This is a genomic window from Gammaproteobacteria bacterium (genome assembly GCA_033720895.1).
Taxonomy (GTDB): domain Bacteria; phylum Pseudomonadota; class Gammaproteobacteria; order Natronospirales; family JAJUFS01; genus JAWWBS01.
Window position 1 is genome coordinate 1 of record JAWWBS010000005.1, and the last position, 56,933, is coordinate 56,933.

Annotated in this window: 56 protein-coding genes (1 of these 56 running past the window's edge); 12 read left to right on the forward strand and 44 right to left on the reverse strand. The window is 61.8% G+C overall.

Going from position 1 to position 56,933, the window contains the following annotated elements; genetic code table 11:
* On the forward strand, window positions 1-553 hold a 553-nt coding region (locus R3217_01620), incomplete at its 5' end, for a type II secretion system F family protein (GenBank protein MDX1454131.1).
* 73 nt (window positions 554-626) lie between these two features.
* Here the strand turns inward: R3217_01620 and R3217_01625 are convergent.
* The 4 genes from R3217_01625 to R3217_01640 all read right to left on the reverse strand — a co-directional run bounded on the left by R3217_01625 (window position 627) and on the right by R3217_01640 (window position 3,511).
* A complete protein-coding gene (locus tag R3217_01625) occupies window positions 627-1,595 on the reverse strand; it encodes a beta-ketoacyl-ACP synthase III (protein ID MDX1454132.1) in 969 nt (322 codons plus the stop codon).
* Window positions 1,592-2,668 (reverse strand): phosphate acyltransferase PlsX, encoded by a 1,077-nt coding sequence (gene plsX / locus R3217_01630; protein ID MDX1454133.1) that lies wholly within the window; start codon window positions 2,666-2,668, stop codon window positions 1,592-1,594. Before plsX ends, R3217_01625 begins: the two co-directional genes overlap by 4 nt.
* Before the next feature lie 67 nt (window positions 2,669-2,735).
* Window positions 2,736-2,930 carry a 50S ribosomal protein L32 gene (gene rpmF / locus R3217_01635; GenBank protein ID MDX1454134.1) on the reverse strand — a complete coding sequence of 65 codons (195 nt, stop codon included), beginning with the start codon at window positions 2,928-2,930 and terminating at the stop codon, window positions 2,736-2,738.
* Between the two features lie 11 nt (window positions 2,931-2,941).
* The gene (locus R3217_01640) at window positions 2,942-3,511 is read right to left on the reverse strand and encodes a YceD family protein (protein ID MDX1454135.1); all 570 of its coding nucleotides are present in this window, start codon (window positions 3,509-3,511) and stop codon (window positions 2,942-2,944) included.
* Between the two features lie 276 nt (window positions 3,512-3,787).
* On the opposite strand from R3217_01640, the gene R3217_01645 reads away from it, so the two are divergent.
* Window positions 3,788-4,366 carry a nucleoside triphosphate pyrophosphatase gene (locus R3217_01645; protein ID MDX1454136.1) on the forward strand — a complete coding sequence of 193 codons (579 nt, stop codon included), beginning with the start codon at window positions 3,788-3,790 and terminating at the stop codon, window positions 4,364-4,366.
* Window positions 4,367-4,369: 3 nt separating this feature from the next.
* Here the strand turns inward: R3217_01645 and R3217_01650 are convergent, their stop codons facing one another.
* Window positions 4,370-5,026 carry an HAD-IA family hydrolase gene (locus R3217_01650; protein ID MDX1454137.1) on the reverse strand — a complete coding sequence of 219 codons (657 nt, stop codon included), beginning with the start codon at window positions 5,024-5,026 and terminating at the stop codon, window positions 4,370-4,372.
* A 13-nt stretch (window positions 5,027-5,039) separates the two neighbouring features.
* Window positions 5,040-6,074, reverse strand: a complete 1,035-nt coding sequence (locus R3217_01655; GenBank protein ID MDX1454138.1) for an RluA family pseudouridine synthase — start codon at window positions 6,072-6,074, stop codon at window positions 5,040-5,042.
* Window positions 6,075-6,561: 487 nt separating this feature from the next.
* Here R3217_01655 and rne point away from each other — a divergent pair, with 487 nt between their 5' ends.
* Window positions 6,562-9,363: a ribonuclease E gene (gene rne, locus R3217_01660; GenBank protein MDX1454139.1), complete on the forward strand. Its 2,802-nt coding sequence runs from the start codon at window positions 6,562-6,564 to the stop codon at window positions 9,361-9,363.
* A 58-nt stretch (window positions 9,364-9,421) separates the two neighbouring features.
* On the opposite strand, the gene R3217_01665 is transcribed toward rne, so the two are convergent.
* From R3217_01665 to R3217_01695, 7 genes are read right to left on the reverse strand one after another with little or no spacing between them, the layout of a single operon-like run.
* Window positions 9,422-9,895, reverse strand: a complete 474-nt coding sequence (locus R3217_01665; protein MDX1454140.1) for a low molecular weight protein-tyrosine-phosphatase — start codon at window positions 9,893-9,895, stop codon at window positions 9,422-9,424.
* A 27-nt stretch (window positions 9,896-9,922) separates the two neighbouring features.
* Entirely contained in the window at window positions 9,923-10,672 is a 750-nt protein-coding gene (gene kdsB / locus R3217_01670) for a 3-deoxy-manno-octulosonate cytidylyltransferase (protein MDX1454141.1), read from the reverse strand.
* On the reverse strand, window positions 10,669-11,676 hold the full coding sequence (lpxK, locus tag R3217_01675) for a tetraacyldisaccharide 4'-kinase (protein MDX1454142.1): 1,008 nt from the start codon (window positions 11,674-11,676) through the stop codon (window positions 10,669-10,671). The genes kdsB and lpxK overlap by 4 nt, the downstream gene beginning before the upstream one ends.
* A complete protein-coding gene (gene msbA / locus R3217_01680; protein MDX1454143.1) occupies window positions 11,677-13,428 on the reverse strand; it encodes a lipid A export permease/ATP-binding protein MsbA in 1,752 nt (583 codons plus the stop codon). It abuts the gene before it with no gap.
* Window positions 13,425-13,862, reverse strand: coding sequence for a biopolymer transporter ExbD (locus tag R3217_01685; protein MDX1454144.1), 438 nt, complete (start codon window positions 13,860-13,862; stop codon window positions 13,425-13,427). Before R3217_01685 ends, msbA begins: the two co-directional genes overlap by 4 nt.
* The gene (locus R3217_01690) at window positions 13,859-14,491 is read right to left on the reverse strand and encodes a MotA/TolQ/ExbB proton channel family protein (GenBank protein ID MDX1454145.1); all 633 of its coding nucleotides are present in this window, start codon (window positions 14,489-14,491) and stop codon (window positions 13,859-13,861) included. The genes R3217_01685 and R3217_01690 overlap by 4 nt, the downstream gene beginning before the upstream one ends.
* A 56-nt stretch (window positions 14,492-14,547) precedes the next feature.
* Window positions 14,548-16,854 (reverse strand): DNA internalization-related competence protein ComEC/Rec2, encoded by a 2,307-nt coding sequence (locus R3217_01695; GenBank protein MDX1454146.1) that lies wholly within the window; start codon window positions 16,852-16,854, stop codon window positions 14,548-14,550.
* A gap of 145 nt (window positions 16,855-16,999) precedes the next feature.
* On the opposite strand from R3217_01695, the gene R3217_01700 reads away from it, so the two are divergent.
* Entirely contained in the window at window positions 17,000-17,539 is a 540-nt protein-coding gene (locus R3217_01700) for a DUF2062 domain-containing protein (protein MDX1454147.1), read from the forward strand.
* 54 nt (window positions 17,540-17,593) lie between these two features.
* Here the strand turns inward: R3217_01700 and R3217_01705 are convergent, their stop codons facing one another.
* From R3217_01705 to R3217_01715, 3 genes are all read right to left on the reverse strand, one after another.
* Window positions 17,594-18,385 (reverse strand): sulfotransferase, encoded by a 792-nt coding sequence (locus tag R3217_01705; protein ID MDX1454148.1) that lies wholly within the window; start codon window positions 18,383-18,385, stop codon window positions 17,594-17,596.
* Window positions 18,386-18,483: 98 nt separating this feature from the next.
* Complete coding sequence (gene lolD / locus R3217_01710) at window positions 18,484-19,203, reverse strand: lipoprotein-releasing ABC transporter ATP-binding protein LolD (protein ID MDX1454149.1); 720 nt, start codon at window positions 19,201-19,203, stop codon at window positions 18,484-18,486.
* The gene (locus tag R3217_01715) at window positions 19,196-20,443 is read right to left on the reverse strand and encodes a lipoprotein-releasing ABC transporter permease subunit (GenBank protein ID MDX1454150.1); all 1,248 of its coding nucleotides are present in this window, start codon (window positions 20,441-20,443) and stop codon (window positions 19,196-19,198) included. The genes lolD and R3217_01715 overlap by 8 nt, the downstream gene beginning before the upstream one ends.
* A gap of 256 nt (window positions 20,444-20,699) precedes the next feature.
* On the opposite strand from R3217_01715, the gene R3217_01720 reads away from it, so the two are divergent.
* From R3217_01720 to R3217_01730, 3 genes are all read left to right on the forward strand, one after another.
* Window positions 20,700-21,098 carry a hypothetical protein gene (locus R3217_01720; GenBank protein MDX1454151.1) on the forward strand — a complete coding sequence of 133 codons (399 nt, stop codon included), beginning with the start codon at window positions 20,700-20,702 and terminating at the stop codon, window positions 21,096-21,098.
* A 146-nt stretch (window positions 21,099-21,244) separates the two neighbouring features.
* On the forward strand, window positions 21,245-22,270 hold the full coding sequence (locus tag R3217_01725; protein MDX1454152.1) for an agmatine deiminase family protein: 1,026 nt from the start codon (window positions 21,245-21,247) through the stop codon (window positions 22,268-22,270).
* A gap of 31 nt (window positions 22,271-22,301) precedes the next feature.
* Entirely contained in the window at window positions 22,302-23,195 is an 894-nt protein-coding gene (locus R3217_01730; GenBank protein MDX1454153.1) for a carbon-nitrogen hydrolase, read from the forward strand.
* Between the two features lie 12 nt (window positions 23,196-23,207).
* On the opposite strand, the gene R3217_01735 is transcribed toward R3217_01730, so the two are convergent.
* Window positions 23,208-24,068 (reverse strand): cytochrome c, encoded by an 861-nt coding sequence (locus R3217_01735; GenBank protein MDX1454154.1) that lies wholly within the window; start codon window positions 24,066-24,068, stop codon window positions 23,208-23,210.
* Window positions 24,069-24,149: 81 nt separating this feature from the next.
* Entirely contained in the window at window positions 24,150-25,526 is a 1,377-nt protein-coding gene (locus R3217_01740; protein ID MDX1454155.1) for a GGDEF domain-containing protein, read from the reverse strand.
* A 231-nt stretch (window positions 25,527-25,757) separates the two neighbouring features.
* Between R3217_01740 and mfd the strand changes: the two genes are divergently transcribed.
* Entirely contained in the window at window positions 25,758-29,246 is a 3,489-nt protein-coding gene (mfd, locus tag R3217_01745) for a transcription-repair coupling factor (protein ID MDX1454156.1), read from the forward strand.
* A gap of 90 nt (window positions 29,247-29,336) precedes the next feature.
* Entirely contained in the window at window positions 29,337-30,344 is a 1,008-nt protein-coding gene (locus tag R3217_01750; GenBank protein MDX1454157.1) for a CsiV family protein, read from the forward strand.
* Window positions 30,345-30,412: 68 nt separating this feature from the next.
* Here the strand turns inward: R3217_01750 and R3217_01755 are convergent, their stop codons facing one another.
* From R3217_01755 to R3217_01790, 8 genes are read right to left on the reverse strand one after another with little or no spacing between them, the layout of a single operon-like run.
* Window positions 30,413-31,150 carry an S-methyl-5'-thioinosine phosphorylase gene (locus R3217_01755; GenBank protein MDX1454158.1) on the reverse strand — a complete coding sequence of 246 codons (738 nt, stop codon included), beginning with the start codon at window positions 31,148-31,150 and terminating at the stop codon, window positions 30,413-30,415.
* A gap of 34 nt (window positions 31,151-31,184) precedes the next feature.
* Window positions 31,185-31,751, reverse strand: a complete 567-nt coding sequence (locus R3217_01760) for a hypoxanthine-guanine phosphoribosyltransferase (protein ID MDX1454159.1) — start codon at window positions 31,749-31,751, stop codon at window positions 31,185-31,187.
* Entirely contained in the window at window positions 31,748-32,857 is a 1,110-nt protein-coding gene (locus R3217_01765; protein MDX1454160.1) for a mechanosensitive ion channel family protein, read from the reverse strand. Before R3217_01765 ends, R3217_01760 begins: the two co-directional genes overlap by 4 nt.
* A gap of 17 nt (window positions 32,858-32,874) precedes the next feature.
* The gene (nagZ, locus tag R3217_01770; GenBank protein ID MDX1454161.1) at window positions 32,875-33,933 is read right to left on the reverse strand and encodes a beta-N-acetylhexosaminidase; all 1,059 of its coding nucleotides are present in this window, start codon (window positions 33,931-33,933) and stop codon (window positions 32,875-32,877) included.
* A complete protein-coding gene (locus R3217_01775) occupies window positions 33,930-34,445 on the reverse strand; it encodes a L,D-transpeptidase (protein MDX1454162.1) in 516 nt (171 codons plus the stop codon). Before R3217_01775 ends, nagZ begins: the two co-directional genes overlap by 4 nt.
* Window positions 34,442-34,939, reverse strand: coding sequence for a CYTH domain-containing protein (locus tag R3217_01780; protein ID MDX1454163.1), 498 nt, complete (start codon window positions 34,937-34,939; stop codon window positions 34,442-34,444). Before R3217_01780 ends, R3217_01775 begins: the two co-directional genes overlap by 4 nt.
* Window positions 34,940-34,941: 2 nt before the next feature.
* On the reverse strand, window positions 34,942-36,303 hold the full coding sequence (gene rlmD, locus R3217_01785) for a 23S rRNA (uracil(1939)-C(5))-methyltransferase RlmD (protein ID MDX1454164.1): 1,362 nt from the start codon (window positions 36,301-36,303) through the stop codon (window positions 34,942-34,944).
* Window positions 36,303-37,082: a 3'-5' exonuclease gene (locus R3217_01790; protein MDX1454165.1), complete on the reverse strand. Its 780-nt coding sequence runs from the start codon at window positions 37,080-37,082 to the stop codon at window positions 36,303-36,305. The genes rlmD and R3217_01790 overlap by 1 nt, the downstream gene beginning before the upstream one ends.
* A 119-nt stretch (window positions 37,083-37,201) precedes the next feature.
* Here R3217_01790 and R3217_01795 point away from each other — a divergent pair, with 119 nt between their 5' ends.
* Both R3217_01795 and R3217_01800 read left to right on the forward strand, forming a co-directional pair.
* Window positions 37,202-37,546, forward strand: a complete 345-nt coding sequence (locus tag R3217_01795) for an Hpt domain-containing protein (GenBank protein ID MDX1454166.1) — start codon at window positions 37,202-37,204, stop codon at window positions 37,544-37,546.
* The gene (locus R3217_01800; protein ID MDX1454167.1) at window positions 37,539-41,606 is read left to right on the forward strand and encodes a response regulator; all 4,068 of its coding nucleotides are present in this window, start codon (window positions 37,539-37,541) and stop codon (window positions 41,604-41,606) included. Before R3217_01795 ends, R3217_01800 begins: the two co-directional genes overlap by 8 nt.
* A 21-nt stretch (window positions 41,607-41,627) precedes the next feature.
* Here the strand turns inward: R3217_01800 and acpS are convergent, their stop codons facing one another.
* From acpS to rpoE, 14 genes are all read right to left on the reverse strand, one after another.
* On the reverse strand, window positions 41,628-42,011 hold the full coding sequence (gene acpS, locus R3217_01805) for a holo-ACP synthase (protein MDX1454168.1): 384 nt from the start codon (window positions 42,009-42,011) through the stop codon (window positions 41,628-41,630).
* Complete coding sequence (gene pdxJ / locus R3217_01810; protein MDX1454169.1) at window positions 42,008-42,739, reverse strand: pyridoxine 5'-phosphate synthase; 732 nt, start codon at window positions 42,737-42,739, stop codon at window positions 42,008-42,010. Before pdxJ ends, acpS begins: the two co-directional genes overlap by 4 nt.
* 37 nt (window positions 42,740-42,776) lie before the next feature.
* The gene (recO, locus tag R3217_01815; GenBank protein MDX1454170.1) at window positions 42,777-43,514 is read right to left on the reverse strand and encodes a DNA repair protein RecO; all 738 of its coding nucleotides are present in this window, start codon (window positions 43,512-43,514) and stop codon (window positions 42,777-42,779) included.
* Between the two features lie 23 nt (window positions 43,515-43,537).
* Window positions 43,538-44,437 carry a GTPase Era gene (gene era, locus R3217_01820; protein MDX1454171.1) on the reverse strand — a complete coding sequence of 300 codons (900 nt, stop codon included), beginning with the start codon at window positions 44,435-44,437 and terminating at the stop codon, window positions 43,538-43,540.
* Window positions 44,430-45,107: a ribonuclease III gene (rnc, locus tag R3217_01825; GenBank protein MDX1454172.1), complete on the reverse strand. Its 678-nt coding sequence runs from the start codon at window positions 45,105-45,107 to the stop codon at window positions 44,430-44,432. The genes era and rnc overlap by 8 nt, the downstream gene beginning before the upstream one ends.
* The gene (locus R3217_01830; protein MDX1454173.1) at window positions 45,104-45,472 is read right to left on the reverse strand and encodes a DUF4845 domain-containing protein; all 369 of its coding nucleotides are present in this window, start codon (window positions 45,470-45,472) and stop codon (window positions 45,104-45,106) included. The genes rnc and R3217_01830 overlap by 4 nt, the downstream gene beginning before the upstream one ends.
* 60 nt (window positions 45,473-45,532) lie before the next feature.
* Window positions 45,533-46,303, reverse strand: coding sequence for a signal peptidase I (gene lepB, locus R3217_01835; protein MDX1454174.1), 771 nt, complete (start codon window positions 46,301-46,303; stop codon window positions 45,533-45,535).
* A 2-nt stretch (window positions 46,304-46,305) separates the two neighbouring features.
* Window positions 46,306-48,105 carry a translation elongation factor 4 gene (lepA, locus tag R3217_01840; GenBank protein MDX1454175.1) on the reverse strand — a complete coding sequence of 600 codons (1,800 nt, stop codon included), beginning with the start codon at window positions 48,103-48,105 and terminating at the stop codon, window positions 46,306-46,308.
* Between the two features lie 85 nt (window positions 48,106-48,190).
* On the reverse strand, window positions 48,191-48,436 hold the full coding sequence (locus tag R3217_01845) for a glutaredoxin family protein (GenBank protein ID MDX1454176.1): 246 nt from the start codon (window positions 48,434-48,436) through the stop codon (window positions 48,191-48,193).
* A 23-nt stretch (window positions 48,437-48,459) separates the two neighbouring features.
* The gene (locus tag R3217_01850) at window positions 48,460-49,776 is read right to left on the reverse strand and encodes a Do family serine endopeptidase (protein ID MDX1454177.1); all 1,317 of its coding nucleotides are present in this window, start codon (window positions 49,774-49,776) and stop codon (window positions 48,460-48,462) included.
* A gap of 145 nt (window positions 49,777-49,921) precedes the next feature.
* Window positions 49,922-50,398 carry a SoxR reducing system RseC family protein gene (locus R3217_01855; GenBank protein MDX1454178.1) on the reverse strand — a complete coding sequence of 159 codons (477 nt, stop codon included), beginning with the start codon at window positions 50,396-50,398 and terminating at the stop codon, window positions 49,922-49,924.
* 8 nt (window positions 50,399-50,406) lie between these two features.
* The gene (locus tag R3217_01860) at window positions 50,407-51,390 is read right to left on the reverse strand and encodes a MucB/RseB C-terminal domain-containing protein (GenBank protein ID MDX1454179.1); all 984 of its coding nucleotides are present in this window, start codon (window positions 51,388-51,390) and stop codon (window positions 50,407-50,409) included.
* A complete protein-coding gene (locus tag R3217_01865; protein ID MDX1454180.1) occupies window positions 51,387-52,007 on the reverse strand; it encodes a sigma-E factor negative regulatory protein in 621 nt (206 codons plus the stop codon). The genes R3217_01860 and R3217_01865 overlap by 4 nt, the downstream gene beginning before the upstream one ends.
* Window positions 52,008-52,038: 31 nt before the next feature.
* Window positions 52,039-52,617, reverse strand: coding sequence for an RNA polymerase sigma factor RpoE (gene rpoE / locus R3217_01870; GenBank protein ID MDX1454181.1), 579 nt, complete (start codon window positions 52,615-52,617; stop codon window positions 52,039-52,041).
* 151 nt (window positions 52,618-52,768) lie between these two features.
* On the opposite strand from rpoE, the gene nadB reads away from it, so the two are divergent.
* Window positions 52,769-54,400 carry an L-aspartate oxidase gene (nadB, locus tag R3217_01875; protein ID MDX1454182.1) on the forward strand — a complete coding sequence of 544 codons (1,632 nt, stop codon included), beginning with the start codon at window positions 52,769-52,771 and terminating at the stop codon, window positions 54,398-54,400.
* A gap of 3 nt (window positions 54,401-54,403) precedes the next feature.
* Here nadB and R3217_01880 read toward each other — a convergent pair whose 3' ends face one another.
* The 4 genes from R3217_01880 to sdhA all read right to left on the reverse strand — a co-directional run.
* Complete coding sequence (locus R3217_01880) at window positions 54,404-54,862, reverse strand: hypothetical protein (protein ID MDX1454183.1); 459 nt, start codon at window positions 54,860-54,862, stop codon at window positions 54,404-54,406.
* Window positions 54,819-55,067, reverse strand: coding sequence for a succinate dehydrogenase assembly factor 2 (locus R3217_01885; GenBank protein ID MDX1454184.1), 249 nt, complete (start codon window positions 55,065-55,067; stop codon window positions 54,819-54,821). The genes R3217_01880 and R3217_01885 overlap by 44 nt, the downstream gene beginning before the upstream one ends.
* A gap of 172 nt (window positions 55,068-55,239) precedes the next feature.
* Entirely contained in the window at window positions 55,240-56,022 is a 783-nt protein-coding gene (locus tag R3217_01890; protein ID MDX1454185.1) for a succinate dehydrogenase iron-sulfur subunit, read from the reverse strand.
* Between the two features lie 12 nt (window positions 56,023-56,034).
* Window positions 56,035-56,933, reverse strand: the 3' portion of a protein-coding gene (gene sdhA, locus R3217_01895; protein ID MDX1454186.1) for a succinate dehydrogenase flavoprotein subunit. 889 nt of this gene lie beyond the right edge of the window; 899 of the gene's 1,788 nt are visible here — the last part of the coding sequence; its start codon lies off the right edge, out of view — the gene reads right to left on this strand; its stop codon occupies window positions 56,035-56,037.

Sequence of the window (56,933 nt, forward strand, 5' to 3'; positions counted from 1 at the left end):
ATGGTGGATGGCACTGGCCGTCGGCGTGATTGCCATTGCCTGGATGGTGCGCCGGGTCCTGCGCGAGCCAGGGCCGCGACAGAAGTATCATCGATTCCTGTTGCGACTGCCCCTGGTCGGTCGCATCACGCGAGGCATGAACACCGCCCGCTTCACGCGCACGCTCGCCATCCTGGCCGGTGCCGGCGTTTCCGTTCTCGAAGCCCTGCGCATCGCCGGTGACGTGGTCGTCAACATCCCCATGCGCCACGCCGTCGACGAAGCAAGCCTGCGGATTCGCGAAGGCATGGGCATTGCCAAGGCGCTGGACCAGCGCAAGCTGTTCCCGCCAATGACCATTCACCTGATCAGCAGTGGCGAGCAAAGTGGCAAACTCGAGGAAATGCTCGGACGCGCAGCGGACACGCAGGAACGCGAAATGGAAACGTTGCTGGCTACCTTCCTTGGCGTGCTCGAGCCCGCACTGATCCTGTTCATGGGCGTCATGGTCATGACCATCGTGCTGGCCATCCTGCTGCCCATCTTCGAACTCAACCAGCTGGTCGCCGGCTGATGCACCTTGCACGCAGGCAATAAAAAAAGGAGCCAGTCGGCTCCTTTTTTCGATCCCGACTTGTTGTCGAGCTTCAATACTTGATCAGCGCTGAACCCCAGGTGAAGCCGCCACCGAAGGCCTCCAGCAGGATGGTGTCGCCCCGCTTGATCTTGCCATCGCGAACAGCGACATCCAGTGCCATCGGCACGGAGGCTGCCGAGGTATTGCCATGCTTGTCCACCGTGACGATCACCCGGTCCATCGACATTTTCAGTTTCTTCGCCGTGCCCTCGATGATGCGGATATTGGCCTGGTGAGGAACCAGCCAGTCGATGTCTTCCGGCTGCATGTTGTTGGCTTCCAGAGTTTCGGTAACGATGCGTCCCAGCGTCGTGACCGCCACCTTGAAGACCTCGTTGCCCTTCATCTGCACGAAGTCCTTGCCACCCTTGAGCTCGTTGAAGCCTTTCGAAATCCCCGAGGGGAAGAACAACAGGTCCTTGTATTTGCCATCGGCATGCAGGTGTGTCGACACGATGCCGGGCTCGTCACTGCCCTCGATGATCACGGCACCGGCGCCATCACCGAACAGCACGCAGGTCGTGCGATCTTCCCAGTCGATGATGCGCGACAGCGTTTCGGCACCGAGGACCAGCGCCCGCTTGACGGTGCCGTCACGTACGAACTTGTCGGCAATGCCCAGCGCGTAGATGAAGCCGGTGCAGGCCGCTTCCAGCCCCATGGCCATGCAGCCATGAATGCCCAGGCGATCCTGCAGCAAGACGCCCATGTTCGGGAACACCTGGTCAGGCGTGGTCGTGCCAACCACGATCATGTCGATGTCAGCCGGCTCCAGGCCGGCCATGTCGAGCGCATTGCGTGCCGCCTTTTCGCACAAGTCGAGAGTGGTCTCGCCTTCCGAGGCAACATGCCGCTGGTGGATGCCGGTGCGTTCACGGATCCATTCGTCACTGGTATCCATGCGCTTTGCCAGGTCGTCATTGGTGACGACATTCTCAGGCAGGTAACGCCCCGTTCCGATAATTCTTGAATACATCAGCTCGCCTGTTTTTCTTCGCTTCGTTCCGAAGCCGCGTCGGCTTCGCCCGGCTGACCATTGCTGGCAACGTGATCCTCCAGCAGAGTCTTGATGCGCGTCGGCACCTGTTTTTCAACTTCCAGCATGGCAATGCGAATGGCATTCGAAAAGGCGAACGCATCGGCACTGCCGTGACTCTTGATAAGTATACCGCGGAGGCCAACCAGACTGGCACCATTGTAGACCCGCGGGTCCAGGCGGCGTTTCAGGGCGCGCAATACCGGCAGCGCCAGCAACCCGAGGAACTTGGTAAAGCCGTTCCGGCCGAACTCCTCGCGAATGTTGTGACTGATCAGCTTGGAGAGGCCTTCGGCAGACTTCAGCGCAACATTGCCCATGAAGCCATCCGCCACGACCACATCGACGCGACCATTGAAAATGTCGGTACCTTCCACGAAGCCAATGTAGTTCAGGCTGCTCTTGTTCAGCAGCTGTCCTGCCTTCTTGATGGTATCGCTGCCCTTGATCTCTTCCTCGCCGATGTTCAGCAAGCCGACCGTCGGGCGCGGAATGCTGTAGATGGCGGTAGCGACAACGGAGCCCATCACGGCGAACTGGTACAGGTGCTCGGAGGAACAATCCGAATTGGCGCCGAGATCCAGCATGTGGGTATGACCGCCCTTTGCAGGAATGGCGGAAATGATCGCCGGGCGATCGATGCCGGCAAGGGTCTTGAGCACGAAACGGCCCGTTGCCATCAAGGCGCCGGTATTGCCCGCACTGACGCAGGCCTCGGCCTCGCCTTCCTTGACCAGGTTGATGGCCACGCGCATCGACGAGTCTTTCTTGCCGCGCAGCGCCTGGGATGGCGGCTCGTGCATTTCCACGACCTGGCTGGCGTGATGGATGCGCAGGCGTGGCCGCACCTTCTTCGGTGCCGCTGCCAGGTGTTCCTCAAGCACGTCTTCCTGCCCGACCAGGATCAGGTTCAGGTCCGGATGCTTTTTTGCCATCTGAATGGCAGCGGGGACCACGGACTCCGGTCCGTGATCCCCGCCCATGGCATCCAGAGAGATGGTGATTGGCTTGCCCATTCCCCTCGGCTACCTCGCTGTCTGACTCAAGCTGCTCGACACCCGCAGGCACCGAGACACGACCGACTTATTCTTCGTCGGCAACCACGTTCTTGGTGTCAATCACCTTGCGGCCGCGGTAGTAACCGTCGGCACCGACATGGTGACGCAGGTGCGTCTCGCCGGTCACCGGGTCACGCGAAACCGTCGGGCCCTTCAGGCTGTCGTGCGAACGACGCATGCCACGCTTCGAAGGGGTCTTGCGACTTTTCTGAACTGCCATTTTCGTTTACCTCAGTCTTCTGACTTGTCGTCTTTCAATTCACGCAACACGGCGAAAGGGTTTTCCTTCTGCCCTGCTGCCTGTTCCTCGTCGGATGCCGCTGCTTGTGCAGCCACATCCGGTTGCTCTTCTTCCTGTGCTGCAAGCACTGCTGCACGTTCACCGCACTGCTCGCTCGATTCGTGCCGCGGTATCACCGGCAAGGCAAGAATCACTTCGTCTTCAGCCAGCTCCGCAAGGTCGAGTTCCGGCCCGCGTTCCATGACGAAGGGATCGACATCATCCGGCAAGCCGGCTTCCTCGTCTGCGGAGCGAATCACGCCAATCGTGAACTCGCCCGTCACCTCCAGCATGACCGCCTCGAGGCAACGCTGGCAGGTCATCTCGACCCGCGCCTCGACCCTGCCATCCAGCAGGATGCGACCCGCCGAGTCGCTCGCAAAACTCGCACTCAGCCACACTTGCGGCGCCGTATCGGCATGCAGGTAGTCCTGCAGCCGGCTCATGCGGCCTGTCTCGACCTCGCCCTCCAGCTTGCTGCCAGACTGCGCGAGGCGCAGCGGATCAACTCTGGACGGCAAGAGGCTCGACATAAGCGCGGAATTGTACGTTCCCGACCCGCGCGGTGTCAAAGCAAAATATGGCGCCAAGCGATTGTTTTTGCTGGATTAAGACTGCAAATCGCTCGCATCCCCCCAAAGCTGCGAGCCACGCCCTGCGAGCGCGAGCCACCAGCGGCTTTGCACCGGCAGGCCGCGCCCCTTAAGCTTCGGCCACAGCAGGCCGTCCAGGGCCTGTGCCAGGCGCCACTCGGGCGCCGACCCGGCCCATGTGCCACGGAGACGATCATGAGAGACCTGCCACCCCTTTACCTGGCCTCCGGCTCGCCCTACCGACGAGCATTGCTCGAGCGCCTGCAACTGCCCTTTGCCGTGCAGTCGGCCGATATCGACGAAACCCCCTTGCCCGACGAACGCCCAGAGGAAATGGTTCGCCGGCTGGGCGCCGCGAAGGCAGCGGCGGTTGCAGACAGCCTGTCCGAGGGCCTGGTCATCGGCTCGGACCAGTGCGCCGTGCGCGACGGCGAAATCCTGGGCAAGCCAGGCGATGCCGACACGGCCATCGCGCAACTGCTGGCCGCCAGCGGCAAGGAAGTCAGCTTCTATACCTCGCTCTGTGTAATCGATGCGGGCAGCAAGGTCAGGCTGCAGGACATGGATGAGACGCGAGTGAAGTTCCGGGACCTCGAAGAGGACGAAGTCCGGCGCTACGTGGACATCGAGCAACCGCTCGACTGCGCCGGCAGTTTCAAGGCCGAGGCCTATGGCATCTGCCTGTTCAACGCCATCGACAGCCGCGATCCGACCGCCCTGACCGGCCTGCCCTTGATCGCGCTCTGCAAGATGTTGCGTGAATTCGGTGCCAGCCTGCCCTGACAGCTACAGGTCGGCCAGCCAGGTCTCGAGCTCGCGGATGTCATCAAGAATGGTGCGTGGCTGGTGCGGCAGCAGGTGCTCAATGGCATGCGCCCCGCCAGTCACGCCGACAGACGGCACCCTCGCCCGGGCGGCCATTTCAAGATCATAGCTGGTGTCACCCACCATCAAGGCCCGCTCCGGGACCACGTCCAGTTCGAACAGGATTTCGTGCAGCATTTTCGGATCCGGCTTCGAGGCGGTCTCGTCAGCGGTACGACTGGTGACGAAATACCGCCCAAGAGCGGTTTCCTCCAGGCTGCGATCGAGCCCGGCGCGACCCTTGCCGGTGGCCACCGCCAGCCAGTAGCGCTGTTCGCGCAACGAGACCAGCAGTTCTTCAACGCCCGCAAACAGCCGCTGCCGCTGAATGGCCGTGGTGAAGAAATGGTGTCTATAGCTTGCTACCAGCTCGTCGTAACGATCCTGCGGCAGGTCCGGGAGCGCCATGGCAATCGCATCCTGGAGACCAAGGCCGATCACATGCCGAGCCGCTTCCGGGGTCGGGACCGTGACCCCGACGTCGGCCGCCGCGGCACGGATGGCCTCGACGATGTGCGCCGCCGAATCCATCAGCGTGCCATCCCAGTCGAAAATGATCAGGTCAAAGCGCTTTTCCATCACGGAGACCTCTTCAGCGCCCTTCGCGTCGCCCGGGTCCGGCCTCGCCGCCCCCGCTTTCAAGCTTGTTGATCACCTCGCGCAGGTCGTCATCCATCGGTACCGAAACGTCGAAACGCTCGTCGGAATCCGGCCACACGAAGCTCAAGGCCATGGCATGCAGGAACAGCCGCTTCAAGCCCAGCTTGCGGAAATGCTCGTTGGCCTCGGGATTGCCGTACTTGTCATCGCCAATCACCGGATGCCCGACATGGGCCGCCTGGACGCGAATCTGGTGAGTGCGCCCGGTGTCGATCTCGACCTGCATCAGGGTGGAACCCGGGTAATAATCGACCGCTTTGAAGCGGCTCAGCGCTTCCTTGGCGCCCGGAGTGTCGGGCTCGACCACGCGCACCATGCGCTCCCCGCCCTGCTCGATCTTGCGCTGGAAGGTCCGGATTTCCTCGCGGCGATAGCTCCAGCTGCCAGCCACGAGCGTCAGGTAGCGCTTCTCCATGCCCCCTTGCTCGCCGCGCAGCAGGCTGTGCAGCCGGCGCAGGGCACTGCGCTTCTTGGCGACGATCAGGCAACCCGAGGTCTCGCGGTCCAGGCGATGCACCAGCTCCAGGAACGGCGCATCCGGGCGCAAGGCCCTCAGGGCCTCGATCACGCCGAAGCTCAGGCCGCTGCCGCCATGGACAGCCATGCCGGCAGGTTTGTTGATCACGATCACGCGATCATCCTCGTGGATGATCCGGTCCCCCAGCAGCTCCTGGGCACCCTTCGGGGGTGGCTTGCTGGGCGCGTCATCACCCAGGCGGACCGGCGGAACCCGCACCACATCGCCCTCTACGAGCTTGTAGGTAGGCTTGGTCCGGCCCTTGTTCACCCTGACCTCACCCTTGCGGATGATGCGGTACACCAGGCTCCGCGGCGCGCCCTTGAGGATGCGCAGCAGGAAATTGTCGATCCGCTGCCCGGCGTCCTCGGGACCGGCCGTGACATGCTGGACGCCGCCACTTGACGGTCCCCGCTCGGGCTTGTTGGATGGCTTGTCAGAGTTCTTCATTTAGTAATTGAAACAGTAACTTATCGTTGCTAACATCCGTCGCTGGAGAGCGGTCCGCATGCGATGCGGTAAATCCCTGATTTAAAGGGTCATTGCTCACCATTCCGGTCATCCGCCGCCCCGAGAGAAAAGCCTCGGTAGTCAGCGGACCGGTATTAGAACAGATTTATGGGTGAGGCCGCCAAGCGGTCTCAAGAAAACGTAACTGCCAGCCGACAAGCAAGCGCCGCGATGACCGCGGACAGCGAGCTTCTCAGCGGGATCTGATTCCCGCGCTGGCCATAAAGGAAGCGCTCCCATGCCTCGCATGGTCACGTAGCGCGGCCGAACGTCAGGCAGGTTTCCCGCTGCTGCGAATGAAAAGGCAGGCCACGAGGTCCATGGGCCCGGCATGCCACGCAGCGCGACCAAGTTATAGGAATACTCCCTGGGCCGTCCGGCGCCACGTGATCCTGCACAGGCAGCAAGAGTGCCAGCAGGACCGACAATGAAAAGAATGCTTATCAATGCAACGCAGGCCGAAGAGTTGCGCGTTGCGCTGGTCGATGGCCAGCGACTTTACGATCTCGATATCGAGCTCCCCTCCCGCGAACAGAAAAAAGCCAATATCTACAAGGGCCGCATCACCCGCGTCGAGCCGTCGCTGGAAGCGGCCTTTGTCGACTACGGTGCCGAACGCCATGGCTTCCTGCCCCTCAAGGAAATCTCCCGCAGCTATTTCAGCGGTGATACCAGCGGCAAGATCAACATCAAGGATGTGCTGAAGGAAGGCCAGGAAGTGCTGGTCCAGGTCGAAAAGGAAGAGCGTGGCAACAAGGGTGCTGCCCTGACCACCTTCATCAGCCTCGCCGGCCGGTTCCTCGTATTGATGCCGAACAACCCGCGCGCCGGTGGCGTGTCTCGCCGTATCGAGGGTGACGATCGCGACGAGGTGCGTGAATCGCTTTCGCAGATGAACATCCCGCAGGGCATGGGCTGCATCGTGCGCACCGCCGGCGTAGGCCGAACGGTGGAAGAACTGCAGTGGGACCTGGACTACCTGGTCACTGTCTGGTCGGCCATTCAGAAGGCCGAGCAGGAAATGAAACCGCCGGTACTGATCTACCAGGAATCCAACGTGATCATTCGCGCCCTGCGCGACTACCTTCGCAGCGATGTCGGCGAGATCCTGGTCGATGACCCGAAGATCTACGAGCAGGCTCGTGGCTTCATGGAATCCGTGATGCCGCACAACCTGTCGAAGCTCAAGCTTTACGAAGACAGCGTGCCGCTGTTCACGCGTTACCAGATCGAATCCCAGATCGAATCGGCATTCCGCCGCGAAGTGCGCCTGCCGTCAGGTGGTTCCCTGGTGATCGACCACACGGAAGCACTGGTCGCAATCGACATCAACTCGGCTCGTGCCACCAAGGGCAGCGACATCGAGGAAACCGCCCACAACACCAACCTGGAAGCCGCCGATGAAGTGGCTCGCCAGCTGCGACTTCGTGACATGGGCGGCCTGGTGGTCATCGATTTCATCGACATGAATTCGAACCGCAACCAGCGTGACGTCGAGAACCGCCTGCGCGATGCCTTGAAGATGGACCGTGCCCGCGTGCAGGTCGGTCGCATCTCGCGCTTCGGCCTGATGGAAATGTCTCGCCAGCGCCTGCGCCCGTCACTGGGCGAGTCCAGCCAGATCGTCTGCCCGCGCTGCGCGGGTGAAGGCCGTGTGCGCAGCGTCGAATCGCTGAGCCTCTCCGTGCTGCGCCTGGTCGAAGAAGAAGCAATGAAGGAAAAGACCGCCCAGGTGGTGGTCCAGCTGCCGGTCGATGCAGCCACCTTCCTCCTGAATGAAAAGCGCGTATCGATTGCCGAAATCGAGCAGCGCTGCCGCGTCAACGTGATCCTGGTTCCGAATGCCAACATGGAAACGCCGGACTATGAAATCACGCGTCTGCGTGATGACGAAGTAATCGGCAAGCGGCCAGCCAGCTACACGCTGACCGCCGAGGAAGAAAAGGACGCCGAGGGCGTGGCGAAGTTCGTCCAGGAGATGGGAGAAACGAAGCGCAGCGAGCCTGTGGTCAAGACCATCGAGCCGACCCGCCCTGCCCCGGCACCGGCGGCGACTCCGGAACCGCAGAAGCCTGGATTGTTCGTTCGCATCTGGCGCGCCTTGTTCGGCACGGGCGAATCCAGCGACAGCGAGAAGAAGAAGAAGAAGGACCAGCAGCGCAAGACGCGCGGTGGCAGCGAACGCGGCGACCGCAACGAACGCTCGCGTCGTGGTGGACGTCGCAATCGCAACGAACGGGGCAGCGATACGCGCTCTGACAGCAAGGGCGATCGCAGCCGTGGCAGGAACCGCAAGGATGCCGGCAAGGACGGTGGCAAGGACGACGCCAAGAAAGACGAACAGAAGCAATCCCGCAACGACAACGCCGGCAACAAGCCTGACCAGAAGAGCGCACCGCAGGGCAATAACCAGGGCGACGACGAATCTGGCAATTCCCAGCGCAAGAATACCCGCCGCGGTCGCCGCGGTGGACGCCGTCGGCGTCGCGGTGGCCAGGGCAACCAGGATGGCAATGCGTCCAATGCCAACCAGCAGCAATCTGGCTCGAACGCAGACAATCGCTCCAATGCGCCCGTAAAGGAAGAGAACAGGTCGCAACAGGAAGCGCCGAAGCAGGAAGCGCCGAAGCAGGAAGCACCGAAGCAGGAGGCACCGAAGCAGGAAGCGCCGAAGCAGGAAGCACCGAAGCAGGAAGCACCGAAGCAGGAAGCACCGAAGCAGGAAGCACCGAAGCAGGAAGCCCCGAAGCAGGAAGCACCGAAGCAGGATGCACCGAAGCAGGATGCACCGAAGCAGGATGCACCGAAGCAGGAGGCCCCGAAGCAGGATGCACCGAAGCAGGAAGCGCCGAAGCAGGAAGCCACGGTAGCGCCTTCGGTGAGCAATGCCTCCGGCGCCATTCAGCCCGTGGCGATTCCACGCGGTCCGCGCCCGGAAGCATCCAAGCAGGAAGCCCCGAAGCAGGAAGCCCCGAAGCAGGAGGCCCCGAAGCAGGAGGCCCCGAAGCAGGAGGCCCCGAAGCAGGAGGCCCCGAAGCAGGAAGCCCCGAAGCAGGAGGCCCCGAAGCAGGAAGCCCCGAAGCAGGAAGCCCCGAAGCCCGCTTCATCGGCCGCCGTATCCGCAGACGAGGTCTTGCGTCGGGTCCAGGCGCTCAGCAAGGAAAAGGCTGACAGCATGGTCAAGGTGGAAACACAGAACAAGGTTTCCAGTGACGACAAGCAGGACTGATACACGTCCTGATGGAATTGAAAAAGCCGGCGCAAGCCGGCTTTTTCATGTCTGTTGATCAGCGGCCGGAAGCCTGTTGTCGAACATGTTCCAGCAAACCGCGGGCCGCATCTTCCACCAGGTCCAGCACCTCCTCGAAACCGCGACCGGCTCCGTAATAAGGATCGGGCACTTCGCGAACATCGGAATCGCTCGCAAATTCCAGGAAGAGTCGGATTTTCGAATGGTGCCTGGTGTCGGCTATCGCGCGAAGGTTCTCAAGGTTCGCCCTGTCCATTGCCAGCACCAGGTCGAACGTCTCGAAGTCCATCTCCGCCACCTTTCTTGCACGTTGCGCGGAGAGGTCGTAACCCCGTCGCGCTGCCGCCTCCTGTGACCGGGAATCCGGCGGATTGCCTACGTGGTAAGCATGCGTTCCGGCAGAATCGACCAACACATCGAGATCGGGCGCATCATTCAACAGCTGTTCGAACACGCCATGTGCGGTTGGTGAACGACAGATATTGCCCATGCAGACGAAGAGGATCTTCATGAGGATGAACTCCTTGCTATTCCGTTATCAGCCAAGTTGCTGGCGCACGAGCTCGAGATCCGCTTCCGTGTCGACACCGTGCGGCGGTGTGCGGCCGGCCACCTGTGCGCGGATGGACATCCCCGCGGCGAGGGCTCGCAACTGTTCGAGGCGCTCCAGCTGCTCTATCCTGCTGGGCGGCATGGCGCTGAATTCCTTCAAGGCACCAACCGTGTAGGCGTAGATTCCGAGGTGCCTGAATGCATGGCCGAAACCTGCCGCATCCTCGCGGTCATGCGGAACCGGCGAACGACTGAAATAGACTGCGCGGTCCTCCTCCCCCAGCACGCACTTGACGACATTGGGGTTGGCGAACTCTTCCTTGCTCTGGATGGGAACGCATAGCGTCGCGATATCGGTATCGCCCCGCTGCGCAAGTGCAGCGACCTGGTCGATGTTCTCGGCAGGCATCAATGGCTCGTCGCCCTGGATATTGACCACGACCAGGTCATCGGCCGCTCCTTCCGCAGCCACGACTTCCGCCAGTCGATCGGTTCCCGATTCGCAGGCGTCAGACGTCATGCAGACTTCCGCACCGAATTCCATGCAGGCAATACGGATCCGGTCATCGTCGGTCGCTATGATGATTCGAGCCGCCTTGCTCTCGCCTGCTCGCTCCCAGACATGCCGGATCATCGGCTTGCCGCCTATGTCCAGCAGTGGCTTGCCAGGCAAGCGAGTGGATCCATAGCGTGCCGGAATGACAACCCAGAACGTGTCGTTTCGTGCATTCGTCATGAGACTGCCAGGCTCTGCTTGTGTTCGAGGAGGTCGCTCACCATGCGCCCCAGCTCCTGTTCGAATCTTGCAACGACATCAAGATACCACCAATTGTCGGCGGCAAATGACTGGCACTTCACGGCATCCTTCGCCGTCATGAGCACCGGCTGCGTGCCGAAGGGACGGAAATCGGCTGGCGAAAACTCATGGTGGTCCCGGAAAGCATGCAGCTCGGCCACATAGCCCAGGGATTCCAAGGTCGTGCCGAACCGGGCCGGGTTGCCAATTCCAGCGACAGCCTGCCAGCGCTGTTGCCTGCCCCATTCCAGTGGACGCTCCTCGCCGCTGGCAAGGTTTACCAGCGCTCGCGGCTCGAGTGTCATTGCATGATCACCATGCCCTGCAGACGACCCGCCATTGCGAATCACGAGGTCGACTTCGTCCAGCCTTGCGGCCGGTTCCCGCAAGGGCCCCGCGGGCAGGAGTCGACCGTTACCCAGGCCACGCTCCCCGTCGATAACCGCAATCTCCACCAGGCGACCGAGTGCATAGTGCTGCAAGCCGTCATCACTGATGACAACGTCGACATCGGTTTCCCGCTGCAGCAGCTCGACGGCCTGGACGCGTCGCGGGAAAACGGCGACCGGGCATTTCGCTTCGCGAGCGATCAGCACGGGCTCGTCGCCCACCTCTTCCGGGCGCGCAGCCGGTGACAGCAAACGAGGCTCGCCAAGGCGGGCGCCATAGCCACGACTGATGACACCGGGGCGATACCCCAGCGCCCGGAGTTCCTTTACGAGCTGGATGACAACCGGCGTCTTGCCGCTGCCACCCACGGTGATGTTGCCAACCACGATGACAGGCAGGCCGGGCTGGTGGGTTTCGAATATGCCAAGTCGATAGAGCTGCCGCCGCAACCTGCTGACAAGGTGAAACAACCAGGCCAGCGGAATGGTCCATGGCATGACACGGTCGCCATACCAGCTTTCCAGCATGCGTGACTCCAGCGACACGCCGGGCACTCAGTCCATATCCTGGAACTGCAGCTTGTGCAGGCCGGCATAGACGCCTTCGGCTGCCAGCAGCTCCTGGTGCGTGCCATCCTCGATGACCTGCCCCTCGCGCATGACAAGGATGCGATCGGCGCGCTCGATGGTGGACAGGCGATGCGCGATCACGAAGGTGGTGCGAGACTTCATCAATTCTTCCAGCCCGGCCTGGATATGGCGTTCGGATTCGGTATCCAGTGCAGAAGTGGCCTCGTCAAGAATCAGGATCGGCGCATTCTTGAGCAAGGCGCGCGCAATGGCGATGCGTTGTCGCTGACCACCGGACAACAGCAGACCGCGATCGCCGACAATCGTGTCGAAGCCCTGCGGCAATGACTCGATGAATTCAAGCGCATGCGCGGCCCTCGCCGCCTCGCGAATCTCCTCGTCACTGGCATCACCCAGCTGTCCATAGGCAATATTGCGCGCAATGGTGTCGTTGAACAGGATGATGTCCTGCGATACCAGGGCAATGTGGCGTCGCAGGGAATCGAGCCTGACATCGCGGATGTCATGACCGTCGACGCGGATGGTGCCGGCGCGCGGCTCGTAGAAACGCGGAATGAGATTCACCAGCGACGACTTGCCGGAGCCCGAACGCCCGACCAGGGCGATGGTCTGTCCTGCGGCGACCTCGAAACTGATGTCATGCAAGACCGGCTGCTCGCCATCGTTGTAGCCGAATTCGACACTCTCGAAAGCCACCTTGCCTGTCACTCGGTCGAGGGTCTTGTCGCCGGAATCCGGCTGCGGCGGCTCGTCCAGCAATTCGAAAATCGAGCGTGCTGCGGCGATGCCGCGTTGCAGGGGCTCGTTGACCTCGGTCAGGCGTTTCAACGGCTGGGTAAGAATCAGCATGGCAGAGAGGTAGGCCGTGAAATCGCCAGGAGTGAACTGGAAACCGGCCCCACCACTCGCCGCAAAATAGATGACCAGCGCGATGCCGATGCTGCCGATGATCTGGACCACAGGCACGCTGCCCGACTTGGTCAGGAACAGCTTCATGAACAGGCGCCGATTGCGCTCGTTGACCTCGCTGAAACGGTCCTTTTCGTACTCCTCGCCACCGAAGATCTTGATGACTCGCTGCCCCTGGATGATTTCCTCGGAGACATGCGTGACGTCGCCCATGGATGACTGGATGCGTTCGGAGTAGCGCCTGAAGCGCTTCGATACCCACCTGACAATCAGTGACATGATCGGCGTGATGATGAAAATGAAAATGGTCAGTTGCCAGCTCATGTAGAGGAGGAAACCGACCATGGCGATAATCTTCAACGAGTCGGTCAGGATGACCAGGAAAGCGCGCGCACTGGATTCGGCAACCTGCTCGATATTGTAGGTGATGGTCGAAACGAGGTTTCCACCACTGCTCTTGTCGTAATAGCCGGCAGGCATGACCAGCAGCTTCTCGAATACCTGCTGGCGCAAGGTCTTGATGACGTTGCGGGCAATCCAGCTGATGAAAAAGGTAGCGCCGAACGTGCCAAAGCCACGCAGGAGCGCAATCAGCACGACACCGAACGGGATGAGCTTGATGATCTCTTCATCCCTTGCCACGAACGCGTCGTCCATCAATGGCTTCATCAACCAGGCCGAGCCCGCCTCGCCCGCAGCACTGACGATCGAGGCCAGCACGGCAATGATGAACACGCCCTTGTATGGCGCCGAATATCCCAGCAAGCGCCGGTAGACCGGCCAGATGCTTTCCTGCTTCCTGCTCACTGCACGCCTCCCCCGCTCGCCGCAACATCACCCGATGTCACGATGGTGATATTGACGAAACCCATTCGCCCTGCGGTGTCCATTACCGTGACAACGGACTGGTGCGTGGTGCTGGCGTCCGCCTTGATGGTCACCGGGACTTCGCGCTGACCTTCCACCACCTTGTCGATTGCCCGTTCGAGGACCTTGGGCTGGTTGCTGACCAGGGCCTGGCCATTGACGTAATAATCACCGTTGGCAGTAATGGTGATTTCCAGCGGAGCCTGCTGCGCGGGCGTCGCCTGCAAGGCGGCTTCGGGCAAGGTCACTTTCAGGTCGGCCTCGCGAACAAAGCTGGTGGACACCATGAAAAACACCAGCAGCAACAGCACCACGTCGATCAGTGACGTGAGATTGACCTCGGGCTCCTCCGCGATTTTCGGCCGGAGATTCATGCGTCGCTCTCACCCGCCGGATGTGCGGCGCCACCGTGCAACGCCTCGACCATCTTTATCGCTTCCTGCTCCATGCGCACCACGTGATCGGCCACCCGCCCTCGCAGGTAGCGATAACCGATCAAGGACGGAATGGCGACAGCCAGGCCGGCAGCCGTGGTAATGAGCGCCTCTGAAATACCCCCGGCCAGCACCCCGGGGTTGCCGACTCCCTGCACCGTGATTGCCGCAAACACCTTGATCATGCCGACCACGGTACCCAGCAGGCCCAGCAAGGGCGAAATCGCCGCAATGGTGCCGAGGGTGTTGAGGTAGCGCTCCAGTTCGTGGGCGACATGGCGGCCTGCATCCTCCACCTGTTCCTTGACGAACTCTCGCGTGCGATCGCGGTAGGCCATGCCGATTGCCAGCAGCCTTCCCAGCGGGGAACTCTCGTGCAGGTTGCGAATTTCCTCCTCGCCAAGGCGGTTCTCCTTGAGGAGATGCCAGGTCTTGGCAACGAGGTGGTCGGGGACGACCTTCTTGTCCTGCAAGGACCAGAGGCGTTCGATGATGATGCCGGCGGCAATGATGGAACACAGAATGATGGGGGCCATCAACCAGCCGCCCGATTGCACGATTTCCAGCATGGTGCCTCATGTCAGGTTAATGAATGACCCCGGCATGATACTGGATTTTCCCGCGTTCAACGAATGGCCGGCCAGAGGCAGTCACCGACTTCAGCGGGGTAGTGCCAGGGCCTGCGCCCCTGCTGTCGCCAGCTGCAGGCACGCAGGCGTCCTTGCCACACCGACACCTCGATCGCACCGGCATCACCCGTTACCAGGCTGCGAGCACCAGCCCGCTCCCAGCGCTGCCGCACGTTCGCATCGGGAAAGCCCCAGTAGTTGCCGTGGCCTGCGGAAAAAATCACCAGCGCCGGCGACAGCCTTTGCACCAGTGCCTCGCTGGAAGAGCTGCGGGAGCCGTGGTGAGGTGCGACCACGACATCGTAGCGTTCATCGGTGGCCGGCAATGCCGCAAGCAGCAAGCGTTCTCCGCTGGTTTCGATATCGCCGGTCAGCAAGGCCGAGTAATGCCCGTGAATCGCCAGTACGCAGGAACGGTCGTTGTCGGAACCCTGCATGTCGGCCGGTGGGTGCAGGATGCGGAAATCCACGCCATTCCAGCGCCAGCGCCTGTCGGCAACGCAGCTGTCAGCGACGATGACCTCGGCGTTCGGGTAATGCGACCGGAGCACATCGATACCACCCGCATGGTCGCTGTCGCCGTGCGACACCATGATGCGGTCGAGCGTCAGGCCGCGTGACGCCAGGAACGGCACGATCACCAGCTCCGCAGCCGATCGCTCGCCGAGTCGTGGCCCGGTGTCGTAGAGCAAGGCATGACTCGCCGTCTCTATCAACAGCGCCGAACCCTGCCCTACATCCAGGACGGTCATGCGCCAGTCACCTGACCGCACGTCGGCATGGTCTGCCCAGCGAATGGTCGCAAGCGGCATCAGCAAGGTCGCTGCCAGCACCAAGGCCACGCGAGGCAGCAAGGCCCGCGGCACCAGCACCAGCAGCGCCAGGCAGGCAAGCACTGCCATGTTGGCAGGCTCCGGTGGCACCGCGGTTGCCGGCAACCACAGGGCGAGCCGGTCAAGCAAGGAACACAGGAGTGCAAGTGCCCTGTCTGCCAGCGCCAGCAAGGTCGCAGCCAGTGGCGCCAGGAAGCCCCCGAGAAACGCGGCGACACTGCCCGCGAACAGCAGCGGCAGGATGACCATCGCAAGCCAGGGAATGGCCAGCAGGTTGGCAATCCAGGACGCCGGCGCGAGCAAGCCGAAAGCAGATACGCCTGTCGGCAGCAATACCAGCAGCAAGCGCCACTGGATGCACCAGGCTTCAAGCAAGGGCTGACGATGTCGGATACCCCCAGCCAGCAGGAGCGCAAGCACGGCAACAGCGGAGAAGGACAGCCAGAATCCGGTATCGTGAACACTCATCGGATCAAGCAGCAGCAATACCAGCAGCGCGAGACCGAACAGGCTGTTCCAGGCCATGCGTCGGCCGATGAACTGCGCCGCCAGTACGGCCAGCACCATCAACAAGGCCCGTTGTACCGGCACCCCGAATCCGGCCAGGAAGGCATACGCCGAGACCACCAGTCCTACCAGCAACAGCTGCGCCCGCCACCAGCGCTGTTGCCCGGCCATCCTGCTGCCCCCCAGCAACATGCAAAAAGCAAGACTGCCACTGGCCAGCAGGCCGAGATGCAGGCCCGAAATGGCCACCAGGTGACTGGTGCCCGTGTTGCGGAACCGCGCCCAGTCAGCTGCCGCAAAGCCGGACCGGTCCCCAAACAGGAGAGCACGCATCAGATGGGCATTGGGCACAGCGGCGAAATGCCCGGCCAGGTGCTCGACCAACCCTGCGCGCACCGCGGCCGGGCCCGCGGCCTCGCCGAGGTACTCGGGCGCGGGAACACCCCGGACGTAACCCACTCCTCCAATGCCTCGGCGCAGGTACCAGCGTTCGATGTCAAAGCCACCCGGATTCGAAAAGCCGCGGGGCTCTCGCAGCTTGAGCGCGAAGCGCCACTGCTCGCCCGGATGCACCGCGGGCTCGTTCGCATAGAGACTCACCCGCAGGCGCTGCGGCAGGTCGTTTCGCTCACTGTTCCATGCCAGCGGCGCGAACTCGAAACGCTGGTACCTGTCACCACGCTCGACCATCGACACGATCTCCCCGCTGACCAGCAACACCTCGCCTGCCAGCGATGGTACGAGCCGATCGGCCAGCCCGATCTCCAGGGCATGCTTCCCATGCAGGCAGCCGAATCCGGTCGCGAAGACCAGGCAGGCGAACATCGCCAGGCGGCGTTCCGATCGGGAGTCGAAGCAGAACAGGAGAAGAAGCACCGCAGCAAGCCCAAGCAAGGCTGCAGGAATCGGCATTCCCTGCGATAGCAGGATGCCGGCCAGGAAACAGACGGCGATGCTCAGCATGTGCGCGTTCCTTGCGCTGTGTATAATCCGAAACCAGATCGAGACCGCTACTTGCTTGCGTCCCACGCGGGTGACGTTCAGGAATTGCCATTCATCCAGCGGCGTTTTCCAAGCCTTTCCGCTGCGAAACAGACAAACATCGAGCATGCCGAGAAAGATCATCAAGCGCTACATGCCGCACCCGGATGCCTTGAAGAGGCAGTGGTACCTGCGGCCGTTCAATGCGCTGTTGCATGACCCGGCATTGATCTTTCCGAATCGTCGCAACGCCAGCAAGGCGCTGGCGATTGGCCTGTTCTTCGCCTTGCTGCCGATTCCCTTCCAGATGGTAGCAGCAGCAATGGTCGCGCTGTGGCTGCGGGTAAACATCCCCATCGCCGTCGGCAGCGTCTGGCTGACCAACCCGGTCACCATGGGACCCATCTACTATGCGGAGTATCGACTTGGTGCCTGGCTGCTGGATGCGCCGACGGGTGATTGGCAGTTCGAACTGAGCTGGCGCTGGCTGACCGAGGAAGCGGCGCGCATCTGGGAACCGATGCTGGCCGGAACACTGGTGTTTGCCGTCGTTGCGGCGGGGTTGGGTTACGTCATCCTGAATCGCGTCTGGATGGTGTCAGTCATGCGGCGTTATCGTGAGCGACCGCACTTCACCAGCCTGCCCAAAGGCCTGCGAAAATACTGAAGCCTCAAGCCTGGCTGCCGGAGCGGACATGCATTCGCCCGGGACGGCCGGCGCTCATTCAACCTCGTAGCCGCTCTTTTGCAGCCAGTGAACCGCCCTCTCGTGCTGCATGAACTCTTCCACCCTGCCCTTGTGCGCCGGATCTCGATAGCGCCCGACCCAGGTGTCCTGCAGCTTCTCTTTCAATTTCGGCTGATTCACCTTGGAGAAATCCCGGGACTTCGATTCCTGGTTGAAGCGCTCCAGCACACTCCTGTCGAATCGCATGTCCAGGAACGTGGACAGCGAATCCAGCACGGACTCCGGTTCGCGAACCAGGTCTTCGTAGCGCACGATGATGTGATTCGGATGATCGAATTCCATGACGTAGGCCATGCAGTCAGCGTACAACTGCACGGAACACCAGTAGTCGTTGCCTTTTTTCGGATGATCCTTGATGACCGACGTTGCCACGTCGATGCCGTGGCGAATCGTGCTGATGAAGTAAGTGTCCGGATTCTCGATCAGCAAGCGGCCGTAATGAATGCAGTTGTCCGGTGACTTTTCCGCCCAGGCCGATTTTTCCACACCCACCGACCTGGCAAATGCTTCCATGATCCCGTCAAAAGCAGTGAAGGAATCTTCTGCCTGCATGATGCTCGCCTGGACGTCCTCCACGTCAAGTTCCAGCTTTCGAGCGAGTCGAGTCGCGACCTTCTCCGACCGGGCCTGCAGCTTGTGGAGCGGCTGGGTAAAGAAACTGGTTTCCGGACCGGAAAGGATGTCATCCGAGGAATCAAGGATGAACCTCAGCAGGGTGGAACCCGATCGAGGCAGGCCACCAATGATGATTCGCTTGTCGAACATGAAATCTCGCCTTAGAGGAGGTTGAGCAACCGGATTGTACCTAATTCATCAGGCTCTTACTGCAATTTGCGCCGGTCTCGCGGCCGAGCTCGCCGGTGTCAGCCAGCCGTGTCACCGACCAGGCGCCCGTCTTCAAGGGTCAGCATGCGATCCAGCCGGCCCGCCAGCTGGTGGTCGTGCGTTACAACGAGCAGGCTGGTGCCATGCTCGCGCTGCAATTCCATCATGAGTTCGAATACCTGTTCGCCATTCTTCGAGTCCAGGTTGCCGGTCGGCTCGTCGGCCAGCAACAGCGCCGGACGCGTTATCAGCGCGCGGGCGATCGCCGCACGCTGGCGCTCGCCACCCGAGAGTTCGCCGGGTTTGTGGGTCAGGCGATGTCCCAGCCCGACCGACGCAAGCAAGGCCTCGGCTTCATGCAAGGCGCGCGACGGCGACTCACGGCGAACCAGCAAGGGCATGGCGACGTTTTCAGCAGCCGTGAATTCGGGCAGCAGGTGATGGAACTGGTAAACGAAACCGATTTCGCGATTCCGCAGCTGGCCACGAGCCGCGTCGCCCAGGGCCGTCATTTCGCGGCCATTGATCCGCACCGAGCCCGTGGTCGGGCGATCCAGCCCGCCGAGCAAGTGCAACAGCGTGCTCTTGCCGGAGCCGGAGGCGCCTACAACGGCAGCCGACTCGCCGCGCGACAGGGACAGGCCTATGTCCGCGAGCACCTCGACATCGTTGCCGGCATCGCTGTAGGTCTTGCCCAGCGACTCGCAGCTCAGCACCGGTTCGTCTGCCTGCATGGCATTGGCAGGCGTGTCATTCATGACGCAAGGCCTCCGCAGGTTGGGTGCGCGATGCCCGCCAGGCCGGGTAGAGACCGGCCAGCATCGACATGGTGAATGCGGTGATACCGACCGTCACGACGTCGGACATCTCCATTTTCGAGGGCAGGTCCGAGATGTAGTAGACATCGTCAGGCAGCAGGTCCGTCCCGAGAAAGGACTCCAGCGCCGGGATGATGTTCTCGACATTCAGTGACAGCAACACGCCCAGTGATACGCCGATGGCCGTACCCAGCAAGCCGATGAAGGTGCCCTGCACCATGAACACGCTCATGATGGCGCGGGGGGTGGCACCAAGCGTGCGCAGGATGGCAATGTCCGACTGCTTGTCGGTCACCACCATCACCAGTGTCGAAATGATGTTGAACGCAGCAACGGCAACGATCAATGTCAGGATCACGAACATCACCGTCTTCTCGGTGGCGATGGCGCGAAAGAAATTGGCATGCTGGCGCGTCCAGTCGGACAGGTAGTAGACACCGTCCAGGTAGTCGACCAGCTCGCGGGAAATGCGTCGCGCCTGGAACATGTCGGTCAGCTTGATACGCACCCCGCTGACTTCCCCGTTCATGCCGAACAGGCGGCTGGCATCCTCGAGATTGACCAGCGCCAGGGTGGAATCGTATTCGTACATGCCGGCCTCGAATATGCCGACGACATTGAAACGGCGCATGCGCGGCATGATGCCCGCCGGGGTCACATTGCCTTGCGAAATCAACATGATGACGGAGTCACCGGGTTGCGCACCCAGCGAGTAGGCCAGGTAACGCCCGAGCACGATGTTGTATTCGCCCGGCCGCAGCTCGCTCATGCTGCCGCGAATCATCTTGCTTTCGATCTCGGAGACCTTCGCCTCCTCGCTGGGCAGCACACCGCGAACCAGCGCCCCGCTCATCCGGCCGGAGCCGTTCAACATGGCCTGGCCGGAAACATACGGGGCGGCTCCCAGCACCTCGGGATGCCGTTCCGCCGAATCGATGACAGCCTGCCAATCGGTCAGGCGCTCGCCGGAACCCGAGATGGTGGCGTGGGATGTCATGCTGAGAATGCGATTCCTGAGTTCGCCCTCGAAGCCGTTCATGACGCTGAGCACCGTGATCAGCGCCATAACGCCGACCGCTATGCCCAGCATGGAAATCAGGGAAATGACCGAAATGAAGCCATTTCGGCGCTTGGCCCGGAGATACCGGAGCCCGATAAAAAGTTCGTAGGGTCGCATCATGGTCGGCGCATTTAAGCATATTCAGGCTCGCTACACACGCACCCTTGCGGCTGGAGGGCGCGCCAATGCTGGTTATTCGAGCAATTTCGGCAAAATTCCCGCCTTCCTGACGAATTCCCCGGCAAGACCTCGTCATACTCGTCTTCGTGAGCTTGGTCACGACTTGAAGGACGAAGTCCAAGCCACGGATAAACCTGGCTTTTTGTCCTGTCGATTGACTGCTATAGTTTGCCCATAACCTCTCTGGAGACGAGTGATGTCCAAGAACTGGCTGATCCTGATGCTGGCACTGCCTTTCACCCTGGCTGCGGGCGAACCCGTAACCGACGACGCGGCCGAGCAAAGCGCGAGTGAATCGCAGGCAAGCGATGCCGAGATGGTCGAAGAAACGTCCGGCGACGTGCTGGTCATCGAGGAAGTGGATGCGAACGACGATGCCACCACCGACAGCGATGCACCGGCCCGCATGATGCGTGAGGCGGACTTCCCCACTCCGGAGCGTGGCATGACCATGGAGGCCGTGCGCGACAGCTTCGGCAGCCCGGCGAGCGAACATCCGGCCGTCGGCGAACCGCCGATCACGCGCTGGGATTACGACGGCTACAGCGTGTTTTTCGAATACGACAAGGTGCTGCACAGCGTCGTGACGCAGTAAGGCCGAAACAGGCACGCTTTACCCGACGCCCGCCACAGGCAACTGTCGCGGGCGTCGTCTTTTTTGCGCCCGCTGTCGAGCGCCACCCCTTCCGTCCTGCGTTGCTTTGACGCAGAATTCGCCTCCTTGCCGACGAGAGCGTAGAGATGAACAAGTTGCTGGCAGAGTGGGCCCCGCAATGGGGCGTCATGCTGACATGGCCGCATGCAGGTACCGACTGGTCGGACATGCTGACCGACATCGAGGCCGTTTACCTTGACCTGGCCAGTGCAATTGCTGCGCGCGAGAACCTGCTGCTCGTCGTCCAGGACGGGGCGCATCGCAAGCACGTCGCCAGCCTGCTGGCCGCTCGCAAGCTGCCCGCCAGCCGTATCCACTACGTAACCGCAGCCAGCAACGACACCTGGGCCCGGGACCATGGTCCGCTGACCGTGGCCGACAGGTCCGGCGCGCTGACCTTGATGAATTTCGTCTTCAACGGCTGGGGCAACAAATGGCCCGCCGACCAGGACAACGCGATCAACGACAGCATTGCCGGCGCTTTCAATGTCGGCATGCACTCAAGGGACTTCGTGCTCGAAGGTGGCGCCGTGGAGACCGACGGGCTTGGCACCCTGCTGACCACGAAGCGCTGCCTGCTTGCCGAAACCCGCAACCCCGACCTGGACCAGGCCGGGATCGAGCAGGTGCTGGCGCAGGAGCTCGGGCTTGATCGCGTGCTGTGGCTGGAACATGGCCATCTCGAGGGCGACGACACCGATGCGCATATCGACACCCTGGCAAGATTCGCCTCGCCGGACCATATCGTCTTCCAGGGCTGTGAGGACCCGTCGGACTCGCATTACCAGGCGCTTGCGGACATGGCTTCCGAGCTGGCAGCGTTCCGCCAGCGCAATGGCGATGCCTATCGCCTCAGCGCCCTGCCCCTGCCGAAGCCGCAGCATGATCCGGACACCGGCCGGCGCCTGCCCGCGAGCTACGCCAATTTCCTGATCATCAACGGCGCCGTGCTGCTGCCCGGCTATGCTGATGACAACGACCAGCGCGCACGCGATATCATGCAGGCCGCCTTTCCGGATCACGATATCGTGATGATCGATTGCCGCGCCGTGATTCGCGGCTTCGGGAGCCTGCACTGCCTGACCATGCAGCTGCCTGCCGGCCTGCGCTGAGAATCAACCTGGCCATCGCGAGGAACATGACATGACGAATTCGAAGACACTGACGGTCGGGCTGGTTCAACAGCGCTGCTCTGCCGATCGCGACGCCAACCTGGCCCGCAGCATCAACGGGATCAAGGAAGCAGCGAGCAAGGGCGCAGGCCTGGTCCTCCTGCAGGAACTGCATACCGGACCCTATTTCTGCCAGACGGAAGATCCGGAGGTGTTCGACCTCGCAGAGACCATTCCGGGCCCGTCGACCGACACCCTGGCCGCAGTGGCAAAGGATCTCGGTATCGTGCTGGTTACCTCGCTGTTCGAGCGGCGCGCAGCCGGCATCTACCACAATACCGCCGTGGTCCTGGAGAAGGACGGCAGCATTGCCGGCAAGTACCGCAAGATGCACATCCCCGACGATCCCGGGTATTACGAAAAGTTCTACTTCACTCCGGGCGACCTCGGCTTCGAACCCATCGACACCTCCGTGGGCAGGCTCGGCGTACTGGTCTGCTGGGACCAGTGGTATCCGGAAGCCGCTCGCCTGATGGCCCTGGCCGGGGCCGAACTGCTGCTCTACCCGACAGCCATTGGCTGGGTGGAGGAAGACCCGGTCGACGACCATGCGCGCCAGCGCGATGCCTGGATCACCAGCCAGCGCGGGCACGCCGTGGCCAACGGCCTGCCGGTACTGAGTTGCAATCGGGTCGGCAAGGAACTCGACCCCTCCGGCCACACCAGCGGGATCGAATTCTGGGGCTCGAGCTTCGTGGCAGGACCCCAGGGCGAATTCCTCGCCGAGGCGAGCATCGAGGAAGAAGAGGTGCTGGTGGTCGACATCGACCTGGCCCGCTCCGAGAACGTTCGCCGCATCTGGCCCTTCCTGCGCGACCGGCGGATCGAGGCCTATGGCGACCTGCTCAAGCGCTACCGCGACTGAAACGCGGCCGCTTCACTGGCGGGTCGCCAGGAATTCAGGCGAACTCAAGTAAGCGTGGATGGCGGCAATCTCCTCGTCATCGAAGTAGGCAAAGCGCGTCAAGGCAACCGTCTTCATCAATTTCAGCTCCTTGCCACCCTGCGCGAGCCCCTCGCGCAACAGGGTCGAGAAGTTGTCGGGTGAGTAGGCTGCCGCAACCACGAGATCCGGCGCGCGTGGACGATTCTTCCCACCGAGATCAGCACCGTGACACTCGGTGCAGGTCGTGTGGACAAGGTACTTCCCCTTCCCGACCGGATCGGAGGTCGAGGCATCGAGTGGCGGGTATTCCGGTATCACCATGCGCTCGGTCTTGAAATCTCCCAGTGCGAAGCCGAGCCGGGCCAGCGGACCGAAGGAACGCTCGCCGAAGTCACGTTCGATGCGCGGCAATGTTCGCAACCAGGCAATGACCGCTGCCACTTCCGCATCTGCCAGCTGGTGATACATGGCAGACGGCATGATGATGACGCTGCGCCCATCGTCGCGCACGCCCTGCCGTATGCTCCGATCCAGCTCGGCGACACTGCGCTCGTGGACCAGTTGCGTCAGGTTCGGCGCAGCCACGCTCGCCAGCTTCCAGTCATCGATGAACTGGCGGCCACCTGCGTCGGAACGGTGGCAACCGACACAACCGCGGGTCCTGGCAATTTTCTCGCCCAGCAGCAAGGCCTCCGGAGAGGTCGGCAAGGCCAGGTCCTGCCCCTGCACGTCGTACTTCGTGGCAATGACCCGCTGGGACAGTCCGTAGACAAGCAGCACCGCAAGCAGAGCCATTGCGAGCAGCCCGCCGCCCGACCAGCGCAGGACCTTGAAGAGCCGTGCTTTCGCCATTGCCATCATTCCCTCCCGGCGGCACATTGCCGGATGATCGATCAACCAAGCGTAGTAGAACGACTGACGGGAGGGGTGAATTCAGATCCGCGAGCGAGACACCTGCTTGCGGCGCTTGTCGCGATACATTGCCTGGTCCGCCTCCTCCAGCAAGGTCGCGAAGCTCCGACGTCCCCTGCCAGGCTCGCCCAGCGTCGAGGTGCCTGCGCTGAATTCGATGTCGTAGCTGCGGTCCTCGCCAGCATTGATGCGCGCCAGCCGACCATGAAGATCCGCGAGTGCGGATGCCAGCACCGCCGGGTCGCCAAGGGCGACAAATTCGTCCCCGCCTATCCGTGCCACGAGATCGGCCTCGGCGAAGGCCAGGCCAAGCTGCTCGGAAAACGTCATGATCAGGGAAGAGCCCGCCTCATGACCGAGGCGGTCGTTGACACGTTTCAGTCCGTCCAGGTCGAAGAACATCAGCTGCAGTTCCCGCCGGTTCCGCAATGCATCGCGAAACAAGGGCTCTCCCACCAGCTCGAGGCCACGTCGATTGCTGAGCTGGGTGAGCGAGTCCACCATCGCCAGCATGCGCAGTTCGTCCTCGTAGGAATTGATCTTGCGACCCACCCAGAACACGAACAGGAAGCCACCGGCCACCAGGAACGTTGCAGCCACCGACGCACCCTGCGCCATGCTCAGCTGGCCACCTGCAATGGCCCGCTCGACGAGAAAGATCACCAGCAGGGGCGCCAGGGTCAGGCCAGGCGCAATGAGTCGCGCCGTCCGCGAACCCGCACCCTTGCCCACTACCACCGAGAATAACGGTGACCGGACACGTCGCGTGATGGCTACGAAACTCAGGCTGGCCATGCAGAACCAGGTGGGCACGCTGACCTTGAGTGTCTCGCGGCTGCTGATGAACTCGTAGCTTCCAAACAGGTAACCACACAGGAACAGCACCAGCATCAGGAACAGGAGAAAGGTCACGGCATCGGCAAGCTTTCCCATCACGCCCGTCGCCGTCCACTCGATCCAGATCACCTGGCTGAACAGCAGCATGAAGACCGCCGTTTGCATGGACATGGTCCCTGGCAGCTCGGTCGCATCGCCCCTCGCAAGAAAGGTTTCCAGGGGGCCCGGCGCCGCGCGCCAATGGGTCAGCAGCGCGGAGCCCGCCAGCACCATCATCAACAGCAGAAGCACCCGGCCCTTGAATTTGCGCTGGCGATCCACACCCGGCTGGATCACGAGAACGGCTGAAATCCCCAGCAGGACCGACAGGGCCGTGCTGACCTTCATGTGCTCCCAGCCTGCCGGCAATCCATCCCCCACGACCGGGAACAGCCAGCCCAGCAGGACCGTGACGGACAACACGCCGCTGCAGGCCAGCATGACCCGCTTGGCGCGGATCCAGCGCGCCAGCAAGTAGGGATCCAGCCGTTGTATGGCATCCAGTTGATCGAGTTTACGCATGCTTGTCTCTCACACAGACCGGCCCGTCCTGCCGATCGCTCGCTGGTGTTCCATTTAACAATAATAATAGCCAAAGAAAACGGGATGAGGATACCGCCGACCACGATCGCCGCCATTGTACCGAAGCGTTATACTGTTCGCGCCTCGCGCCCGGCCCTGCCGGGGGCGCACTTTTGCGTTTCCCAATAAAGATAATTGACTTTAAATATCCTCTTCAGGTGATTGTTTATAATGGTATTTTTTAAAGACGGTGTCGACCTGCAGCTCCCGGCACAAGGACCAGAACAACGGGCCTGGGGCCAGCTGTACGGTGCCGCGCCGGCGCTGGCTATCGCTGAGGCGGCCCGCCACAGCGGCCGGCCCTTGCTGGTGGTCTGCTCCAGTGCCCGTGACGTCGAGCGCCTGGAGGCCGAGCTCGGTTTCCTGCTGGCCGGCAGCGAGCTGCCGGTGGTACCGCTGCCGGACTGGGAGACCCTGCCCTACGATGTCTTTTCACCGCACCAGGACATCGTTTCCCGTCGGCTCGCCACGCTGAATCGCCTGGAGACCCTGCAGCAAGGCGTCATCCTGGTGGCAGCCGGCACCCTGTTGCAGCGAATCGCGCCGCGGGAGTGGCTGGATGGCGAAAGCTTCCTGATGGACGTCGGCGACGCGATCGACCTCGAGGCCTTGAGCAGCCGGCTCGAAAGCGCTGGTTATTCCCGTGTTTCCCAGGTCATGGAGCATGGCGAGTTCGCGGTACGCGGCTCGCTGGTCGACATTTTCCCCATGGGCTCGGAGCTGCCATTTCGCCTCGACCTGTTTGATGATGAAATCGAAACCATTCGCAGTTTCGATCCGGACACCCAGCTGTCGCTGGAGAAGCTGGACAAGATCCGCCTGCTGCCAGCCCGCGAGTTCCCGCTCCACCCGGAAGCGATAAAGGCTTTCCGAACCCGCTACCGAGCGCGCTTCGAAGGCGATCCGTCGCGCAGCCAGGTCTACAAGGCCGTGACCGACGGCAATGCACCGTCAGGTGTGGAGTACTACCTGCCGCTGTTTTTCGAGCAGACATCGACATTGTTCGACTACCTGCCTGCCGCGGTGGTTGCCTGCCGCTTCGATACGGTCGATGCGGCACTGGACGAAGCCTGGGCGCAGATCGAGGACCGTTACGAGCAACGCCATGGCGATATCGAGCGCCCGCTGCTGGCGCCGGCCGAAATCGCCGTGGCGCCGGACGAAGCAAAATCGCAGCTTGCCGCGCTGCCCGGTGTCGACATCCATTCCTTCGAACTGCTGGACGCCTCGAACGGACACAATTTCGATTCCGTGCAACCCCCGGAGCTGCGTCTCAACTCCCGCCAGGAAGAACCCGCGCGCCTGCTGCTCGATTTCCTCGCTTCCTTCAATGGTGCGGGTGGCCGTGCCTTGTTCGTAGCCGAGTCGACCGGCCGGCGCGAAACCCTGCTGGACCTCCTGAAGAAGCGCAAGCTGGATCCCCAGACAGTGGCCAGCTGGCCCGAATTCCTGGCCAGCGATGCGCCGGTCGTGGTCTGCGTTGCCCCCTTGCAGGAAGGCATCCACCTGCCCCGGCAGGGCATCTCCGTCATTGCCGAGCCCCAGCTGTTCGGCGAACGCGCCCGGACCCGCAGCCGGCGCCGCGCGGTCCGCGATCCGGACACCATCATCCGCGACCTTACCGATCTCGCCGTAGGCTCGCCGGTCGTGCACGAGGAGCATGGCGTGGGCCGCTACCGCGGCCTGAAGGCACTGGATATCGGTGAAAGCCAGACCGAATTCCTGACGCTGGAGTATGCCGGCGGTGACAAGCTCTATGTGCCCGTCCATGCCCTGCACCTGATTTCGCGGTACACGGGCACATCACCGGAATCCGCACCCTTGCACCGACTGGGCTCGGAACAATGGTCGAAGGCCAAGAAGCGCGCGGCCGAAAAAGCCCGGGACGCGGCGGTCGAACTGCTCGACATCTACTCGCGACGGGCCGCCCGCAAAGGCCATCAGTACCGGCTGACGCAGGAGGACTACCAGGCGTTCTGTGATGACTTCCCCTTCGATGAAACCATCGACCAGACCGGGGCCATCAACGGCGTCGTCAAGGACATGACCTCCGCGCAACCCATGGACCGACTGGTTTGCGGGGATGTCGGTTTCGGCAAGACCGAAGTGGCAATGCGCGCAGCCTTCGTCGCCGTGCAGGGCGGCAAGCAGGTCGCCATGCTGGTGCCGACGACCCTGCTCGCACAGCAGCATTACCAGACCTTCCGAGACCGATTTGCCGACTGGCCCGTAAAGATCGGCGTGCACAGTCGTTTCCGGACGCAGAAGGAAAAGAACGCGGTATTCGACGGCATGGAGTCCGGCCAGCTGGACATCGTGGTCGGCACCCACGGACTGCTTTCGGACCAGGCACGATTCAAGGATCTCGGCCTCGTCATCATCGACGAGGAACATCGCTTTGGCGTTCGTCACAAGGAGAAGCTCAAGCGCCTGCGCGCCGAAGTCGACGTCCTGACCCTCACGGCCACGCCGATTCCGCGCACGCTCAACATGTCACTGTCCGGCATTCGCGACCTTTCCATCATCGCCACGCCGCCGATGGAACGACTGTCGGTGAAGACCTTCGTGTCGGAATGGAACGATGCATTGATCCGCGAGGCCATCCTCCGCGAGATCAAGCGCGGTGGCCAGGCCTACTTCGTGCACAACGAGGTCGAGACCATCGAGAAGTTCGCACACCGGGTACGCGAGCTCGTACCGGAAGCCGAGGTGCGTGTTGCCCATGGCCAGATGCGGGAGAGCGAACTGGAACAGGTGATGCTGGATTTCTACCACCGGCGTTTCAATGTATTGCTGGCCACCACCATCATTGAATCCGGCATCGACGTGCCCACCGCCAACACCATCGTCATCAACCGTGCCGACAAGTTCGGCCTGGCTCAGCTGCACCAGATGCGCGGCCGCGTTGGTCGCTCGCATCATCGCGCCTATGCCTACCTGCTGACGCCGCCCAAGGCCGTGCTGACAGCAGATGCGGTCAAGCGGCTGGAAGCCATCGAATCCCTTGAAGACCTGGGTGCCGGCTTTACCCTGGCAACCCACGATCTCGAAATCCGTGGAGCGGGCGAATTGCTGGGTGAAGGCCAGTCCGGCCAGATCCAGGAAGTCGGCTTCACTTTATATACCGAGCTCTTGGAGCGCGCCGTCAAGGCCCTGAAGGACGGTGAAACGCCGGATCTCGAAGCGCCGCTGGACCATGGCCCCGAGGTCGATCTCAAGGTGCCGGCCATCCTCCCGGATGACTACGTGCCCGATGTGCACATGCGCCTGGTGATGTACAAGCGCATCGCCTCGGCAGCAAGCGAAGAAGCGCTGGACGAACTGCAGGTGGAAATGATCGATCGTTTCGGCCTGCTGCCGGAGCCCGCGAAGAACCTGTTCCGGATTACCGCGCTGAAGCTGAAAGCGGCACCGCTGGGGATCCGCAAGATCGAGGCCGCCGATGGCGGTGGTCGACTTGTCTTCACCAAAAATCCTTCCATCGAGCCGCTGGAGATCATCAAGCTGGTGCAGACTCAGCCTTCCGTGTTCAAGCTGGATGGCGAGGAAAAGCTGCGCTTCAAGACCGAGCTGCTGGACCTGGACGAGCGCATCGACTTTGTCGAGCGCCTGCTTGCAACCCTGTCGCCCAGCCAGCTGGACCGTGCCAGCAATGCCTGACCGGCCTGCAGGTGCAGGCACAGCCGCCAGTCGTTACACTGCTGGTCGGCCGAACAGGCCATGTCATGCACAGAAAGAGGATGAACATTGATGTCATCGCCGTACGTACGTTCACGACCCGTAACCGGCCTCCTGGCCGTGGCCTGGATTGCCCTGCTTGCCAGCGGACCGGTGTCCGCCGGCGTGCCCGCCAGCGAGGCGGAAACCATCACCTGGTATGACGTCGAGTTCATCATCTTCCAGCAGAACAATCCGCGCAGTGACGAGACCTGGCCGGCAGATACAGGCAGCCCGGATATCGATGGCTTGCAGGCCCTGTTCGGAGAAGTCGACATGACGAGCGACGAGACGTCGCCAGCCGTCGCAGAAGACTACCTGCCCGAGGCCTACGTGCCGCTGGATGACGAGCAGTTGCAGATGCAGGGCATTGCCGACTCGCTCGCGCGTTCCTCGCGTTACACGCCGCTGCTGCACGCGGCCTGGACGCAGCCAGGCACGTCACTGGAGGACGCCAGGCCGATGCGCATCACCCTGCCCGGCGCCTTCGAGCCGGAAGACGAGCAGCTGGAAGACGAAGCGGCATCGAGCGACAACCGTTTCGAGCAGTTCCCGGTCAACGAGCGCCTGCAAAGCGTCGAAGGAGCTGGACGCGACGATGATCCGACGGATGGCGACATGGCAGAAGAGAACCAGCGACCCGATTACAAGCGCCCGCTGGATGGCTCCCTGCTGGTCTATCTCAAGACCTACCTGCATGTTCAGGCAGACCTGCTTTACCTGCCCAACGACATCAATCCGGAAATCATCAAGAACGCAACGCTGGCCACGGAAGACTACGTGCAGCAGAAAGCATCGGAACGCGACACGCGCCGCCAGGAGATTCTCGAATCGCTCGCACGTGGCGAGCTGACACTGGAGGAAGCCGAGATCCTGTCGCTGGAACCGGAAGAAGTCCTGTTCGAAGGATTCAGACTGGCCGAAAAGCGTCGCCTGCGCAGTCGCGAAATCCACTACTTCGACCATCCCCTGTACGGCATGATCCTGACCATCACGCCGCGGGAAATCGAGATCCCGCCGGACAGCGACACCGCACGGTAAGCAACTTGAAGAAAAGCCCGGCATCGCCGGGCTTTTTGCTGATCACGCTTGCGCAGCAGCCAGTCGTACTAGAGGTCCGGCAAGGCGGCCGCCAGCAACCTGCCGACCTTCTCCATGCCACTGTCCAGGTGGGCTTCGATGTCGGCATGGATATCCAACTCCCCTCGACCAGCCGCCCAGTTGACGATGACCGCACAGCAGGCGTAGGAAATGCCGAGTTCGCGCGCCAGAACGGTCTCCGGCATGCCCGTCATGCCGACCATGGCACACCCGTCGCGCTCCAGGCGGTCGACCTCGGCGCGCGTTTCCAGTCGCGGACCCTGGGCCGCTCCGTAACAGCCATCGCCGATGGCGCCAAGCTTCTCCTTCTCAGCCGCGGCAATCAGGGTGCCGCGACAATCCGGGCAGTACGGCTCGGTAAAATCCACGTGCACGACTTCGTCGAGATCGGAGTCGAAAAAGGTCTGGGCACGTTCATAGGTGTAATCGATGATCTGGTCGGGAAAGGCAATGTTGCCCGGCGCCATGTCGGCACGAATGCCGCCTACTGCGGCGACCGCCACGACCCGCTCGACGCCGATCTTGTGCAAGGCCCAGACATTGGCACGGTAATTCACCTGGTGCGGTGGAATGGTGTGGCTGTAACCATGACGGGCGAGAAAGACCACCTCCCTGCCGGCCAGCACACCATGCACCAGCGGCGCCGATGCTTCGCCATAGGGCGTTGCCACCACCTCGCGCCGCGTGACTTCGAGGTTCGGCAAGCGGGTCAACCCGGTGCCTCCGATAATCCCGATTTCGCTCATTCCTGCCATCCTCGCATTGGAAAGTCCTCACTGGTCACAGCATGTCATCCGGCAAGGCATGAATCGCCGGTAGCTGGCGAAAATGATTGCGGTAATCCATGCCGCAACCGAACACGTAGCGATCTTCCACCTCCAGTCCGACGAAATCCGCTTCGAAGCCGACATTCCTGTCATGGTCCTTGCGCGCCAGCACGGCCGTACGGACGCTGGCCGCGCCCTGCTGCCGGCAGGCCTCGACAATCAGTTTCAAGGTGACGCCCTCGTCGAGGATGTCGTCGATCAGCAGCAGCTCTCGACCTTCGAGGCCCACGGCCGGCGGCTTCAGCCACTGCAGCTGGCCACCCTGTGTTTCACCACGGTAGCGGCTGGCATGCAGGTAGTCGAGCTCGAACGGAAAGTCGAACAACGGCAGCAACCAACCGGCCGGAACCAGGCCGCCGTTCATGATCGGCATTACCAGGGTATCGACCTTCGGCTCCATGGCAGCGTTGATCGCGCCAGCCATGTCGGCAACGGCCCCGCGGACTGCCGCGGCATCGTGCAGGCAGTCGGAACGCCGCCGTACTTCCTCGAGGTGCTCGAGCGTGACAGTGCCGTTCATTGCGACGCACCCTCCGGCACCGTAGCGACCTGTGATGCCAGGTGCAGGGTTCTCGTCGGAAAGGCGATCTCGGCACCATGGCCTTCGATGATATCGCCGATCTTCAGCAGCACGTCCTGCTTCACGGCGTGGAATTCGACCCAGTTGATGGTTCGGGTCAGGCAGTAAACCATGATGTCCAGCGACGATCCGCCGAAGCTCAGGAAATTCACGATCAAGGTGCGGTCCTGGTCGATATCGGCATGCTGTTCCAGCATCTGTCGGATGTCGTCGACGATCTCCCTGATCGCGGCATAGTCATCGTAGCGAATGCCGACCGTTTCATTGATACGCCGGTTCAGCATGCGGGATGGATTCTCGACGACAATGGTCGTGAATGCGGCGTTGGGGATGTAGAGCGGTCGCTGGTCGAACGTGCGAATGCGGGTGGAGCGCCAGCCGATCTTCTCCACCGTGCCCTCGATTTCACGGTCCGGGGAACGCACCCAGTCACCGACCTTGAAAGGCTTGTCCAGGTAGATGGTAAGGCTGCCGAAGAAATTCGCCAGCATGTCGCGAGCGGCAAAGCCGACGGCAATGCCACCGACACCGCCAAAGGCAAGAATGCCGGAAATGCTGACCCCGAGGGTTTGCAGGACCACCAGGCCCGACGTGATGGCCACGGTGGCCTTCAGCAGCTTGGCAACGGCGTCGACCGCCGTCTGGTCGATATCGGAGTCGTAATGCTGCGAGTACTTCATGATGGTGCGCTCGGCGCGACCGATGAAACGCAGCACGAACCAGGTCACGATCGCAATCAGGCCAAGCTCGCGCGCCGGCTGGATGTAATCGAACAGCGCTGCGTCGGACTGTCGCGCAATGATTTCGGCGGCCAGCGAGATACCGACCAGCCAGATCAATGCCGACAATGGCTTGCGAACCGAACCGAGCAAGGCGTCGTCCCAGGGTGTGCGCGTCTTTTCGGCCTTGCGATGCATGCGATTCAGGATGACTCGCTGCACCAGCTCTGCAACCAGCGCCAGGAAGATGATGATGAATACCTGCCCTGTCAGCCCCCAGCCACCGGGAATGCTGACAAGCTCTTCAAGCCACTTCTCGACTGCCATTGCCTTGCTCCTTGATATCAGTCCTGCTGTTCACCCAGGGTCAGCTGCTGCCCACCGCTGTCCAGGCGGCCGACCGCTTGCTGCGCCGCTTGCCACTCGGCGGTACCTTGCAGTCGCTCCAGGCCGTCGCCGGTGCGACCGTGCAGTCGCGCCAGCCGCAGGGCGCTGGCCGGATCATCATGCTCGATGCCGCTGTCCAGTATCTCCAGCACGCCAGCACGATTGTTGCAGACCGGCAGCATGTCGCAGCCTGCCTCCAGGGCAAGGCGCGCACGATCTGCATAACTGCCGATGCCGACCGCACCTTCCATGCTCAGGTCATCGCAGAAGACCGCCCCCTTGAAGCCCAGCCGTCCCCGCAACTGCTCGCCAATCCAGCGACGCGAAAAACTGGCGGGCAGATCGTCGACATCCGGATAGACCACGTGGGCCATCATGATCGCCGCAATGTTGTTGGCAATCAGGCGTCGGAACGGGACCATGTCACGTTGTTCGAGATCGGCCAGGGGTCGCGTATCGACCGGCAGCACCAGGTGCGAATCGCCGGCGATGCCACCATGGCCGGGGAAATGCTTGCCCGTTGCGACCATGCCGGCCTGTTTCATGCCACGCATCCAGGCGCTGGCCAGGCGACTGACCCCGTCGACGCTGCGATGGAAGGCCCGGTCCCCGATGATGGAACTGATACCAAGATCGAGGTCGAGCACCGGCGCAAAACTGAGATCGATCCCTGCCGCCAGGCATTCGCTGGCCATCAGCCAGCCACCCCGCTCTGCCAGCGCCAGGCCATCCTTCTCGTCCTGGCGCCAGGCTTCACCGAAGGCCCGCGCGGGCGGCAACACCGTGAAGCTCTCGCGAAAGCGCTGCACCCGGCCACCTTCGTGATCGACGGTGACCAGCAAGCGCGGACTGCGCACATCGTGGATCGCCTTTACCAGGCCTTCGAGCTGCTGGATGCTCGCGAAATTCCGGGTAAACAGGATGACGCCACCGACCAGCGGGTGTTTCAGGACCCGCAGGTCCTCCTCGTCGAGTTCGTGTCCGGCAATATCAACCAGCAGTGGTCCGAGGCTCATTGCTCACCCACGCGGTCGAATCGTCTCTCGTGGATGATGACCGGGCAACCAACGGGCACGAAATCGAACAGCTCGACCACATCCGCGTTGCGCATGCGGATGCAGCCATGGGAGGCGGGCTCGCCCATCGGCTCGGAATCCGGCGTACCGTGAATGTAGATATAGCGCTGGCGGGAATCGACAGCACCTCCCCGGTTGAAGCCGTCTTCCGTGCCCTCGAGCCAGAGTATGCGTGTCAGGATCCAGTCGCGATCGGGATGCGCAATGGCAAGCTCCGGGGACCAGGTCTCTCCCGTTGCGGCGCGCCCGACGAACACGGCATTGAGCGGTGCATCGCCACCGAACTTCTCGGCCACACGGTGCCGTCCTCGCGGCGTGCAGAAGCTGCCATCCTGTTCACCGGCGCCATTGCGGGCCGTGGACACGGGATAGCTCGCGATTTCCTCGCCACCACTCTCGACACTGAGACGCTGGCTGGCGATATCGACATGCAATTCGAGGTCAGGTCTCATGCTTCCGCGTCCGTCGTCCATTCATCGTAAGGCCGCCTGGCCAAAGCCGTATTGTAATAGCGATAGTCGTCACTGACCTCTCTGCCGATCCATTCCGGCAGGCTGACCACATGATCGGCCGTCGGAAGCTCCAGTTCAGCGACTGTCAGGCCGGCATTGCGCCCCTGGAAGACGTCGATCTCGAAATACAGGCCTTCCCATGGCACCCAGTAGCGAACTTTCTCGATCAAGGGTTGCAGGCAGAGCTCGTCCAGCATGGCCACCGCATCCGGTACCGGAATGCCGTATTCGAACTCTGTCCTGGTGGTTCCTTCCTCCGCGCTCTTTATATTGAGAAAGGCTTCGTCACCCGCCAGCCGAATACGGACCGAGGCGCGCTCGCCATTCTCCCGCGGCTGGTTGAAGTATCCCTGCCGCATGAAGGCCTCGCGCTCGACCAGCTGGCGCCAGGCATCGCCGGTCACCAGGAACTTGCGCTCGATCTCGGTCGCCATGCTCAGGCCACCTCGCGACGGAACAGCGCAATCGACTCGACATGGGCCGTGTGCGGGAACATGTCCATGACACCCGCCTTGACCAGGCGATAGCCCTTCTCGTTGACCAGGATGCCCGCATCCCTTGCCAGCGAACCCGGGTGGCAGGACACGTACAGGATGGTGTCGGCGGCAAAGCGCTCGACCGAATGGCAGACGGCCTCGGCGCCGGCCCGCGGCGGGTCCAGCACCAGCACGTCGTACTGCCTGCGAGCCCATTCGAAATCCTCGATCGGCTCGAACAGGTTGGCGACGTGGAAATCGACATTACCGAGTCCATTGGCGCGAGCATTGTCACGCGCCCGGTTCACCAGGCCATCGTCTCCCTCGACACCGGTGACGGTGGCTGCGTGGCGCGCCAGTGGCAGGGTGAAATTGCCCAGGCCGCAGAACAGGTCCAGTACCGACTCGGTACCCTGCAGCTCGAGCAAACCCAGCGCATGCGCCACCATGGCATTGTTCAACGACGCATTGACCTGGATGAAGTCGCTCGGCAGGAACTCGAATGCCAGTGACTCGGCCGGTATCGAATAGCGCAATGGCGTATCGGCATCCGGCTCCAGTGGCACGATGGTATCCGGCCCCTTGGACTGGAGATAGAAGCGGATACCATGTTCGCGCCCGAAATCGGCCAGCTTCGACAGGTCGTCCTCAGTCAAGGGATCCAGGTGGCGAACGACTACGGCCGTGGCATTTTCGGCGACCGACACCTCGAGCTGCGGAATGCGGTCCGGGATGGACAGTGCACCGATCAGCTCGCCAAAGTCCGTCAGCTTCTCGCCGATCTCCGGGGCAATCACCTTGCAGCTTTCCAGCTCCGCAATGAAAGGCGCATGGCGCTCGCGAAAGCCCACCAGGACCTTGCCCTTCTTCTTCACCCACTTGACCCCCAGGCGAGCCCGGCGTCGATAACCCCATTGATCCGCGATCAGGGGTTCGAGCCAGCTCTCCGGGTCGACCTTGCCGAGGCGCTCGAAATTGTCAGCCAGGACTTTCTGCTTGGCATCGATCTGCGCAGCGGGCGCGAGGTGCTGCAGGCTGCAACCACCGCAGACGCCGAAATGCGGGCATTCCGGTTCGACGCGGTCAGGCGACGGGTTTTCGATTTCGGTCGCCTCGCCTTCGTCGAAGCGCCGGTGTTTCTTGCGACGAACAAAGGTCACGGTCTCGCCCGGCAGCGCACCGCTCACGAAAACCGTCTTGCCGCCCTCGATACGGGCAACACCCCGGCCGTCATGGCTGAGGTCCTCGATCACCTCGGTGAACACTTTCGGCTGGCGCGGTGCCCCGTCCGAGGCACGATTCGTTGCTGGTTTGCGCGGCATCAGTCGCTCATCCCTTCCCAGGTGGCCAGGAACTCGTCGAAGTGCGGCTTGCCTTCTCCCTGCAACCATTCCTTCAGGAGACCCTGGCGCGCGGCCTCCTCGGCCGACGACAATTTGCCGCGCATGCGCTCGAAGCGCAGGTAGACCAGGTAGGTATTCAAGACATCCGTTTCACAGTAATCACGGATCGCCTGCAGATCGCCACCCAGCCAGGTATCCATGACCTTGGAGCCATCCATGCCGAGCTTGCCCGGGAACCCGCACAGCATGGCGACCTGGTCCAGCTTGGCATTGGCTCGCATCTGGAAGCCGGCGAGCACATCCATGAGGTCGAGGTGCCGCCAGTGAAAACGGCTCTGGTAATTGTTCCATTTGAAATCACGGTCCTCGTCACCGACCTCCCAGTAACGCGGGGCGGCGATACCATGCACCATGGCACGGTAGTGCAGCACCGGCAGGTCGAAACCCGAACCGTTCCAGCTGACCAGGTCCGGCGTAAAGCGGTCGATACCATCGAAGAAACGGGTCACCAGCTCCGCTTCGCCTGCGTCCTGCTCGCCCAGCGACCAGACCTTGACGCTGTCATGACTGGCCATGACGCAGGAAATCGCGACGACCCTGTGCAGGTGATGTGGCAGGAACTCGTGGCCGGTCTGTTGCCGCCGCAGATGCAGCATGGCCTTGCCGACCTCGGCATCATCCAGTCCCTCCAGGTCATGAATCTTGCGACCCGCCTCGAAATCCGGAACCGTTTCGATATCGAAAACCAGAACGCCCATGCTTCCTCCTCTTGGCAGGCAGGAAGTCTACCAGATGGCCTCGGCCCGCCACGACTCCTGCCACGCGCTTTGACCTTCCCCTTCTAAGGCGGCATATTCGTCGCTGGGGACTGTGCACGATGACCTGGGGGCGATACATGGAGGGCGAAAGCGAGCTGCTGGCAGCCGTAAAGGGGCTGGACCCGACCGTCCAGCAAATGCTGGCAGAAGACCTGCCGATCCAGCTGGGGGCAGCAAAAACGGCCTTTGCCGCCAACGACTCGCAGGCCGCGATCGATGCCGTCCACGGCCTGGCGGGTACCGCCGCCTTCTGCAAGTTCCCCGCCCTCAAGGAAGTGGCCGACGCCACCGAATCCGATTTGCATGCCGGAACCAGCCCCGCAGCGCTCGCTGACAGCCTCCATGCGCTGGAACGTTCGGTCACGGACATCCTTGACCTCCTGAGCGGAAACTCGCATGACTGACATCCGCTGGGTCGCTTTGCTGCTGGGCCTCAGCCTGTTGCAGGCATTTCCCGCGGACGCGGCAGATGGCGATGACGCCAGCATTCATCCGCTGTTCTTCGAACGTGTCGGCATTCCCTTGCTTGAGACCCGCACCCCGGTACACAAGACCTTCGAAGACAGTGTCGGGCGCCTCTGGATCGGCATGGAAGATCGCCTCGCAATGTACGACGGCAGCGAGCTCGTCTACTTCGAATCCTCGGCAGAGTCCGATGGCAGCCTGGAAAGCGATTTCATCCGGGCCATCGCCGAATCCCCCGAGGGCGAGATCTGGGTCGGCACCTGGGGTGGCGGCGTGCATCGGTTCGACGACAGCACCGACCGCTTTGTCCGCATCGATCCCGTGCTCGCACCGGCGGTACCGGAGTTCGACAACCGTATCTGGTCGATGACCTTCGATCGCAATGGAAAACTCTGGATCGGTACGTTCACCAGCGGGTTGTTCCAGCTGGACACGCAAAGCCTGGCGCTGAAACCGCTGCGCCAATGGGGCAGCGGCACGGCCATGCGTGGCAATCGGGTAAACCGGGTGGTTCCCGACAGCCAGGGAAACATCTGGGCCACCATGTCCAATACAGAGATCGTGGTGTTCGACCCGGATACCGAGGCCCTGCTTGGCAGGATGCCGTGGCCGCAGGGCGAACAACCCGTTACCGAGGACATGCAGCTGCTCGACGATGGCCGCATGGCAATCGCTTTCGAATCATCCATCTACATCCAGGAGCCCGACCAGCCGTTTGGAAACTGGCAGAAGATTGCCAGCAATCCGCTGGCCAACGGTACGGATTTCTACCGGGCACTCGCCGACATCGGCGATGGTCGACTGCTGGTAATGTTGAATGGCGGCATGAGCCAGGTCTACGACAGGGACTACCGCCTCCTCTACACGGCAACACCTGCCAGGGCCGTACCCTTCAAGATCCCGCCGACCACTGTCTGGGACGCGACCGTGCTTGCGTCCGGCGACTTGCTGCTTGGCACCGGGGACGGAGTCTGGATGCGGCCAGCCGTTGCCGAGCGCTTCCGCCTGGTATCGATGCTTGGCGATTCGCCCGACCAGCCCACGGACAGCCGTGCGATTGCGCACGCGGCCGATCGGCTGTGGATCAGCAACGCCAATCGATTGCTGGAAATCCCCGTGAGCCTCCAGGCCGGACGCTGGGCAGTCACCGGCCCGGTAACCGTGCATCAGCCCTCCGATTTCTTCATCAACGACATTCTCGTCCACGAGAACCGGCTGTTTGTCGCCACGGTGGACTCGATCGAAACGCTGGATCTCGAGACCGGCCAGTGGTCCAGGCCCGATGACGCCCGCGGTGGCAGCTACTCGCCAACGATCATCGATGGCGACATCTGGTTCGGCTCGCTGGAGCGCGGTATCGGCCGCTTGCGTGCCGACGATGGATTCTCGGCATTCGAACGCATGCCGCTTCCCGGTGGTGACGTACGAGTCAATCGCCGCTTCATCAACCTGACAAACGTAGACCAGACGATATGGCTGAGCTCGTTCGCCGGCATGGCGCGATTCGATCGACAGCAATGGAAATACCGGCCGGTATCGGCAGACAGCCAGATTGCATCCGAACTCTACAAGCGCACCGTCGCCAACATCATCGCCCTGGGCAGGCAATTGCTGCTGGTCACCGATGCCGGGCTGATGCTGGCCGAGCATGACGATACCGGCATAACTGCCATCGAGACAGTCAGCCTGGCTGACAGCGAGCAGGCCTTGCAGGAGTCCTTTCTGGACGGCATCCGTACCAGCAGCGGAGAGCTGGTGATTGCCAGCGCCTCGCAGATCATTCGGCTGAACGACAGGCTCGAGGTGATCGAACGGATATCGGCGAATAGCGGCTTCCCCTCCGTGGGTATCTATACCGGCGGTCTGGGCGACATCGGAAATGGCTGGATCGGGCTCGGCGGCACGCGCGTTCCGGCACTGTTTCGCATCGATGACGACGTTCACCGGTTCATGCCGCCCTCCCTGTACCTTGGCGACATCGAGAGCATAAGATCGGATGGCACGCTCCGCTGGCCACGCGACCGGGAGCTGCGCTTCGAGCCCGAGGACATTATCCTGCGTTTCAATTTCGGCTTGCAGGACCTGCATACACCACTCAGCAACCGCTACAGTTTCAAGCTCGAGGGTTTCAGCAATGAGTGGGTGGATATTGGCCGTCGCCGGGAAATCACCCTGACCAGCCTGGATCCGGACAGCTACCGATTGCACATCCGCGGCGCGGACGGTTCCGGCCATGTCGCCAATGCCAGGCTGGATTTCGTCGTCCTTCCGCACTGGTGGCAGACATGGTGGGCTTACACCGGTTATGCCCTCGCCCTGTTTGCACTGCTTTACTTCTACTGGTCCAAACTGCAAAGCCGGCTGGAACGGGAACGGCGCATCTCCGCCAACTTGCGGGAAGCCGACCAGATCAAGTCGCACTTCCTGAGCGAGCTCGAAGCAAGAGTCGAGGAGTCCACTCGCGACCTGCGCCTTGCCGTCGAGGCACTGGAAATCAAGAATGTGGAGCTCGCGGCCGCACAGGAACGCGCCAATGATGCCAGCCGTCTCAAGAGCGAGTTCCTGGCCAACATGAGCCATGAAATCCGCACACCGCTCAACGGCATCCTCGGTTTCATCGGCCTGCTCAAGAAGACACCGCTGGACGATGCCCAGGGCGAATACGTGCGGACCATCGATCACTCGAGCAGCGCCCTGCTGAATGTCGTCGACGACGTGCTCGACCTTTCGAAAATCGAAGCAGGCAAGCTGACCATCGACGAAGTGGGTTTCAACGCGCGCGAAGTCTTCGCGGACATCATGGAAATGATGGCGCCGATTGCCTACCAGAAGAACATCGACCTGATCGGCATTTCGGACAGCTCGGTTCCTGTCGGTTTGCGTGGCGACCCGAACCGTTTCAGGCAAGTGGCCATCAACCTGATCAGCAATGCCATCAAGTACACGCACTCCGGATATGTCCTGATTCGTGCCCGCTACTCCGATGGCGTGCTCGATGCATCGATCCAGGACACCGGCCCCGGCATTTCGAAGGAAGTGCAGGACCGCCTCTTCCAGTCATTCGAACGCGGTGACCTGACCACCGGTCGTCCGGAGCAAGGCACCGGCCTCGGCCTCGTCATTTCGAAGAAGATCATTACGGCAATGGGCGGCGAGATCACGCTGGAATCGGAGCTGGGCAAGGGTACGACCGTACATTTCAAGGCGCCGATCAAGATCGACCGCAATCCGGAAGCCAGTTACCGCTTCGGAAACCCTCTCGAGGGGCTGACGGTGCGCCTGCATGCCAGTTCGCAGCTCATGAAGGAAGCGCTGGAAAACCGTCTTGTGAATCTCGGTGCGAGCGTTGTCGAAGAGAACCCCCAGCTGGAGGCGGTCCTGCTGGGTCGCATGGACCTGACCAGCAATACCGTTCGAGAACAGCTGGCGTCGGGACTCGACCCTGATCTGCCCCGCATCGGCTTTGCTGCCAGCGTCGATCGCTCCGAGCTGGCGGAACTGGACGAGGCACATGGCTTCCGCTGGCTGCCTTTCATCGCAAGCCACAAGCTGCAGGTGAAAGCCATGCTGCAGGTGGTCAGGGGTACCGAGCGGCCGACAGGCCCGACCGATGGCAGTACAACGCCGTTCGAGGGGCTCTCCATCCTGGTCGCCGACGACAATCGCATCAATCGGCACTTCCTGAGAATCCTGCTCGAAAAGCTCGGTGCGCGCGTCGCGGAGACTGTCAACGGGGCAGAGACGATCGAAGCAATCCGCAGGGCCACACCCGATTGCGTGCTGCTGGACATCCACATGCCCGACATGAATGGCATAGAGGTTGCCAGCCAGGTTCGCAAGGAAGGCTTCAAACGACTGCCATTGATTGCCGTCAGCGCGAATATCCGCCAGAGCACCAAGCAGTCCGCATCGGAAGCCGGAATCAACGCTTACCTGTTGAAGCCGGTCGAGGAAAAGGAGCTGGTCGCGCTGATCAGGGAGTGGTGCGGCCTGCATTGAAGCGCAGCGAAGGAATCGGGTTCAGGCCTTCCGGAGGAGAACCGCGAATGCAGCAACCATGCCGGCTTCGTCGGTCAGCGTGATGAAGCCCTCGCCTGCTCCGAATTCGTCACACTTGCGGCGGGCATTGTCCGAAAACATCACACAGGGCTTGCCACTTGGCTCCTGGTAGGTGCCAACATCCCGTAACCAGATACCCTGCCTGAAGCCGGTACCCATCGCCTTGACGATGGCTTCCTTGGCGGCAAAACGCATGGCAAGGAAACGGACCTTGTTCTTGCTGCGCTGGAAGTCTTCGAGTTCTCGCGGCATCAGGATCTTGCGGGGAAAATGCTCGCCAAATCGCTCGTACGCCGCCTCGATCCGCGCGATCTCGCAGAGATCCGTCCCGATACCGAAAATCACTGCCGCGCCTCGCGCATGGCCGCCGCCATTTCACGGATTGCCTCGGCCAGGCCGACAAATACCGATCGTCCGATGATGGCATGGCCGATATTCAGCTCGCGCAACTCGGGCAGCGCGGCAATCGGTCCCACATTCTGAACGGTCAGGCCGTGGCCGGCATGAACTTCCAGGCCTGCCTGGTGGGCGACGCGTGCACCCTCGGCAATCAGCTCAAGCTCCCGCTTGTTGTCGGCACCGGCATTCGCGTAGGACCCCGTGTGCAATTCAACCACCGCTGCACCGGACCTGGCGCTCGCATCAAGCTGCGCAGGATCGGCATCGACGAACAGGGAGACCCGGCAGCCAGCTGCCGTAAGCTCCCGCACGGCCTCCGTGACCCGGGTGAAGTTGCCCGCCACGTCGAGGCCACCCTCGGTGGTGATTTCCTCGCGACGTTCGGGAACCAGGCAGACATGCGCTGGACGCTTATCCACGGCTATGCCGATCATTTCATCGGTAACGGCAAGCTCCAGGTTGATCGGTACCTTGACTGCATCAAGCAGGTCTTCAAGGTCGTGATCCTGGATGTGACGACGATCCTCGCGCAAGTGGATGGTGATGCCATCGGCGCCGGCATCCACCGCCAGCAAGGCAGCTTCCAGCGGACTGGGGTAATCCGTCTTGCGAGCCTCGCGCAGTGTTGCCACATGGTCGATGTTCACGCCAAGCCTTAGGGTATTGTTGCTCATCTCCTGCACTCCGCTTTCTGTGCGATGCTGATCCTGTTCATTTGTCACCGCCCTGTTGCCGGTAAATCGACCGTAGCACATCCAGGCTTTTCAGCGGCCTGCCGCCCAGCTGGCGATCCAGCGCCGCGCGCAGCAGCGTCCGCGCCTGCCGCTCCTGTTCAGCGGTTTCTATTGCACGACGGCCAAGCGCCAGCAACACGCCGCCCTGCAGCATGAGTCGCCCTTGCGTGCTGTCGGCCACTCGCGTCGGACCCGTTTCCGGATCGACACTGTACAGGGCATCGGCTTGCACGACTTCGCCCGTAACCTTGTCTGCATCCAGCAGCAAGCCGTAGCCAAGGGCCTCCAGCAGATCGGCTTCGAAATAGCGCAAGCGAATCGCCAGCTGGCCATCGTGACCGGCAAGGTCGGCAAGACACGCCTGGTACAGATCGAAAATTTCCGGGTGCGGATCATGGCTGGCCAGCAACCTGAGGCAGAGTTCGTTGACATAGAAACCCGCCAGCAAGGCATCACCCTTCAGGCCGGGTGCAGTGCCATTGCCCTCGATCCCGGTCAGGGTCATCAGGTCTCTACCGGTCCACGAGACCAGCAAGGGCTGGAAGGGTTGCAACAGGCCCGCGGTGCGCGAGCGTGCCCGTCGTATGCCTCGGGCAACCGCAGAAATCCGTCCATGCTCGCGCGTCAGGAATTCAGCAATCCGACTGGAATCCCGGTAGGCGTACTGGTGCAACAAGTAGGCCGGTTCGAGACTGGCGCGTGTCTTTTCCGTCATGGCAAGGGTCGGGAACCGAGGGCTTACTGCTCGTCGATACCGAACTGGCGAAGGGACCGTTCGTCATCGGCCCAGGAGTCCTTCACCTTCACCCAGAGCTCGAGGAAGATGCGCGTATCCAGGCGTTGCTCGAGCTCGCTTCTTGCAGCGGCACCGATGGCTCTAATCGCTGCCCCTTTCTGTCCAATCACGATCTTCTTCTGGCCATCGCGCTCGACCCAGATGGTCGAAGCGATCTTCAGGATGGATCCATCATTCTCGTACTGGTCGACCGTGACGGTCAGGGAATATGGCAGCTCGTCTCGCAAGCGCTCCATCAGCTTCTCGCGGACAATCTCGGCCACCATGAACTGTTCGCCGCGGTCGCTGCTTTGTTCGGCCGGAAACAAGGGTGGTGATTCTTCCAGGCGCGGCCGCAACTCGGCCAGCAGGGCCTCGGTGTTGCTGCCCTTCAAAGCCGACAGGGGTACGATCGCAGCGAAGGCCATCTTCTCGCTCAACTGCGCAATGAACGGGAGCAAGGCGTCCTTGTCCTTGATCTTGTCGACCTTGTTGATGGCAAGGATCACGTTGTCGTGACTCGCAAGCTTTTCCAGGACCGTCCGGTCTTCGTCCGTGATCTTCAGGGCCTCGACAACGAACACGATCCAGTCGACGTCCGAGAGCGCCGACTCCGCCGCCCTGTTGAGGCTGCGATTGAGTGCCTTCTTGCCGCCGAGGTGAATGCCTGGTGTGTCCACGAACACGAACTGGCAACCGGGCTCATGCCGGATGCCCATGATGCGGTGGCGCGTGGTCTGTGGCTTGGAGGTGACAATGCTCACCTTCTGGCCGACCAGGGCATTCAGCAAGGTCGACTTGCCGACATTCGGTCGGCCGGCAAGAGCAATGATGCCTGCCTTGAATTCCGGCTGTTCAGCCATGTTTGATTTCCTCGAGGGCCTGCGCTGCCGCGGCCTGTTCTGCTGCGCGTCGATTGCTGCCTTCGGCACGAAAGCTGCGTTCAAGGCTTGGAACCTTGCACTCGACAACGAAACTGCGCTTGTGGTCGGGCCCGCTGCTTTCGACGATCTCGTAGGATGGCAGCGGCAACTGGCGTGCCTGCAGCAACTGCTGCAATCGGGTCTTGGGGTCTTTCAGGGTTTCCGGATCAGGCAGGTTCGCGAGCCGATGCCGGTAGATGGATCGAATGCATTGCGCCGCCGCATCCCTGCCGCCGTCGACGCAGACCGCGCCGATGATCGCTTCCATGACATCGGAGAGAATGGAATCCCGGCGATGGTCGCCCGCTTTCAGGCTGCCACCTCCCAGCCGGATCTCGCCATCCAGTGCAAGATCTCGCGCCAGCTCGGCAAGCGTCTCGCGCTTCACGAGGCTGGCACGGAGACGGGTCAGGTCACCTTCACCCAGCTCCGGTCCCTGTTCGAACAAGGCCTCGGCGATGACCATGCCCAGCACGGCATCGCCAAGGAACTCAAGTCGCTCGTAGCTCTGTCCGGCAGCCGATCGATGCGTCAGGGCGCGTTCCAGCAGAGCCGGTTCCTGGAACTGGTAACCCAGCCGGCGCTGCAGGTTCTTCAAGCTGTCGATCAAACGCCACCCATCTCCACGGACTCGGAGAACTTGACCAGGATGTAGACATTGCCCGCGAAGTTCGTCTCGGCCTCGTATTCGATGTAGACCTCGGAGACGCCACTGGCACGACGGATCTTGAAATCCTTGGCCTTCACGACGCTGACATTGTCGATGTCGAGGTTCTTCTGGATGGTGCTGCGCACCGACGCGGGCGAGCTGGTGGCGGGTTGATCGGCTACCGAGCGAAGCGCCTTCACCACCGACTGGTGCTCCAGGTAGATCGGCACCAGCTTCAGCACCAGCAAGGCAAAGAAGCCGATGATACTGAGCACGATGATGTAGCCCAGGAAGGTCATGCCACGTTGTTGTCGACGGTTGATCATGCCAACTCCCCTCTTTTTCTGAGACAAGGCGACTGCGCAGGCCTGCGAGTCGCACCACCCTTATTCCACGGAATTCCCGATCCTGTCGAAGGCCGGCCATTCGCCAGCATCCCAGTCCCAGTTCATCCAGATGAAAAACGCCTTGCCGGACAGGTTTTCTTCCGGGACGTATCCCCAGATCCGGCTGTCATTGCTGTTGTCACGATTGTCGCCCATGACGAAATAATGCCCGGCGGGAACCGTGTAAGACCGCTCGTAATGCTGAACCCGGTTCGGCATTCGATACACCAGGTGCCGCTTGTCGCCAATGGTTTCCTCGAACAGTATGGCAGGATCACCGTCCGGAGTGAACGCCTCGCCTACCCGCTCCTGCGGCACCATTTCGCCGTTGATATAGATCCTGTAACCGTGCAGCGTGACGGTGTCGCCTGGCAGGCCGATGACCCGCTTGATGTAGTCACTGCGAGGATCGGGCGGGTAGCGGAAAACGATGACATCGCCCCGCTCCGGCTTGCCGGTCGCCATGATCTCGAACTCGAATGCCGGCATGTGGATGCCATAGCTGTTCTTGCTGACCAGGATGAAGTCACCCCGCTCCAGGGTAGGCAGCATCGACTGCGACGGGATGCGGAACGGCTCGGCAACAAATGAACGCAGCAGCAGGATGACCAGCAGGATCGGAAAGAAGGAGCGGCAGTACTCGACCAGCACCGGCTCCTTGTTCACTCCGGCCAACGCCCGCTGCTTGCTCCAGTAGAGCCTGTCGAACAGCCAGACCAGGCCGGTGAACAGGGTCAGGCCGAGCAGGATAGCTGCGTACACGCGCGCCATGGTCAACCCTCCCGCTTGCCGACCTGCAGGACCGCCAGGAAGGCTTCCTGCGGAATCTCGACCTTGCCGACCTGCTTCATGCGCTTCTTGCCGGCCTTCTGCTTCTCGAGCAGCTTGCGCTTGCGGCTGACGTCACCGCCATAGCACTTCGCGGTCACGTTCTTGCGCAGCGCCTTGACGGTACTGCGAGCCACGATGTGGTTGCCGATCGCTGCCTGGATCGCGATCTCGAACATCTGCCGCGGAATCAGTTCGCGCATCTTCTCGACCAGTTCACGACCGCGCGAGTAGGCCTCGTCCTTGTGCGTGATGACCGACAGCGAATCCACTCGATCGCCATTGATCAGCACATCCAGCTTCACCAGCGGTGATGCTTCGAAATGCGAGAACTCGTAGTCGAACGATGCGAAACCGCGACTGCATGACTTCAATCGGTCAAAGAAGTCGAGTACCACTTCGCTCATCGGAATCTTGTAGGTCATCTGCACCTGGGAACCGGAGTAATGCATGCGCTCCTGCACGCCGCGCTTCTCGATGCACAGGCTGATCACCGGACCCACCATGTCCTGGGGCACCAGGATATTGGCAGTGATGATCGGTTCCAGCACGTCCTCGATCTTGTTGACCGGCGGCAGTTCCGAGGGATTGTCGATGGTGATCGTTTCACCATCGGTCATCTTGACCTCGTAGATCACCGATGGCGCAGTGGTGATCAGGTCGATTTCGTATTCGCGCTCGAGTCGCTCCTGCACGATTTCCATGTGCAGCATGCCGAGGAAACCGCAGCGGAAACCAAAACCCAGCGCATTCGAATTTTCCGGTTCGAAATGCAGTGCTGCATCGTTCAGCTTCAGCTTCCGAAGCGCTTCACGGAGATCATCGAAATCGTCGGCCGAGACCGGAAACAGGCCGGCAAAGACGCGTGGCTGAACCTGCTTGAAGCCAGGCAGCCGTTCGGCACAGGGACGGTCCGGGTGTGTCAGCGTGTCACCGACGGGAGCACCATCGATATCCTTGATACCGGCAATGATGTAACCGACCTCGCCCGTCTTCAACGTGGTTCGCTTGGTGGCCTTGGGTTGGTAACGGCCAAGCTCGGTGACCGGATGATCCTTCCCGGTGGACATCACCTTGATGCGCTCGCCTTTCTTGAGCTCGCCATTGACGATTCGAACCAGTGACACGACACCGACGAAATTGTCGAACCAGGAGTCGATGATCAAGGCCTGCAGCGGGCCGTTCGGATCGCCCTTTGGTGGCGGCACGCGCTCGACCAGCTGCTCGAGCACTTCCTGGACATTCTCGCCGGTCTTGGCACTGACCTTGATGGCTTCATGCGCATCAAGCCCGATGATGTCTTCGATTTCGGCGACCACTTTCTCAGGCTCGGCCGCCGGCAGGTCGATCTTGTTGAGAACCGGGATGACCTCGAGGTCCATGTCGATGGCGGTGTAGCAGTTCGCGACACTCTGTGCTTCGACGCCCTGCGCCGCGTCGACGACCAGCAAGGCGCCCTCGCAGGCAGCCAGGGACCGCGAGACTTCGTAGGAAAAGTCCACGTGACCCGGCGTGTCGATGAAATTCAGCAGGTAGGTTTCCCCGTTGGCCGCGGTGTAATCCAGCGACACGCTCTGCGCCTTGATGGTGATGCCGCGCTCGCGCTCCAGGTCCATGGAATCCAGCACCTGTTCGGCCATTTCACGATCGCTCAAGCCACCGCAAATCTGGATGAAGCGGTCGGCGATGGTCGATTTTCCGTGGTCGATATGGGCGATGATCGAGAAATTGCGGATATGATCCATGGGGGTCCTGGTGAAGAGAATGTGAGGTAATCCAGCCGGGCATTATACCGACTGAAACGCCCCAGCCCCAGCGCAAGGGATTGATTCAGGGTGCTTTTTTGGCGATTCCTGCCAGGAAATCGAGGAAATCGGCCTCATCCAGCCGGCCCTCGGCAATGATGTCCTCGTTTTGACATAGAACCGGAATCCGGATGCCGAAGCGTTGCTCCAGCTGGGGATCGGCTTCGATGTCCACAATTGCCAGTTCAAGGTCAGGCACCAGGGTCTTCAGCTGGTAGCGCATTTCATCGCACAAGTGACAGCCGGGACGCGAATAGAGAGTCAATTGCATGGCATGTTCTCCGCTGCGCTGCCTTACTGGCGTTGCAACTGCACGGGCAGGAAAAGGGTCGAATTATCGCGCCAGATGAGCACCGCCACATGGCGATTCAATGGCAGGGATCCGACCACGCTCTCGAATTTCTCGGCATTGTCGATGGACTGCCGATCGACACTGAGGATCACATCCCCGGCACGGATGCCGGCCTGGTAGGCCGGTCCAGCAGCCACTCGCTCCACCAGCACGCCACCGGCTTCGAGATTCAGGGCATTGCGCTCCCCCAGTCGGAGATCACGCACGCCGAGTCCCATCAGGCCGGCATCCCTGACGGGAGGCTCGTCCCTCGCGGGCACCGGCTGCACCGGCAGCTCGTCCAGGGTCGCCTCGACATCGACCTGCTGGCCATCGCGCAGCACGCGCATGCGCAGTGACTCGCCCGCCGATGTCGCGCCCACCAGTGGTGGCAGCTCGCCGGCCGTGAAGACGGCCCGCTCGTTGACCGCCAGGATGATGTCCCCCACTTCCAAGCCCGCCGCTGCCGCCGGGCTGCCGTCGAACACGCTGCGAACCAGCGCGCCCTCCGGGCGACTCATGCCGAATGATTCGGCCAGCTCGCGTGTCACGTCCTGGATATCGACACCCAGCCAGCCACGGCTGACCTTGCCGGTCTCCTTGAGTTGCGCGGCGACCTGCATGGCCAGGTTGATGGGGATGGCGAAGGACACACCCATGAAACCGCCGGTCCGGCTGTAGATCTGCGAATTGATGCCGACCACGCGGCCGTCGAGGTCGAACAAGGGACCACCCGAATTGCCGGGGTTGATGGCGACATCGGTCTGCAGGTACGGCACGTAGCGCTCCGTACCGACGCTACGCCCCTTGGCGCTGACGATCCCGGAGGTAACCGAGTAATCGAAACCGAACGGCGAACCGATGGCCATGACCCACTCGCCTACCCTGACCTTGTCAGCATCACCGATATCGGCGGCCACGAGCGAATCCGCTTCGACCTTCAGCAAGGCAAGGTCGCTGGGCACATCGACGCCTATCACCTCGGCGCGCAGCTGACGGCGGTCGGCAAGGCGCACGATGATCTCGTCCGCGCCGCGAATCACGTGAAAATTGGTCAGGATGAAACCATCGTCAGAAACAATGACGCCGGAACCCAATGCCGATGTGTCCGGCATGCTTTCCGCAGGCTCGTTGTCGTCGAAAAAGCGACGGAACAGGTCATCGTAAGGGGTAGCCTCGGGCAGCTCGTCAATCACCGGCACATCGGACCCATGCGTCACCGTGCTGATGTTCACGACCACCGGATTGACGCGCTCGGCCAGGGCTGCGAAGTCAGGCAAGCGCTCCGGTGAGCCCACGGCGGATGCCGGCAGGCTGGCCAACAAGCCAGAAAGCCCCAGGCAAACGGTAAGAATCAGACGCTCTGCGACCACACGACCCCCCGGTTCGGACAAGCGGGCCTGGCAAGACCAGGCAAAGATGGCCCTATTGTCCTGACTCCTGCCCGGACGGGCAAGGCTCATCAGCCCTCAGTTTGCGGAGCATGACAGCCTGGTAGCGCGGATCGGCTGCCAGTCGTCCTGCCAGGCGCCGGACCACGATGAGCCCCAGCGCGCCGCCAAGTATTGCGCCGATCACGGCAGGCAGGTCGCCAGTACCGGCGGCCTGCCCCGCAAGCGCACCGAGCAGCAAGCCGAGCAACGGCAGGCCGTAAACGAGCCACGCGGCATTCTCGACTGCGGCCGGTTCCAGGCCCAGCATCACGACATCGCCAGGCTCGACCTGCAGCGCATTGTGAACCGGAACCGCTTCCAGGCGATCACCCAGCAAGCGCGAGAAAAGCCCGCTGCCACAGCCCTTGCCTTCCGCACAACGTGCGCAAGCAGCCTGGCGTTCGCAACGCAGCCAGGCCTGGTCACCGGAAACCTCCAGGACCAGGGCACGTTCTTCAAGCAAGGACATGGAAATGCTCAGCGGATGCGCGCGGCTTTGCCAATCGCGGTCACGGCCGCCTCGGGGACTTCGCCGACAACGGTCACCTGGTGATCACCCAGGCGAGCCCCGTAGGCACTGACAGCACCGAGCCGGGACAGGCCGTCCAGGGCCGGTGTGCCTTCAGTGTAAGGCTCCGCAAAAACGGAAACCGATGCCAGGCCATCACTGATGACGACATGATAGGCCTTGCCGGCGTCACCGCGGGCCTCTTCCTGCGTCACCTCGAAACCTGCCGGCAGCTCGCTGAAACTCAGCGGCGACTGGACAGCAACATCTTCCTGGTTGCCACGGCTCAGCCAGGTGAAACCAGCCGCGTCGACCGTTGCCTCGAGCCTGTCATCGGGGATGCTGACACCAATCTCGATTTCGGTGAACATCATCTTCTCGATCAACTGGTCGGAATCGCCGAGCAACTCGGAACGCAACGGCAGCGCTGTCTCCTTGTCGAGCCATATCTTGTAGCCATAGCGGAGACCGTCTTTCGGCACGATCGCTATCAACCGGGCCATGCGGCCGGCAATGCGACTGCTCCCATGCAATTCGAAATCGTAGTAATCACCCACTTCGGCGGCATTCAATGGCACGCCACGAGCCAGCACGCTGCCCTCGTGGCGCTTTTCCACGAACACGGTCTTGTCGTCCGGCAGGTAGCAGCGCACGCTGTCTGCATCACGAATGACTTCCCGTGCGGAACCGTTCAGGGAAACCAGGCGTTCGCGAATCTGCCCGTCATCCACGCGGTGGAATACCTGCATGGTTTCTGCCTGGTCATCATGGATGTAAACGAAGGTGCCCTTGTAGCTGACGGTTTTCATGGCGGTTGCCATCTGGTTCAGCCAGTCGACGGCCTCGTCACCGAAGCGGGCCTGCAAGGGCAGGCTCATGCCGAAAGCCAGCAGACCGGATGCAAACAGCAGCCCGGCCCGTCCGATCAGCTTGTCAATAAAGCCGGTAGTCACTCGGTGCCAGCCTCTGCCTTGTCGTCTTCCGGAGAATCACTCCGATCATCGATACTGGCGCCTTCGCCGGCGGGCTGCGTGTCACGTGCGGCAATCTGCACGTAAGGCATCAGGCCCCGGATCGGTGCTGTCGAGGTGTGTTCGTTGTGGTTCAGCAGGTAGCCACGCAACTTGTTCTGCACTTCCGGTGATTGCACACCCGTGAAATCGACCTGCTGGGCACCCAGCATCGGCACGCTGGCCGGATTGCCGGCACCGGTCGGCACGACCTCTGCCGGTGCTTCGATATCTGCGGGCTGCAACATCACGACGGCGGCCAGTGCCACACTGGCAGCCACGGCGACACCCGCCAGCGGCTGGGCTAGACGACGCCAGCGGGACACCCTGGCCGGCTGCAGCTGGATGTCTGCCACCTCTGCCATGACACGCGCATGGAAACCGGCATCGTGACGCGCCGCCAGGCCGCCTCGCAGCGCCTCGCCCGCCAGGTGGAAACTGGCCCAGGCATGCTGCAGCGCCGGTTCCCGCGCAATGCGGGCCAGCAACAGCTCGGCTTCGTTATCCGGCAACTCGCCATCGGCCAGGGCCGACATCTGTTCCAGGATTTTCTCGTTCATGGTGTCATCTCTCATCAGGCCCGCAGGCCTGTCACTGGCGCCCCAGCAAGGGGCCGATTCGTTCACTGATGGCCTCTCGGGCCCTGAATATCCGGGAACGTACGGTTCCCACCGGGCAGTCCATGGCCTCGGAAATCTCCTCGTAGCTCAAGCCATCCAGTTCGCGCAGCACGATGGCCGTTCGGAGCTCTTCCGGCAGCTCCTCGATCACGCTTTCGACATTTGACTGGATCTCATCCGTCAACAACAGTCGCTCCGGCGTGTCGACATTCTTCAGCCTGGCCTGCATGTCGTAGGAATCCGGGTCCTGCAGGTCGACTTGTTGATCCACCGGCCGGCGTTTTTCCGCCACCAGGTGGTTCTTGGCCGTGTTGATTGCGATCCGGTACATCCAGGTATAGAAGGCCGAATCACCACGGAACCTCGGCAGCGCCCGGTAGGCCTTGATGAAAGCCTCCTGCGCGACATCCTGCGCCTCGGAGTGATCCTTCACATAGCGGCCGATCAGCATCAGGATCTTGTGCTGGTATTTCAGCACCAGCAGGTCGAAAGCGCTCTTGTCGCCCTTCTGGACCTTTTCCACCAGTATCTGGTCGGCCTGGCGGCTCATTCACACGACCTCGCGTCGGCCACAGGCCGATCGCTGTTCAAATAGACCGTTTTCATGGAAAAAGGTTCGCTAAATGGCATGAAATGATTGTATCTTTTCGGCCGTCCCGCCCCGTGCGGTCCAGTGTACCAGCGTCTTCAGCAGTGGTGCTATGCAACAAAACAACCCCATAGACGTTCTTGTCATCGGTAGCGGTGCCGCCGGGCTCAGTCTCGCCCTGCAACTCCCCTCTTCGCTCTCCATCCAGGTCGTTTCGAAGGCCGCGCTGTCCTCTGGCAGCACCGCCTGGGCCCAGGGTGGCGTATCCGCCGTACTCGACGAGACCGACTCGCTGCAATCCCATATCGACGACACCCTCGATGCCGGTGCCGGCCTCTGTGACCCGGCCGTCGTCCGCCAGGTGGTCGAAGGCGGCCCCGCGGCGATCGACTGGCTGGTCGAGCTCGGCGTTCCCTTCACCCGCGACGAGGGCGGTGAAAAACTGCACCTTACCCGTGAGGGTGGGCACAGCCACCGCAGGGTCATCCATGCCTCGGATGCCACCGGCCATGCCATTCAGACAACGCTGGAAGAAAAAGTTCATGCAGCGCGGCATATTTCCCTGCGTGAGGGTTTCCTGGCAGTGGACCTGCTGACCGCTCGCAAGCTGGGTCTCGGCGAAAACCGGGTGCTGGGCGCCTACCTGCTCGACACGGCAAGCCAGCAAGTCATAACGCAACCCGCGCGGCTGGTCGTGCTGGCTACAGGCGGCGCCTCCAAGGCCTACCTCTACACCTCCAACCCTGACGGCGCGACCGGTGACGGCATTGCCATGGCCTGGCGAGCAGGCTGCCGGGTAGCGAACCTGGAGTTCATGCAATTTCACCCGACCTGCCTGTACCACCCGAAGGCCAAGTCATTCCTGCTGTCGGAAGCGCTTCGCGGCGAAGGCGCCGTATTGAAACTTCCGGATGGCACGCGTTTCATGCCGGACTTCGACTCGCGCGCCGAGCTGGCGCCCCGCGACATCGTGGCACGTGCCATTGACCACGAAATGAAGCGCCTGGGCGAAGACCACGTGCTGCTGGACATCTCCCACCAGCCTGCGGACTTCATCAGGGAGCACTTCCCGACCATCCACCAGCGGTGCCTGGAATTCGGTTACGACATCACCCGCGAGGCCGTACCCGTCGTACCAGCCGCGCACTACACCTGCGGCGGAGTGATGACGGATCGCCAGGGACGTACCGACCTGCCCGGCCTCTACTGCATAGGCGAGGCAGCCCACACCGGCCTGCATGGCGCCAATCGCATGGCGTCGAACTCGCTGCTGGAATGCCTGGTCTACGCGCGTGCTGCCGCCGCCGACATTTCCGCCCGCGAGAAATTGCCCGAGCTGCCGAACGACATGCCCGCCTGGGACGAATCACGGGTCACGGATTCCGACGAGGAAGTGGTGGTATCGCATAACTGGGATGAGCTACGGCGCTTCATGTGGGACTACGTCGGCATCGTGCGCACCGGCAAGCGGCTGGAGCGCGCCCTGCACCGTGTCGACCTGCTGAAGCGCGAGATTGCCGAGTACTACTCGAACTTCCGCGTAACCGGTGACTTGATCGAGCTGCGCAATCTACTGACGGTTGCCGAACTGATCGTACGCTCGGCGCAATCGCGCAAGGAATCCCGCGGCTTGCATTACACCTTGAATCATCCCGATATCGACGAGGCTCATCCGCCGCGCAACACCATCCTGGTTCCGCCGAACTTTGCCGCCGCCGGCAACGCGGTCAACTGGACGCTGTAATGCTCAGCGAGCTGGCGCGAACAGGTCAGCCTGGCTGGAGTACCTGAGCAACAGGAACAGCCGGTGCAGTTCTTCCCGGGAACAGTTCAGCGAACACAACAGCAATTCGTGAATAACGCCCTCGCTGTCCTTGATGGTCAGCAGGCTGAGCGCATGCCAGCTACGCGGCTCGCCCAGCAGGCTGCCCCGCCGATCGACACCATTGGCCAGTCGCAGGTGCCAGCCCTGTCCGGCCCGGAAGCGGAGAGCGACAACGCGCTCGGGGGCGTCCAGCAGCAATGACAAGCGGTGCCGGATCATGGCATGACCGACCAGCAGCAGCACGACGCCTGGTAGTGCGTCTTCGGCCGCCAGGCCGAGAATCAACGACAGGAAAACGACATAGGCAAGATGTGCAGCAGCCAGCGTTCGCGATGGTTCAATCGCGATCCTGCAGGGTGGCGATGAGCTTTTCGATGACAATGGCCTGCTGCTCGTCCGTCGGGTGATCCTTCCCCATGACGTAGTACCAGAGCACCGGGTCGTCGAGATCCAGGATATTCCGGAAAGCGCCCTGCTCTTCCGCTGACGCCGCTGGATAGTCATGCTCGAGATAGGCCTCGAGGAGCACGTCCAGCTCCTTCATGCCGCGTCGGCAAAGCCATTTCAAACGCGCTGTTTCAGTCATGAGCAATTCCTTCAGTCGTTACTGTGCGCGGCTTCCAGCAGTACTTGCCAATCTGACGATTCAATTTTTGTTGCAGGCAAGGCGCATGGAAAACGCCGACGCGCAGCGTATGAGAAATACGTGAGCAGTCGGCGTTTTCCATGGCAACAAAGGCTGCGGCAAAAAGTGACCGTCAGATTTTCCTTTCCACCATCTTCTTCTTGATTTCTGCAATCGCCTTCGCCGGGTTCAAATCCTTCGGACAGGCATTCGTGCAGTTCATGATGGTGTGGCAGCGATACAGCTTGAAGGGATCTTCCAGCTGGTCGAGGCGTTCGCCTGTGGCCTCGTCGCGCGAATCGACGATCCAGCGATAGGCCTGCAGCAATGCCGCCGGGCCGAGGTAGCGATCGCCATTCCACCAGTAGCTCGGGCAGGACGTCGAGCAGCACGCACACATGATGCAGGCCGACGGTGTGTTGATCATTTCCTGGTCTTCCTTGGACTGCAGGCGCTCACGATCCGGCGGCGCCGGCGTGTCCGTCTTCATCCAGGGCTCTACTGCAGCGTACTGCGCGTAGAAGTTGCTGAGATCACCGACCAGGTCCTTGACCACCGGCAGGTGCGGCAGCGGGTAGATCTTCACCTCGCCCTTCACGTCGGCAATGTCCTTGGTGCAGGCCAGCGTGTTCTCGCCATCGATGTTCATGGCGCATGAACCGCAAATGCCCTCGCGACAGGAGCGACGGAAAGACAGGGTCGGGTCGATCTCGTTCTTGATCTTGATGATGGCATCGAGAACCATCGGCCCGCAGTTGTCCATGTCGACGTCATAGCTGTCGACGCGCGGGTTTTCGCCACTGTCGGGATCGTAACGGTAGACCTTGAAGGTCTTGACGTTCTTCGCGCCCTCGGCCTTGAACGTCTTGCCGTTCTTGTTGACCTTGGAATTCTTGGGAAGGCTGAACTCGGCCATGATTCGCTCCGATTAGTAAGTGCGCGCTTTCGGCGGGATGGTCTCGACTTCGTCAGTCATCGTTTCCATGATGACCGGGCGATAATCCAGCGTGACGTTGCCGTCGGCATCGCACCAGGACAGGGTGTGCTTCATCCAGTTCTCGTCGTCGCGATCCGGGTAGTCCTCGTGTGCATGCGCGCCGCGGGACTCCTTCCGGTTCTGTGCGCCGGTCAGGGTAACCGTCGCCTGCGACAGCAGGTTCTCGAGTTCCAGGGTTTCCAGCAGGTCGGTGTTCCAGATCATGCCGCGATCGGCAACCTTCACCTGCTTGAAGGCCTTGAAGGTCTTTTCGAGCTTCTCCATGCCCTCGCGCATGACTTCGTCGGTGCGGAACACGGCCGCATGCGACTGCATGGTCTTCTGCATTTCAAGGCGCAGGTCCGAGGTGGCACGATCGCCATCGGCATTGCGCAGCTTGTCCAGGCGCTTCAGCGTGGCCTCGCCGGCGTCGGCGGGCAGCGGCTTCTGCGACGCTCCCGGGGTGAGAATTTCCGCGCAGTGCAGCGCGGCGGCACGACCGAACACGACCAGGTCGAGCAAGGAATTCGAGCCCAGGCGGTTGGCGCCATGCACGGATACGCAGGCAGCCTCGCCCACGGCCATCAGCCCCTTCACCACGCTGTTGGGATCACCATCGCGCTTGGTGACGACTTCACCGGTGTACAACGCCGGAATCCCGCCCATGTTGTAGTGGACAGTCGGCAGAACCGGGATCGGTTCCTTGGTGACGTCGACGCCGGCAAAGATCTTTGCCGTCTCGGCAATGCCCGGCAGGCGTTCGTTGATGACCTCGGCACCGAGGTGCATCAGGTTCAGGTAACAGTGATCCTTGTCGGGGCCGACACCGCGACCCTCGCGAATCTCGACCG

What these genes read in the sequence shown, in the direction of transcription:
- plsX (MDX1454133.1), bottom strand. Translation starts at nt 2,668, where the DNA reads ATGGGCAAGCCAATCACCATCTCTCTGGATGCCATGGGCGGGGATCAC.
- rpmF (MDX1454134.1), bottom strand. Translation starts at nt 2,930, where the DNA reads ATGGCAGTTCAGAAAAGTCGCAAGACCCCTTCGAAGCGTGGCATGCGT.
- R3217_01650 (MDX1454137.1), bottom strand. Translation starts at nt 5,026, where the DNA reads ATGGAAAAGCGCTTTGACCTGATCATTTTCGACTGGGATGGCACGCTG.
- R3217_01655 (MDX1454138.1), bottom strand. Translation starts at nt 6,074, where the DNA reads ATGAAGAACTCTGACAAGCCATCCAACAAGCCCGAGCGGGGACCGTCA.
- rne (MDX1454139.1), top strand. Translation starts at nt 6,562, where the DNA reads ATGAAAAGAATGCTTATCAATGCAACGCAGGCCGAAGAGTTGCGCGTT.
- R3217_01665 (MDX1454140.1), bottom strand. Translation starts at nt 9,895, where the DNA reads ATGAAGATCCTCTTCGTCTGCATGGGCAATATCTGTCGTTCACCAACC.
- kdsB (MDX1454141.1), bottom strand. Translation starts at nt 10,672, where the DNA reads ATGACGAATGCACGAAACGACACGTTCTGGGTTGTCATTCCGGCACGC.
- R3217_01685 (MDX1454144.1), bottom strand. Translation starts at nt 13,862, where the DNA reads ATGAATCTCCGGCCGAAAATCGCGGAGGAGCCCGAGGTCAATCTCACG.
- R3217_01690 (MDX1454145.1), bottom strand. Translation starts at nt 14,491, where the DNA reads ATGCTGGAAATCGTGCAATCGGGCGGCTGGTTGATGGCCCCCATCATT.
- R3217_01695 (MDX1454146.1), bottom strand. Translation starts at nt 16,854, where the DNA reads ATGCTGAGCATCGCCGTCTGTTTCCTGGCCGGCATCCTGCTATCGCAG.
- R3217_01700 (MDX1454147.1), top strand. Translation starts at nt 17,000, where the DNA reads ATGCCGAGAAAGATCATCAAGCGCTACATGCCGCACCCGGATGCCTTG.
- R3217_01705 (MDX1454148.1), bottom strand. Translation starts at nt 18,385, where the DNA reads ATGTTCGACAAGCGAATCATCATTGGTGGCCTGCCTCGATCGGGTTCC.
- lolD (MDX1454149.1), bottom strand. Translation starts at nt 19,203, where the DNA reads ATGAATGACACGCCTGCCAATGCCATGCAGGCAGACGAACCGGTGCTG.
- R3217_01715 (MDX1454150.1), bottom strand. Translation starts at nt 20,443, where the DNA reads ATGATGCGACCCTACGAACTTTTTATCGGGCTCCGGTATCTCCGGGCC.
- R3217_01720 (MDX1454151.1), top strand. Translation starts at nt 20,700, where the DNA reads ATGTCCAAGAACTGGCTGATCCTGATGCTGGCACTGCCTTTCACCCTG.
- R3217_01725 (MDX1454152.1), top strand. Translation starts at nt 21,245, where the DNA reads ATGAACAAGTTGCTGGCAGAGTGGGCCCCGCAATGGGGCGTCATGCTG.
- R3217_01730 (MDX1454153.1), top strand. Translation starts at nt 22,302, where the DNA reads ATGACGAATTCGAAGACACTGACGGTCGGGCTGGTTCAACAGCGCTGC.
- R3217_01735 (MDX1454154.1), bottom strand. Translation starts at nt 24,068, where the DNA reads ATGGCGAAAGCACGGCTCTTCAAGGTCCTGCGCTGGTCGGGCGGCGGG.
- R3217_01740 (MDX1454155.1), bottom strand. Translation starts at nt 25,526, where the DNA reads ATGCGTAAACTCGATCAACTGGATGCCATACAACGGCTGGATCCCTAC.
- mfd (MDX1454156.1), top strand. Translation starts at nt 25,758, where the DNA reads ATGGTATTTTTTAAAGACGGTGTCGACCTGCAGCTCCCGGCACAAGGA.
- R3217_01750 (MDX1454157.1), top strand. Translation starts at nt 29,337, where the DNA reads ATGTCATCGCCGTACGTACGTTCACGACCCGTAACCGGCCTCCTGGCC.
- R3217_01755 (MDX1454158.1), bottom strand. Translation starts at nt 31,150, where the DNA reads ATGAGCGAAATCGGGATTATCGGAGGCACCGGGTTGACCCGCTTGCCG.
- R3217_01760 (MDX1454159.1), bottom strand. Translation starts at nt 31,751, where the DNA reads ATGAACGGCACTGTCACGCTCGAGCACCTCGAGGAAGTACGGCGGCGT.
- R3217_01765 (MDX1454160.1), bottom strand. Translation starts at nt 32,857, where the DNA reads ATGGCAGTCGAGAAGTGGCTTGAAGAGCTTGTCAGCATTCCCGGTGGC.
- nagZ (MDX1454161.1), bottom strand. Translation starts at nt 33,933, where the DNA reads ATGAGCCTCGGACCACTGCTGGTTGATATTGCCGGACACGAACTCGAC.
- R3217_01775 (MDX1454162.1), bottom strand. Translation starts at nt 34,445, where the DNA reads ATGAGACCTGACCTCGAATTGCATGTCGATATCGCCAGCCAGCGTCTC.
- R3217_01780 (MDX1454163.1), bottom strand. Translation starts at nt 34,939, where the DNA reads ATGGCGACCGAGATCGAGCGCAAGTTCCTGGTGACCGGCGATGCCTGG.
- rlmD (MDX1454164.1), bottom strand. Translation starts at nt 36,303, where the DNA reads ATGCCGCGCAAACCAGCAACGAATCGTGCCTCGGACGGGGCACCGCGC.
- R3217_01790 (MDX1454165.1), bottom strand. Translation starts at nt 37,082, where the DNA reads ATGGGCGTTCTGGTTTTCGATATCGAAACGGTTCCGGATTTCGAGGCG.
- R3217_01795 (MDX1454166.1), top strand. Translation starts at nt 37,202, where the DNA reads ATGACCTGGGGGCGATACATGGAGGGCGAAAGCGAGCTGCTGGCAGCC.
- R3217_01800 (MDX1454167.1), top strand. Translation starts at nt 37,539, where the DNA reads ATGACTGACATCCGCTGGGTCGCTTTGCTGCTGGGCCTCAGCCTGTTG.
- pdxJ (MDX1454169.1), bottom strand. Translation starts at nt 42,739, where the DNA reads ATGAGCAACAATACCCTAAGGCTTGGCGTGAACATCGACCATGTGGCA.
- recO (MDX1454170.1), bottom strand. Translation starts at nt 43,514, where the DNA reads ATGACGGAAAAGACACGCGCCAGTCTCGAACCGGCCTACTTGTTGCAC.
- era (MDX1454171.1), bottom strand. Translation starts at nt 44,437, where the DNA reads ATGGCTGAACAGCCGGAATTCAAGGCAGGCATCATTGCTCTTGCCGGC.
- R3217_01830 (MDX1454173.1), bottom strand. Translation starts at nt 45,472, where the DNA reads ATGATCAACCGTCGACAACAACGTGGCATGACCTTCCTGGGCTACATC.
- lepB (MDX1454174.1), bottom strand. Translation starts at nt 46,303, where the DNA reads ATGGCGCGCGTGTACGCAGCTATCCTGCTCGGCCTGACCCTGTTCACC.
- lepA (MDX1454175.1), bottom strand. Translation starts at nt 48,105, where the DNA reads ATGGATCATATCCGCAATTTCTCGATCATCGCCCATATCGACCACGGA.
- R3217_01845 (MDX1454176.1), bottom strand. Translation starts at nt 48,436, where the DNA reads ATGCAATTGACTCTCTATTCGCGTCCCGGCTGTCACTTGTGCGATGAA.
- R3217_01855 (MDX1454178.1), bottom strand. Translation starts at nt 50,398, where the DNA reads ATGTCCTTGCTTGAAGAACGTGCCCTGGTCCTGGAGGTTTCCGGTGAC.
- R3217_01865 (MDX1454180.1), bottom strand. Translation starts at nt 52,007, where the DNA reads ATGAACGAGAAAATCCTGGAACAGATGTCGGCCCTGGCCGATGGCGAG.
- rpoE (MDX1454181.1), bottom strand. Translation starts at nt 52,617, where the DNA reads ATGAGCCGCCAGGCCGACCAGATACTGGTGGAAAAGGTCCAGAAGGGC.
- nadB (MDX1454182.1), top strand. Translation starts at nt 52,769, where the DNA reads ATGCAACAAAACAACCCCATAGACGTTCTTGTCATCGGTAGCGGTGCC.
- R3217_01885 (MDX1454184.1), bottom strand. Translation starts at nt 55,067, where the DNA reads ATGACTGAAACAGCGCGTTTGAAATGGCTTTGCCGACGCGGCATGAAG.
- R3217_01890 (MDX1454185.1), bottom strand. Translation starts at nt 56,022, where the DNA reads ATGGCCGAGTTCAGCCTTCCCAAGAATTCCAAGGTCAACAAGAACGGC.